Raw genomic sequence first — 57,671 nt, 5'->3', positions numbered from 1 at the left:
AAATGGGGCTGACTTATGTTGTGACAGGTACAAAAGGCACCCTGAGTTTTTCGCAGGAGCGCATGGCTGAATTACAGCTTTATCGCCACGATGATCCGGCAAACCGCCAAGGGTTCAAAACGATTTTAGTTGGGCCAGAGCACCCTGATTATGCTCCGTTTTGCAATGGTGCAGGGCATGGCATTGGTTTCAATGATCAAAAAACAGTGGAAGTCAGGGACTTGATTGATGGCATCGCGTTGAATCAAGACATGTGGCCTGATTTCACTGAAGGTTGGAAAGTTTCGCGCATTCTGGATGCTATCGCCCGTTCTCATCAGGAGAAACGTTGGGTTCACGTGACCGAGATTAATTAATTACCGTCATCCAGAACTAATAGCCAAAAAATATTCATGGTTGCCTCGGAGGCTGAAAAATCCAGGGGCCGGAAAAATCAAAGGTTCAGCAAAATAAAGAGTCCGGGAATATACCGCATTCGGAGAGAGGTGAATCAATGGAGCAGCATAAAAAGTTTGACGTTATCTGCATGGGACGCATTGCTGTTGATCTGTATGGTCAGCAAATTGGTGCCCGCTTGGAGGATATGGGGAGTTTTTCAAAATATTTGGGTGGCTCCTCAGGAAATGTAGCTTACGGTACTGCGCGCCAAGGGCTGAAATCCTCTATGCTGGCACGGGTTGGTGATGAGCACATGGGGCGTTTTCTTCGTGAAGAGCTGGAACGTGCAGGTTGTGATACCAGCCACTTGATTACCGATAAAGAGCGGCTTACGGCCTTGGTTTTACTGGGCATCAAAGATAATGAAACTTTTCCGTTGATCTTCTACCGTGATAATTGCGCTGACATGGCGATTACCCGTAATGATTTCACTGAAGACTATATTGCATCAGCCCGCTGTCTGGCGATCACGGGAACCCACCTCTCCCATCCACAAACACGCGATGCGGTTTTGACAGCATTGCAATATGCTCGCCGCAATGGCGTCAAAACCGTCATTGATATCGATTATCGTCCGGTATTATGGGGGCTGACTTCACTTGGTGACGGAGAAACCCGTTACATCGATTCAGAACAAGTCACGGCACAACTGCAGGAAGTTCTTCCTCAATTTGATCTCATTGTGGGAACAGAAGAAGAATTTCACATTGCTGGTGGCTCCAAGGATACATTGCAGGCTTTGCGCCGCGTGCGGGAACTGAGTAAAGCAATATTGGTCTGCAAGCGAGGTGAACTGGGGTGCTCAGTGTTCACAGACAGCATTCCCAATACGTTGGATGAAGGCATTACTGTGCAGGGTGTCAAGGTGGAAGTCCTGAATGTTTTGGGGGCAGGGGATGCGTTTATGTCGGGCTTATTGCGCGGTTATCTTAACAACGAAAGTTGGGAGCAGGCTTGCACCTATGCCAATGCGTGTGGTGCCTTGGTGGTTTCCCGCCACGGTTGTGCACCCGCTATGCCGGATAAACGTGAACTGGATAATTACCTTACCCGTGTGGCAGAAGTTCCACGCCCAGATTTAGACTCACATCTTAACCACTTGCATCGTATTGGAAGTCGTCAAAAACAGTGGGGTGAACTGTGCATTATGGCGTTTGATCACCGCATCCAATTTGTCGAAATGGCGCGCAAAGTCAATGCCAGCCTTGAAAGCATCCCGCAATTGAAAACGTTGCTGTTCCGAGCCAGTCAGGAAGTGAGTGCAGAAGCGCATCTGGCTGGGCAGGCCGGAATATTGTGTGACAGCCGGTTTGGTCAGGATGTGCTCAATGCAGCGACCGGGCAAGGGCTGTGGATCGGGCGTCCGATTGAGCTGCCCGGCTCCCGTCCGTTGTGCCTTGAGCATGGCAATATAGGTTCCCAACTCATTAATTGGCCACAGGAACATATCGTGAAATGTTTAGTGTTCTTCCATCCGGAAGATAGCCATCCTTTGAGACTGGAACAGGAAAAAACTGTTCGGGAAGTGTATGCCGCCTGCTGCCAATCCGGGCATGAACTCTTGTTGGAAGTGATTTTGCCCGTTGATATGCCGCATTCTGACGAATTGTACCTGCGTGCACTCCAGCGTTTTTACAACCTCGGCATTAAACCGGATTGGTGGAAATTACCGCCGATGCAATCTGCGACGTGGGATCAAATCAGCATATTGATTGAACAGCGGGATCCGCATTGTCGTGGTGTTGTTATCCTTGGCCTTGATGCGCCGGAATCTATCTTAAAGGCAAGTTTTGATGCAGCGGCAGGTAAATCAATAGTAAAAGGCTTTGCTGTCGGGCGTACGTTGTTTGGCCAACCCGCATTAAAATGGCTGGCAGGCGAGATAGATGACGAAACGCTTATCCAGCAAATAAAAACTAATTACCACAATTTGATCCGTTATTGGCGCCAGCGTGGGGAACAATTTATTGAATAAAAACGCATCAGGGAACAAAAACTCAACTTGTTGAATAGCAATGCAAATAAATAGCAATGCGTACAGATAGTTATGTAAAAACAGTAACGTACACAAATCGATAATAAAACGAATAGAACATCACCTATTTCCATCTCATAGGAGAACCCTTATGGCAGTTCAACTTGGCATCAACCCCCTGACATGGACTAATGATGATTTACCTTCTTTAGGGGCTGAGACACCTCTGGAAACCTGCCTGACTGAAGGGCGGCAAGCGGGATTTGAGGGATTTGAGCTGGGTAATAAATTTCCCCGTCAGGCGCAGATCTTAGGGCCGATATTAGCTGCCCATGATTTGAAATTGGTATCTGGCTGGTATTCAGGTGAATTGTTGACACGCAGTGTTGAAGATGAAATTACTGCGGTTCAACCTCATTTGACGTTATTGCGTGAACTGGGTGCTAACGTGATGGTTTTTGCTGAAGTGACACACTGTATTCACGGCAATCAAGAACAACCTGTGCACCTTCGTCCACTATTTCCGGCCGGGCGCTGGCAAGAATATGGGGAAAAACTGACAGAATTTGCCCGTTATACACAGTCGCAGGGGGTTCAAATTGCGTATCATCACCATATGGGAACCGTGATTGAAAGTGCGGAAGATATCGACAATTTGATGATAAATACCGGTGAAGAAGTAGGGTTATTGCTGGATACTGGGCATTTAACCTTTGCGGGTGATGATCCTCTGGCAGTTGCAAAGCGGTGGTGCGGGCGTATTAATCATGTGCACTGCAAAGATATTCGCCCTGATGTGCTAAAAGATGTCAAAAATCGCAAAACCAGCTTTCTGGATGCTGTATTAAGTGGGGTCTTTACTGTACCCGGCGATGGCTGCGTCAATTATCCCGCTATTTTTGAAGTATTGAAGGCGAATAATTATAACGGTTGGCTTGTTGTTGAAGCAGAACAAGATCCAGCCGTCGCTCATCCGTTGACTTATGCAACAATGGGATATAGCAACTTGCATAAATTTGCTAAACAAGCAGGATTGATTTAAACACAGAGTTCGGAGGCTAAATGTCTAAGCTACTGTCAAAATATCATAAGCCTGATCAGGGCAAGCGAACACAACATATCACACCGGAAACAGCAAACTGGAAATATGTCCATTTTGCTGTTTATGAACTGGCAGTGGGGGAATCTATCACTTTACCGGCATCAGAGAATGAAACTTGTTTGGTGCTGGTGGCAGGGAAAGCGACAGTCATTACGCCATTGCAACAATTTGAGCATATTGGTGAACGCATGAGTCCATTTGAGCGCAAAAAGCCCTATGCTGTCTATGTTGCTCCTCATGAAGAAATAAAAATAGTCGCTGAAACGGATCTTGAGCTTGCGGTATGTCAGGCAAAAGGCCAAGGAAATTATCCCACTCGTTTAATTGCTCCGCAGGATATTGGGTCTGAACAGCGTGGCAATGGCAACAATCAACGCTATGTGCATAACATCCTGCCCGATGTTGAACAGGCTGACAGTTTATTGGTCGTTGAAGTCTATACCGATGAAGGATGTACCAGCTCTTACCCCAGCCATAAACATGATACTGATAACGAACCGCAAGAAACCTATTTGGAAGAGACTTATTACCATCGCTTGAACCCATCACAGGGTTTTTGTATGCAGAGAGTTTATACCGATGATCGTTCATTGGATGAAACTATGGCGGTTTATAATAAAGATGTGGTCATGGTGCCAAAAGGTTATCACCCCGTTGCGACAATCGCGGGATACGACAGCTATTACTTGAATGTGATGGCAGGCCCGACTCGTAAGTGGTTATTTACATGGGAAAAGGATCACCAATGGGTTAACAGCGAGGAATATGCCGCAAAGCACACGAACCGCTAGTGGAATAAATAAGAGTCGTGGAATAGAAAAAATAGTGAGATAGATAAGATAGCAAAATCGTTAAGATTTATGGGATCGATAACAAGAGATCGATAAAATGTTGCTCCCTGCTCAGGGAGCAACAGCTATCAAGCCGTCGTAAAATCAATCAGATAAAAAGAACCCCTTTCTCTATTAGACGCTCTGGAATATAACTATCCAATTGTAAATGCTGGCAAAACTCTTCAAATTGCTGTACCGAATGGACATCAGATTTTTGGTAGATGTTGTAGATCCTGTTTTCTATCGTTTTATGACTGAGGTTATATATTTGAGCAATTTCTTTATTTGAGCGTCTTTGTAGCATAAAAAAGATAATATCAAGCTCACCTTGGGTAAACAGGTTGGTATCCGCTGTAGTGGTGAGGACGCTGGGTTTTTGGCGATTGATATATGCCAAAGGAGAGAGACTACTTAATGGTTTTGCATTCCAAACTATCCCAATACACTCTTTTTCAGCGTTATATACGGGGAATTTTTCACTGATAAAGGGAGCCAAACTATTTTTTCCATACCAATAATGCGTTTCAATAATGGAAACTTTATCTTTTGACTCTTCCGTTCTCTTGTCATGTTCTTTCAAATCCTGTGAAAATTGGTCTTCAGACCAATTCGTAGGAAATTCACAGTCCAGTTTACCTTCAACATCAAAATCTTCTGGGGTGTTTGTATAAAGGTAAGCAGCCTTATTCATATAAATATGTCGGGATTCTGGATCTTTTATTCCCCAAGGTTCACTGAGATTTTCCATCATGGCGATTAGCCCTTTTAGATAGGGTTCATTATTTTTATAGGTTAAACTCATTTTTATCTCATATAATTTATATAGGTTAAATTTAAATATGAAAATAATAACGTTTGTATATAAGCCTCTATGCCATTGACCCCATGTTTAATCATCATCAATTTTGTGTGTGAATGAACAAATCGGTGCTAAAAAACACCAATATAAGCCATATCTTCTCTATATTTTGCTTTTTTAACATTCCTTGTTATCTGTTTTTTATCAATTTTAGTTAAAAAATAACTCATTAAATTAATATTTTCTATGAAAAATAATTTTGCTATATTATTAGATAATTCCATTTAAAACGAAATTGCTATCATTTTTACTGTTTTATGGCAAGAGTGTTTTTCACCCTTTTCTGTGCCTTCAAAAAGTGTTTAACCTGAAAATCATTATGAATTAACTGGTTGAGTATTTTTTGGGCGTTTGTATGTATAAGAAACAAAAAATGGAACACCTGAGAAAAAATCTACAATATTTGCTTGATTCCAGAGGGGAAACAAGAGTGTCACTCTGTGACCGAACGGGGCTTAATCGAACTACTATCTACAATATTTTGGATGGCAGGGTGCAGAGCGTTCATTCTTCTACAATACAGAAAGTCTCTAATTTTTTTGGGGTCTCCTATAGTGAGGTAGATACGACAGATATAGCAGAAAAAGAGCGTTTGGATGCGATTGTTTCTTATGAAGGAAATATGAATCCTTGTGCTGTTCCGTTATTTATGCAATCTGAGTGCACTTCCCCTGAATTTTATGATGGAAAAATTGGCTCTTTAATTGTCCAAAGAAAATTAACTTATTATTTTGGTACGGGGCCTAACATTGTTGCTGTTTTACTTGAATGTGATTTCCCGGGAAAATATAACGCAGGTGATTTACTGATAATTAAGAGAGGACATTATAATAACAGCCATCCAAAATTATGTTTCGATAAAAATCAGCAACAATTTTATATAAAAGAATGTAATGGCGAAACTATAAATAGTTTAATGGTGATTGGGGATATAATGGAAGAACGGTTTGGATATGGGAAAGAAATATAAATTATTGGGGTTTAATAGTCAGGATAATACAGCTAATGTATTAATTTTATCGACAGGAAAAGTATTAAAAGTAAATATAAAGGAGCTCGAGAAGAGTGAAATAGCGGATGATTTGGATAATCATGAGATAAAATCGCTTTATAGAAAATTGTACTCCAGTTTTCCGCATACACCTTCAGTTTATGAAATTGAAGAGCGTAATGAGAAATCCTGGGTTGTTTATTCGCTTTTGGCATTATTATTGACGATATTTTACACATTCAGCAACATAGCAGCAGCTAAACCAGTTTATATAGAATATCTTGATATTATTGTTACTCCAGGTACTTTTATTTATCCATTTTCATTTTTAGTCATTGACTTGTTAAGTGAATTTTATGGATTTAAACTGGCAAGAAAAGCAATATTCATGTCATTGTTTTCCAATTTAGTCATTGTCTCCTTGTTGAGCCTTTCAACAAGTTTACCGGCAATTCCGGGTTGGGAGTTAAATGAACAATACAATACGTTGGTGAACCATATTTTATCTGCAATATTGGCTTCCTCACTGTCATTTTTAGTTTCAGAATTGGTCAATTCTTATATCTTATGTAAATTGAAGGATATGACCCATTCTCGTTTCTTGGCTTTAAGGGTATTTTTCAGTACATTCGTTGCATCAATAATTGATAGCTTTGTTTTCTGTTTTATCGCGTTTTACGGAAAATTGCCGTTAAATCAAATTATTGTGATGATGATGGTGCAAATGTTAATTAAAATTTTCTTTGCTCTATTTAATGTTTTTCCTGCTTATGGTTCTCGCTATTTGTTTAATAGATGGGTTATTAAAGCTGTAAATTAATAAATATGGGGGAAACCCCATATTATGTCTTCAATGATATTCTTCCTCATTTTTTTATAATCAATATTTTTCATAATCAATGATAGCGACCGAAAATATTTCAATTTAGGCATAAGGAATGAACAATGGCCCGCATATGCCTGCCGTCTTTCAAATTGCAGTTTTGTCGGCTGTGCTCATTCACTTTCGATCACATAATTTTCTGTGTGATTGAAAAACAAACAGTTAAAGTTCGGCAAAAGTTAGCAGGTTAAAATAGAAGTATTGTTTGATTATTACACAATAGGTTATTTTTACATAGATTCATCACGTGAATGTTTATTCAACAAAGTGGTTATATTCATACAATTTGTATGGTTAATGGGCTATCAGCCCCGTCATTTTCTATTGAGAGTCCCTGTATTGACCAATTAAAAATATATTCATTATTTATCAACTGGATAGCTCTTTATTGTTTGGCATTTTATTTTGGCGATACCAAATTATGACATTCATATTCACCATGAAAATCACCATTTTTACTTTTATATGTTGATTTTAATATTTGTCTGGTGTATTAATTTCACCATCAAAACATAATTTTAAATTGATATATTGTCTAAATATTCAGTGAGGGGAGATAAATTCTCCTTCCTGTAGGCAAATTATCTTCATTATTTTGAATAGATAATTTTTATTCGTTCAGCACCAGGGTCATATTAGTTCGTTTTTTATGCTATAAATAGACAGTTTCTTGTTCGTGATAAAGATCAAGAAACTGTCTATTATCCACTCAATAAATCTTAATTTTCAGAGATACAGTAAGCAAGGATACATAGGTAAGATTGAAACTTGGAAAGCGCTTTCAATGCCTATTTTCATACCTGCACAGTTATAATTTTCTGTGGATATGAGGGCTTGAAACCGTTATACCAAAGGAAGATAAATATCCGTTACTGTTTCAGCTTCCGAAACGGTTGGAAATAATTTTACCCTTTCCAAAAATAGAGGGAAATCCCGAATTTCTTGGTTATTTTTTTCTAACCAATCTTTATATAAATAGTTAACCAGAGCGGTTATTTCATCATCTGAGCCAACGTGCCTGATATAAGCACATTTCCCGGATGGAATGGTGATTTTGGTTATTTTGGGATGGGTAATCTCAAAAGTGGCAGAGACTTCCACACATAAATCAAATTGGTACTCTTCTGGCTCTACTTTGTCCGGATCTGCATAAACAAAATTGAAAGTTCTGTATTTTTCGGGGGGAAGCCTGTTACTTACTCTCCACTCTTTGAACTCTCTGATGGTATTGCCAATGCTTGATGGTGAACCTTTGTGAGTCATCACTGCAACTGTTGTTTCAGGGAAATTAGCTAATTCAACTTTAATTAAGGGCAAGTTCTTATTCATCATTTCAGTCCTAATATCATGTATAATTTGATGTTGGCTATACCAGATAGACCAATCAGGTTTTTTCCTGAATGCTGTAGGACTTTGACCAATGACACTCTTAAATGCTTTGGAGAACGCTTCCGGGCTTTCATAACCACATGCAAGAGCAATATCTATAACAGAGTTATCACTAAATGCCAGAATATAAATGGCTTTTTTCAATCGTAACCGTCTGATATATGCGGCTGCACCAATACCGTAATTGGCAGAAAATAATCTGTGAAAATGGTATTTTGAACAAGCCGCAATAGCGCTCAAACTGTCTCCATCCATAGGAGAATCTATATTTTTATCAATATAATGAAGAAGAGCATTCAATCGTCGTTTAATCATTGTCATAATATCCAATCTATCTGGTGAACAGCATGTTATATGGCCTCCCATTTTTGAACATGATAATAATTGCGCAATGAGCAGCTTATTTTTACTGAACCAAAACCTGATTACAGACAGCCTATCAAGCAAAACAAATTTTCGCCCAACGAGCCAATCCTGTTGTGACTGAACCAAAGTAATTACCGCCAACCAGAGGAATTCCCGGCAATTCTTGCTCGACTGTCTGACGGAGAATAGGAGAACTGGCTGAGCCGCCTGTCATGAATATTACATCAGGCTTTGTGCCCCCTTGTATCACTGCTTCACTAACTAGTTTTGCCATTTTGTCTTTAGTGGATTCAATAGCGGCCACCATCTGATCGCGCTGAATGTTAATTTCAATTATTTCTGACAATAAATTTAATTTAACGCGGTGTTCTGATTGTTCAGAAAGGGCAATTTTGGCTTCTTCAGCACAGCGAACCAAGCTATACCCTAAAGTGTCTTGATATACCTGGATTAATCGGGCCAATTTTTCTGGCTCTTGGGCATCACGATGCAAAGATTTCAGTGCTAATAAATTTTGACGAGAGTAAAACTCTTTTTGTGCCTGTACGTCATTGATAGCAATTGGATTCCAGAATTGAGTCAATGGCATCTCAATGCCTGAGGTAACTTTGCTGCCCAAGCCAAATGGGTGCATTAATTGCTTGAAAGTCAAATTAATGTCTAAATCGTTCCCGCCAATGCGTTGACCGGTGTGAGCCAGTAAGCTGTCGCTGCGATCCGACTTTCCTTGCCAACTTGGCCCCATATTGATAAGTGAGCAGTCTGTCGTACCACCGCCGATATCAACTATCAGCACGGTTTTATTCTCTGTTAATGTCGATTCATATTCCAAACCTGCGGCGACGGGTTCAAACTGAAAGACAATATTGTGGAAGCCTGCACGCTTGGCTGCATTGAATAAAATGGTTTCTGCTTGTTGGTTGGATTTATCTCCCCCGCGCCCATGAAAGTTGATCGGGCGGCCAATGACAACGTCCTCAACTAACTGTTGTTTACTGGCTTCCACTTGTTTCTTGATATTTGTCATCATGGCGCAAACCAAGTCTTCAAAGAAGCTGATTTGGGCATCCCTGAGCCCCATAGCACCCAGAAACGACTTTGGTGATTTTACATAGTAAGTATCTTGTGGATCTTCTAAATATCGGCTCAATGCTTTTTGCCCAAAGACAAGATCATCAGAGACAAGCTCGATGCCTTCTTCACGGTTTGCCGCTATCGCATTGCGAAGAAGCTGTTCACCAATTTGATCTTTGGGGGTGATATTCCAGTGACGAAATAAATATTCGGAAACTGACTCTCGTGTTGGTGCGGCTAATGTAGAAGGCATATAGAAATTATCATTTTCAATTGCAATCAATTGTGGTGTATCACCGTTCATCTCAGCAGCCGCACAATTTGATGTTCCATAGTCAAAGCCTATAAACATTGTTTTCTTATCCTCTTTTATGGAAATTTTTTATGGAAAATAGAAAAAGGGCGCAGATGCTATCTTAAACTGACTTGAAACGCGAGCGTAAAATAAGAGTAGCAATAAAATAATGGAATTAGAGGCTAAAACTTCGAATTCTGTTTTATATATTTAACTTCATTTTTTCATTGATTTTAAATTCTGTTTTTAGTTTTAACCTATCAATACAATTGGTAATTCTTATCATAAATATATTATTTATGAATAAAACCCCATGCTTGCCACTTTAATTGATGCTAAGTCCCAACTCAAAATATGCACTTATTTTGTCTATTAAGTGTTTTACTTTATAAGGATTTTTTTAATTTCTCAATGCAGTAATATAGGGAAGTATCTTTTCTTCATTTTCAGCATAATATTGAAATAAAGTAGGGTTGGAGGTGAATTGGTAAGATATTTGCAGTTTTACCTAAAATTTTAATGTTATAGTTTGAAAATAAAGACTATTTTTCTTTATTGGATTAAGTTTAGTGAGTTAGTTACTTCATTAAACTTTCCCTTGGTGGTAAAAAATTCAGGTTGAACATGGTTGATATTATTTTCACATTCAATAGAATACTTAAACAAATTCTGCTTAATATATGCTTAGCCCATACGGACAAACTCCAGAACTGATTTATCAGGCTGAAATAAAAGGATTTTTAGGTGTAAATACCATTATGTGGAGAGAAGATGAGTAATCTAATTGAGCTTGTTGAAAACAATTTTGATAATGTGGTGAGTCCAGATACAGATGTTTCTGTTGTGAGGTTCTGGGCACCTTGGTGTGGTCCATGTCGTATGGTTGCCCCAATCTTTGAGAAACTGGCTGAAGATATGGGTGAGAGTGCAACATTTGGGGAAGTGGACATTGACGAAGCTCCTTCCATTGCTGCCCGTTATGGTATCCGCAGTATTCCAACAACTGTTGTGTTTAAAAACGGCAAACCCGTTGATGCAATGGTGGGTGTAGCATCACTTACCCAATTTAAGGATATGGTTTCAAAAGTATTAACTTCCTGACCTGTTAAGGTGATAGAAGTTAAATGTGATATAACGTGGTTGTGGCTATGGTACAGAGTGAGCTCAACCACGAATTGTTTAGTGTATTGTGCGTAAAATTGCCTTATCTAACACATTTCCATTTCTCAGGAAATATTATTCTCTTTCAATTAATATTCATTTGTGATTACTATATTAAGAATAATATCCTAGTTTCTCCCTTTCTTATTAATATCCATCACAAGCAATTTTTTGGTTTGTGTTGCCAATAATATTATTCTATATTGGCACAGTGATAATACGTATTGTTGATGTGGTTTTTTATATTTAAAAATGATAGATAAAAATTACAATGGGAAATAAACATTATGTACACTGTAAATAGCAACGGTTCCACAGTTAAATACAGGATGTATCCTGCCAATAACAAAGACCATGCTGAAACAATTATGTTTTTGCATGGAACAAACAGCGATGGAAATAGTAGTTTTTCCCATATAAAAAATGATTTTATAGAAAACCTAAATGTAGTTCTTCCTGATTATGCAGGTTCTGGGGAATCTACTTTGCCCCGTTCATTAGATATTGAAGGGCTGGCAGATCAAGTTATATCTATAATTGAAGATGGTAATTTTGATAAACCTATCCATTTGGTAGGAACCTCCTTGGGCGCTGTTGTTGCTGCCGTTGTTGCCGCCAAACAACCATCATCCATTAATAAATTAATTTTAACAGCAGCTTGGGCATCCAATGATGATACTCGATTTAATTTTTTGTTAAAAACTTGGTATGAGCTGGAGTTGCAAAATAAACGCATGGCAACTGCATTTGCTTTATCTCATGCTTTCAGCCCTCAGAAACTCTCTGAGTTTTCACATGAAACCATAGACATGATATGTAACAAAGAATCGAAAGGTATCGCAGAGAGAATAAAAATCGGATTAAGTGTAAACATAATGGAATATTTGGTGAAAATAAAATCGCCTACGTTAGTTATAGGGTTAACTTATGACACTTTAATACCGGCATACATGGTAAAAGAAGTCAGCTCACTAATCCCCAATAGCCTGTATGATGAAATTGAAAGTGGGCACGCGGTTCAAATTGAAAATCCACTTCCTTGGGTAAATAAAATAAAGCAATTTATAGCGTGATAGGTATATGGCAAAACCCTTTGAATTTGAAACAATAAAAATAAAACTAAATGATGCTGATTTTAAACTTTTAGATTTGCATCAACGCATTCAACGTACCTTGTTGTCGCTCATTCTTGACGGAACGCTTAGTCCCGGAGCCAGATTGCCTGCAACTCGAACCTTGGCCAAGTCACTTCATGTTGCCAGAGATACGGTTGAAAACGCTTATATACAGTTGCATCGTGATGGGTTCATCATTCGGCGAAAAGGCTCTGGAAGTTATGTGTCCGAAACACTTGGCGCTGAATTAAAGGGGGTAAAGCATAATCATCTGAAAAGCAAAAAGAATGGTCATGATGTATTCGATTCGAAGGTGGGGCTAAGCCAGCGTGGTCGAAAGATCCTTGATAGTGGTGGTGTTGCTGACCAACAAATGGTGAAGGCATTTGCTACCGGTTTACCTGAAACACGTAATTTCCCTGTTGATGTATGGGAGCGATTGCACCGCCAAGTCCTCAAAGATTATCGCGCCAATGTGTTATTGCATGGCGAGCCACAAGGCGTTAAATCATTACGTAAAGCCATTGCTTCTTATATGAATCTTGAGCGCGGGGCCAATGTATCTCCGGAACAAATATTAATATTGAGCAGCACAAGGCAATCATTATTTTTATGTGCCCAGTTATTGCTGGATGCAGGGCAGCCCATTTTAATGGAAAATCCGGGGTATTTTGGGGCTAAAAAAGCATTCGAATCCGCAGAAGCGAAAATAATTCCCATTGATGTAGATGAACTGGGGATTCGCACCGATTTATTACGGGCAGATAGCAGTGGCGCCAATTGTGTCTATTTGACCCCCTCTCATCAATATCCGACGGGGGTGACATTATCATTGGAACGCAGGCTTGAATTAATTAATTGGGCTGCTGAAAATAATAAATGGATAATTGAAGATGATTATGACAGTGAATTCCATTATGAAGGCTTACCGACGGCATGTATTCAGGGTTTAGATAAATACCAAAGAACAATTTATCTTGGTACTTTTAGCAAAACACTCTATCCAGGATTAAGAATCGGATACATGGCTATTCCACAAGAGCTAGTCAATACATTCACATATGCACGTAGTATTATGGATGGGCATACGCCACAAATCTTACAATTGACGTTAGCGCGTTTTATAGAAGACGGGCACTATAGCTCCCATATTAGGGCCATGCGTAAATTGTACGCAAGGCGTCAGGAAATCATATTCAACGCTATTGATAAATATCTTAAAGGCATCGTGACCGTATTGCGGCCAAAAGGGGGGCTACAGATCCCCTGTTTACTCGAGCCTGAATGGTCAGAAGAAGAAACGATTCGATTGGCGGGAGCGGCAGGCGTCCAGTTGCGTGGGCTTAGTTGTCTGTACGCCTGCGAAAATAAAAAACAAGGTTGGCTATTGGGTTATTCTTCTTTAACGGATTATGAAATTGAATCCGCCATGTTACGCCTTGCTAACGCATTGAAAAGATAAGATGAGCAATTGGTTTCCATTATCGTCAAAATTGGATGGAGATAACCATTCTTCAAAAGCACGTTTTAATACGGGCCAATCTTCATGTGTAATGGAATACCACGCGGTATCCCTAGAGCGGCCTTTATAAACGATAGCATTACGGAAAATACCTTCAAAAGTGAACCCTAAACGAGTTGCCGCCTTACGAGATGGCTCATTTAATGCATCACATTTCCATTCATAACGGCGGTAACCTAACTGCTCCAGAGCATAGTTCATTAATAAAAATTGAGCCTCCGTAGCAATGCGGGTTTTTTTCAATTTCGGAGAATAAACAACATGGCCTACTTCTATAGTTCCATTTTGTGGATCAATTCTCATTAATGCTAATGTACCTAAGGCATTTCCAGTTAAAGGGTCAATAATTGCATAATAGAGAGAGTTTTGTGATGATTCCATATCTTCGATATATTTATCAAATTCAGAACGCTCGGAGAATGGGCCTACGGGAATATAAGTCCAATTTCTATCATCTTGCGCCATTTGATAGGATATATAGAGGCTATCTGCGTGCTTAGATTTGCTTATCCGTTCAAGCCGGCAATATTGCCCCACAATTAAGTTTAACGATGGATATTCTCGGGGTACCCAATGGGGCACTTCTAAACCTATGGGTTGGCCATATTCATTATAATTTGTCATTTGATTTCCTTTTAAATGCAGGGCGTGAAAATTGATTTTAGCTTAAATACTTTCTTTTTTAGCTTTAATTTTTATCAAGGATTCATATTTACCATGAATTAATACATGGGCTGTCAAACCGGCAATTAATCCCCAAAAAGCGCCACCGACTCCGAGTAAAGTTACATTGGCTGCGGTAGCCAAAAATGTAATAAGAGCGGTTTCACGTGTTCGGCCATCACTCATTGAATTGGCTAAACTTCCTCCGATAGTGCCGAGCAGGGCAAGGCCGGCAAGCGTTGTAATAAATGCCTTGGGTAATATCATGAAAAGCGTCGCCAGAGTAACGCCGAAAATACCCACCAAAATATAAAAAAGGCCGCACGCTAAACCTGCTATATAGCGTTTATGTGGGTTTTCATGTGCATCTTTTCCAGTGCAGATTGCAGCTGTAATTGCCGCGATGTTAAACGCATGCGCACCAAATGGCGCCATGATTAAAGAGCCTAATCCTGTTGTAGTCAGAATTGGATTGGCACTTGTTTTAAAACCATCATTTCTGAGAACCAGCATGCCAGGCATATATTGGCCTGTCAGGGTAATAACAAATAGCGGTAATGCGACCCCCAAAAGAGAATGTAAGGAAAATTGGGGCATTTCAAAAACAGGAGTAGCAAAACTTAAATGAATGACTGAAAAATCGGCCTTATCTTGGATGATAAGCATCGCCATGCCAATAATTAAAATACCAACAACTGCAAAGCGGGATGTAAATCGTTTGAGTACTGCATATGAAATAATTAACGTGATGACAAGCACTGGATCCACACTGGCGCTGGCGAATGCATTGATTCCAAATTGCAGCAAAATACCTGCGAGCAGCCCTGCGGCAATTCCACTTGGGATCATTCGGACAAGTTTTTCAAAAGCACCGGACAGCCCTAATAAAATAAAACCAAGGGCAGAGAGGATATACGCCCCAATGACTTCGCTATAAGGCGTAAAAGGCATGACTGTAGCCAAAAAAGCCACTCCTGGTGTTGACCACGCTGTAATTATTGGCTCTTTATAGCGAAAACTTAACCAGACACCAGTTATACCCACACCGATTGAGACAGCCCATACCCAAGAAGCTGTCTGAGCCGATGATAAATTTGCAAGCTCAGCCGCTTGAAAAACTAAGACAAAAGTTCCTCCGTAATTCACTAATACTGAAATCAGTGCTGCAATTGTTGGCGAGAAAAAATCAGAGAGTTTGATATTTACTGCGGGTGTATTCATAAGCACTTCCTCATCTAACAGCCTGCCTACTGGCCTAAAAATTTACGGCAGAGATGATCTTAGATGAGTTATGGTCTGATAGAGTGGGCCAAATTATAAGATTTAAGCAGTCCACTTTATTCAATGTTCAATAATTAAATAATGCATGAGGCACGTCGCTGTGTTCTTTTTCTTAATCGACATGGCACAGATGATATCGAATAGTGTATCTGCCGGAATCGGGCTAATTTTCTATCTTGCCGCTTCCACTGACTATCGCGGGAGCGACTTCAATTAGCTGTTTTTCGGTATTGCCTGAATCTATCAGCGCAAAAATATGATCGAGCATTGCCGGAACATCCTGCTTGACCATTTCTATATCATGACCGAGCAATGCAACAAACGGATCCCAGTCAAAACAACCCATTACTGGTTGATGACTGCGGGTGTAGCCAGTTTCAGCCAGCCAGCGCATAACCCCTTCCAGCGAAATAGTTGAATTAACAAATAGCCCACATTTTGGGATATCGTCGTTGCGTGGAAATTTACGCAGCGCAGTTTCGGCTTTTTCCGGTGCATATCCACAGGTAAGAATGTTCTCTTCAACAACCGGCAGTTCCCATTCGACATGTGCATCCCTGAATCCCCGTATACGCTCTCGGGTGTTGTGATCATTCAATCTGCCGCCGACAAAAATCAGTGGCTCTGCTTGCCTCTGTTTCTGGGCATATTTTTTGAAAATGCGCAGAGTCAGCGCTTTTGCACCACTGTAATTGTCAGAAATCACGGAGGGAGCCAATGTACCCGGCAGGTCAAGATTTAGGGTAGGAACACCGGAGGCCGAGCAAATTTCACTGATGCTATCCGGGTTGGTTGCCCCCGTCGCAATCAACCAATCCACCTGATAAGAGAGCATCGTTCTGGCGGCTTCGATTTCCAGCTTAGGATCACGCTGGGTGCAGGTAATGATAGGAAACAGCCCACGTTCACGTGCCATTTCTTCGAAATGCTCAACAATGGAACCAAAGTAGCGATTGTCATACTTCGGCACTAACATGCCAATGATTTTTGACTTTTCACTGCGCAGCAGACTTGCCTGCTTATTGACGGAATAGCTCTGTTCCTCAGCAATGCGGGTGATTTTTTCAGCGAGCTGAGCGCTGATTCGCCTTTTTTTCCAATTTCCATTGAGTACAGCGCTTACTGCACTGGCTGATACTCCCGCAAGTTCAGCGAGGTCATAGATTGTCGTTTTCTTGTTCTGTCTGAGCTTTGTCACAAATTTTCATCCCCGTTTTTGCCTTAGCTTGACATCAAAGATAAAAAGTCGCAATTCTGCTTCATCGATTGAGCTATGCTGAATTCGATGAAATTATTACCTTCTGTCCTACAAAAAATTGCCGGAGTATCCGTTATGGCTATCTCACTAGAAAATAAAGTCGCTGCAATCACAGGCGCAGCATCAGGTATCGGTCTTGAATGTGCACGTACACTTATCAAAGCTGGTGCTAAAGTGGTTTTGATCGATCGTGCCGAAGAACGTCTGATGGAATTGGTCGCCGAGCTGGGCGAAAATGCCATCCCGCTGGTTGTTGATCTGATGAAACCAGAGCAGGTTGATGGCATGCTGGACGGGATCCTGAAAAAAGCCGGGCGCCTTGATATTTTCCACGCCAACGCCGGTGCTTATATTGGCGGCCCAGTTGCAGAAGGTGATCCCGATGTCTGGGACAAGGTGCTCAATCTGAATGTCAATGCCGCATTCCGTAGTGTCCGCGCTGTCTTGCCGCATTTTATTGCGCAAAAATCCGGTGATGTATTATTTACCAGCTCTATTGCCGGCATGATCCCGGTGGTCTGGGAACCGATTTACACCGCATCTAAATTTGCCGTTCAGGCCTTTGTTCACTCTACCCGCCGCCAAGTCTCTCAACACGGTGTGCGCGTCGGTGCGATACTTCCGGGGCCGGTGGTTACGGCTCTGCTGGATGACTGGCCGAAAGCCAAAATGGAAGAAGCCCTGGCAAATGGCAGCCTGATGCAGCCTATTGAAGTAGCAGAATCGGTGCTGTTTATGTTAACCCGCCCGAGAAATGTCACTATCCGTGATTTGGTTATTCTGCCAAGCAGTGTTGATCTCTAATCACACAAGGAATAAGGGATGGGGCGATGAACAGTAACGTACAAATCAGGGCGGAAAGTAACAAAGTTGTCATTGGTGTTGATGTCGGTACAGGCAGTGCCCGTGCCGGTATTTTTGATATGAACGGTAAAATGTTGGCATCCGCCAAGCACGATATAACGCTTTATCGTTATAATGCTCATTTTGTTGAGCAATCCAGTCGTGAAATCTGGGATGCGGTCTGTTACTGCATCAAAGAGGCAATGTTGTATTCCGGAAGTACACCGCAACAAGTTGCCGGTATTGGTTTTGATGCGACCTGCTCATTGGTTGTGCTCGGCAAAGATAAACAGCCGATTTCGGTCAGCCCGAGTGAAGATCCTGACCGTAATATTATTGTATGGATGGATCACCGTGCGACAGGGCAAGCTGAACGGATTAACGCAACAGGCCATCCCGTGCTTAACTATGTTGGCGGTAAAATTTCCCCTGAGATGGAAACACCGAAAATTCTCTGGTTGAAAGAAAACCGTCGAGAATCCTTTGATAATGCATGGCAATTCTTTGATTTGGCTGATTTCCTGACATGGAAATCCACAGATTCCCTTTCCCGTTCTACTTGTACAGTGACTTGTAAGTGGACATACCTTGCACATGAAAAACGTTGGGATGCAGATTATTTCCGACAAATCGGCCTGTCTGAACTTGCGGATGAAAATTTTGCCCGTATCGGGCAGAGCATTGTCGAACCGGCAACACCTTGTGGTCAAGGGTTGACGGAAGACGCTGCTCAACAAATGGGGTTGCTGGCAGGCACACCGGTTGCAGCAGGAATGATTGACGCCCATGCCGGTGGTATCGGCACTGTAGGTGTCAGCGGTGATGCAACCCGCAACATGGCTTATGTGTTTGGTACTTCTTCTTGCACAATGACGACAACCCAAGAGCCGGTATTTATTCCCGGTGTTTGGGGGCCCTATTTCTCTGCAATGGTTCCCGGCATGTGGCTGAATGAGGGCGGGCAAAGTGCAACGGGGGCGGCAATCGATCAACTATTGTCTTTGCACCCTGCAACACGGGAAGCTAAAGCCATGGCAAAAGAAAAAGGCATTCCCTTGCCGGTTTTTTTGGCTGATATGGTCATGGAAAAAACACCATCGGCCTCTCAGGCGGTTGAACTGGCTGAAGGCATTCATGTGGTGCCTGAGTTTTTGGGGAATCGTGCTCCTTTTGCTGATCCCAATGCCCGCGCCGTCATTGCAGGATTGGGAATGGAAAACAATTTAGCTAACCTGCTTTCCCTCTATATCGCCGGGGTGTGTGGTATTGGCTACGGGCTGCGGCAAATTATCGAAGCACAGGCAAAATCAGGTGCTGCGATAGAAAATATTGTCGTCAGTGGGGGAGCGGGGCAACATCCTTTGATTCGCCAATTGCTGGCAGATACTTGCGGTGTGCCAGTAGTCGCAACTCAGGCCAGTGAGCCTGTTCTGCTTGGCTCCGCTATTCTGGGGGCAGTCGCTGGTGGCGTTTCAGAAAGTGTTGGGCAGGCAATGGCGCATTTTTCTGCCATTGATCGCACATACTCACCGAATGGAGCCTATCGCGAGCGTCATAATATCCGTTTTGATTCATTTCAGAATCTCCAGCAATGTGCCAGAGAAATTAAAGGTTAGTGCCTTTAGCTGATTAGTTTATTTATCTTATGAAGATCCTTACTCCCGCATGGCGGGATGTAAGGATCTGAGTTGGTGTTTGGAATGTTTAAATATATCTTAAAATAAAGAAATAATTTTATAATTTAATTATTTCAACAGTTATATCATTAGGCCATTAATATAAAAACAGTGCAATTATTGCAGGCTCCGATTTTAATCAAAACCTACAAATCTATATTTATTATTTGCATATAGCCCAATAAATTATACTAATAATATTAGTGTTATAATGAATGACTTAACTGGAGTAATACCCAACAATGTCATAAACCCCTGGTGTGGCCTTAGCTATCTCCGCGGTGCGTTTTACGAATTCTGCTGCTATTGGATTATTTCTAGTTGCACTAATGTCATCAACACTCCTCCATTTGGCAATGTTTATAACATGCTCTCCATCCTTGCTTGCCAGCAAGGTAATTGAAATAAAACCCGGTTGCTTACTAAAAAATTTATCACTTCCTTCCTGTAATACTTTGATAACTTCAGCTTGTTTATTGGCATCGACTTTAATGATGTTGACGTATGTAACTTCAGGCTTAGACATAACATCCTCTCCTAATGGATAAAACTCGATTATTTGCATTATACTTCTTGAGCTAAGACGATGTAGCCTTCAAATATGTCAGGTTTTTTTGAGAAAAAATTTATTATCAGCGCCTGGCCGTTACGCTTTGTCTTTTGTCCGCAACGAATTTGTTCAGTCAACAAAGAGGCAACTTGAAAGACGAAGGGTATAGATAAAAAGAGGAAAGTGAGAAGCATGGTGTATGAAGATCGAGGATGTGAAGACCGAACTAAAATATATTCTGAACGCTCTAAACTTGAATCGCTGGCATATCGATTTTTGGGAACGATGCCGGATGCCGAAGATGCAGTGCAAGAAACCTATTTACGGTGGTATAAACTGACTCAAACAGAACGTCAGCAAATTGTATCCCCTATCGCTTGGCAACGAACAACACTAACCCGGATTTGTCTTGATAAACTTAAGTCCGCCAGATCAAAGCGAGAAGTCTATATTGGCGAGTGGCTGCCCGAACCTGTTTCACACAATGACTGGTGGGAGTCTGTATCTGAAATAAATGATCCGGTTGATCATCTCATCAGTGCTCATTCTGTTTCGATGGCTTTGATGATAGTCCTTGACAAAATGACACCCGCCGAACGGGTCAGTTTTATTCTCCATGATGTTTTCCAATATTCGTTCGAAGAAATCAGTGAGATTGTTGACAGGACACCTCAAGCATGCCGTCAACTTGCTTCCTCGGGACGAAAACGGATCAAGCAAGAATGCAATATTACCTCTTCTCCAGAAGAACATAAGCGCGTTAATAATGCTTTCCGAGCTGCATGGATTACAGGCAATATTAAGGAACTGGTCGCAGTCTTGGATGAAAGGGCCAGTGCAGTCACCGATGGCGGTGGCATTGTCAGTGCGGCAATTGAACCACTGTTTGGTCGGGATGCGATTGTCAATTTTTTCCTTTCAGCATTTGAGCGTCAACATGATCTTCAAATCGAAGAGGGAATGGTGAATGGCGAACCTGGGTTGATTGGCAAAGTGGCAGGCCGTACCATCACTGTTATTTCAACCCATGTTAGGGAAGGAAAAATTAACGAAATTTGGGTAATGCGTAATCCAGAAAAACTGACAGATTGGCATTAGTTAATTTAGTCTATCTTTTATTCCTCATAGCAAGAGGAATAAAAGACTTTCTTAAATATCAATATATTAATTATAAAACAGGCCGTTAAGTGTATTTTATGGCGTTCTATTATCAATCTTATTTTTAATATAAATGCTTAAAAACGCCATAAGTGAAAATGCAATACTACTGAGTACGATAGTATGCACTCCTAAATAAGAGACAACCCACCCTCCAACCATTGCGCCAATCGTTATGCCTAAATTAGAAAAAGAAATATACAAGCTGTTGGCGAACTCCGGCGCTTCACTGGCCTCCCGCATGAGCCATGTCTGGCTAATCACAAGCCCCGCAGAATGCAGCGCTCCCCAAAAAATAATCAGCACAAACATGGCTATTGGAGAGAACCCCAGATACCAGACGAGAACATATAAAAGGATTAATAACAAAGGATATAAATGAGTGGTTTTTATGACATTTTTTTGTAAAAAATAGCTAAAGACAAAATTACCTAAAAAACCACTGATCCCAAATATAATTAAAATTGTGCTGATCAGATTATTATGCAGATGCGTAATTTTAGACAGGTAATCTGTGATATAGCTGAAATTCGAAAACATTGCTGAGAAAACTAATGTCACAGTGAAAATGGTCAGCCACAGTTTTCCTTTTCGTAATACAGCCAATTGGCTAGAAAAAATAACTTTTTCTGCAGATGGGGAAGAAGGGACAAAAAATAAAACCCCAATGAACGCAACTGTACAAATCCCAGCACCAAAATAAAAAGCGGAACTCAATGAGATATTTTCTGCGATAAACGAACTCAGTGGCACACCTAATACCAACCCCACCGCAACGCCTGCAAAGACTTTTGCTACCGCTCCCGGGCTTTTTTCTTTAGACACTGAATTAGCGGCAACTACAAGTGCAACGGCAAAAAAGACCGCGTGCATCAGAGCGGGAAGTATTCTGAAAAATAACATCAAATTGAAATTATTTGTTGTCGCATATATCAGATTAGAAATAACAAATATGCAGAGAATAATGAGGAGAATGTGTTTTTTATTATATCCAGATAGCATCAATGTAATAAATGGCCCTGTTATGGCAACAACAATAGCGTAAATACTGACAAGAAATCCAACCTGAGTGGGAGTAACATGAAGTTGAGATTCTAATTGTGGAAGCAACCCTATGACAGCGACTTCAGTAGTAATAACACCAAAAACGGCAATGGATAACACCAGCAATAACATAGAATTCTTATTTAGCATAGAGACTCCAAAGAGGTGTGGATTTTCCATAATATGTTTATGTTAAAGTACATTTAATATTTTATTATTCAATTAATGCGATTCTGATCTCATATTTTTATAATGTGAATAAATCAGAGCGTGCAACTGTATTATACTGGCAGAGTGATTTATTCATTTAGGCGGGTATAAAATACTCCAGCTAACGGTTAATCGGGAAAAATATTTTTATTCTAATGAAATGAGAAAAAATATGGATAATGATATTTCTATTGAAAATATAGGGATAGAAGACAGTATCGTTCTTAGCTTACATAAGCCGGCATGGGAAAAAATATTGTCTGGGCAGAAAAAATATGAGTTTAGGCGCCGTTTTAGGAGAAAAAGAACGCTTGCATTTATCTATGTGACATCTCCCGTAAAAGAAATCCAAGGTGTTATTATATTGGATAAACCAATCGAAGGAACTGCTAAAGAAATCGCAGAACTTGCCGAGAAAGCAATTCCGGGCAACGGTCATAGTGTTTATGATTATTTCATTGAGAAAGATTTCGGGTTGGCAATACCGATTGTTAATGTTATGAAACTTGAACCTGTCTCATTAAATTCACTTCGTGATAAATATAATTTTTTTGCACCTCAGTTTTATATGATGTTAAAAGAAAATAAATCGATGCATGATGAATTAATGAAAAGAATACTAACATAGTTTCGAGTTATATAATAATTAAGATTAATTTTTGTTGGTATTTCATAGCTGTATTAATATGGATTTACAAATGCCATTCTCACATTTAGGTCAGGTAAAAATGAGTGAGAATTAGAGAAAACATTTACCCAACACATAGAGAGAATTCATCAATGGCAGAGCAAAAAGCAAAGTTTGATGGCTTGGCGGAAAACTATGATCGCTACCGGCCTCATTACCCACAGGCACTTTTTCGCGAGATTGGTCACTGGTTGCCGGAAGGCAGGGCTCTGTCTATTGTTGATATCGGCGCAGGAACAGGGATTGCACTCGAAGGGCTGGCAAATTTGCTTGGTCAGCAGAACCGTTACACTGCCATTGATATTTCTCAGGACATGATTGACATCGGTAAACAAAAACTTCCGTGGGTCAATTGGCTACATGGCAGTGCTGAGCAGCATCTCTCCAGCGTGGGGCAGCCTGATTTGGTCATGGCAGCACAATCTTTTCAATGGATGGAGCGGGAAACGGTATTGCATCTGGTAAGTCATTGTCTGGCTGACAATGGCATTATGGCAATATTACAAAATAACCGGGATTACCGGCACAGTGAATTTTTGCATGAGTATGAAAATCTGCTGGAAGAATTAAGCCCCAATTATAACCGTCACTATCGGAATTTTGATTATGTACGGGAACTGAATATTGCTTTCTCCTCCATAAATATCCACCACATTGCCCTCAATACTCGCTGGAACATGCATATTCCCGCTGAAGCATTTATCGGTATGAGCCGTTCATCGACCCAAGCACAACGCGCTTTGGCTGCTCACGGTGAGCTGTTTATTGAAAAATTAAAAATACTGGTAGAAAAATATCAAATTGAAGGCAAGTTGGATATTTTATATGAAAGCCAGCTGATTATGGTGGTTAAACAGTATGGTGCAGAGGAAGCATGATGCCGGAAGCCGCGTTCAATTTTTTCCATAAAATATTTATTTTTTGCGCTTGATAGAAGATGTTAATGAGGATGGTTCCATAGCCATTCAGGGGCTTCATTGATATAAAAAGAAATGATAGACAAGGAAGAACGACCATTTCAGCCAATGGAGCAGAGAATACTGACGGGCGCAGTAAATATTGCGGGGAAACCGAATGGCTTCATTTTCTGAACGGGCAGCACCTTATTCCGAAGTATTACGTTCCTCATCCTTCCGAAAATTACTGATTGGGCAAGGGTTGTCCATGATTGGTGACGCCGTTTGTCTGGCTGCTTTACCCGTTGCTTTGATCCACGCCAAACTTGGCGCAGATGTTTTCGGCATCGTCATGGCTGCGGTAGGAATAGGTACAGTGATTGGTGCGCTTGCCGGAGGAGTATTGGCGGACAGAAAATCACCGAAGCATGTGCTCATCGCGACAGACACCGTGAGGGGGTTGGCACAAGTTGTTGCAACGGCATTAATCATATCCAGTGCGCCGTGGTGGGGATTAACCCTTGCCTACCTCATTTTCGGCATTGGAATAGGGGTTTCTCGCCCATGCGCCCAAGTTTTGCTAGTGAACCTACTCCCCAAGCAGGCGTTAGTCGCCGGAAATGGTTCGATGAATTTTATCGACAACTTTGTCGCTGTCGTTTTTCCAGCCACTGTCGGTGTTGTGATCATATTATGGGAGCCTGTCTGGGGAATACTCATGGATGGGATAACATTTTTCGCCGCCGCCTTTTTTACTGCGTTGATACCGGATATCGGGGCGCGTGTTTCAGACAATAAATTCTCCTTACGGGAAGTATTAAATGGTATCGCGGTTATTACTGACAACGCTGTTTTATCGCTTGGTTTTGCCGCGACATTGATCCTGAATGTCCTGTGTTTTCCCATTTTTTTGGTCGTTGCACCCTATGCAATCAGCTCCCGTTTCAGTGACACAATGTGGGGTTTTTGTCTGGCTGCATCGGGTGTTGGCGCGTGTATCGGTTCTGTGATTACGGTACTGACTTCGGGCCATCAGCGTTTAATATTACTTGCCGTGATTTGCGGCCTATTTCTCTGTAGCGCCATGCTCTTGTTGGGGGTGGGCAGCTTTGCTTGGATGGTCGTTGTGGGAGCAGCATTTATTGGCATTGTTGAGGCATCGTGGCTTACGGGTTGGGCAACTGCGATGCAAACACTTTCCCCGCAAAAAGATCTCGGCAAAGTTGTTGCCGTGGATACTTTTGTAACCAGCGGGGCTCATCCATTTATCTATCTCGGTGCCGGAATATTTGGCGCGAGGGTGGGATATTCCGATACACTAATAATCACCGCCATTGTCAGTGCCGTGGGAATTGCCGCCATCGCACTTGTCGCCATGATTCGAAGGGCCTGAAAAGCCACTGTGCGATGGGTACCAGACGTTGAATGCAAAACAAAACGTTTTACATCTGGCACCGGCAAACACGCCACAGAGCGGCGCGTCAGTTTAGTTATTTCATACTTCTTTCAACCAACGCAATGATGACTGCGGCAAGCTCTATTTCTGCCTGAGAGGCTGTGATATCGCCATTTACTGCGGCATAAGATAAAACTTCTGCTGCTCCCAACATTGCCAATAGGCGTGCGGCTGTAATTTTTCCGCCCTTGGTGTATGGCATCAATATCGCTTCGCATTTTTCTATGAAAATTCTGGCATATTCGCGTTTTATTTTCTCAAGTTCAGGTGAACCCGCTAAGGCGGCGATAATACTGGGTATTTCACGTCCTTGATTGAGCACACAATGGATATAAGAAGACGCAATAACGGCGGCTTTTTCTTCCAGAACGGGCTCACTTTGCTGAATCGCCGCGTCTATAATCGCCGTTTGGCGGTTATCAAATTCAGTGTACAGCGCCGCTAACAAACCAGAGCGTGTACCAAAATGATCGTAAACAACGGGTTTAGTCACGGAGGCTTTTTCAGCCAGCTTGCCCAGTGTCAGAGCCTCTGTTCCTTCTTCCCGAATGATCTTCCAGGCAATGTCGGTTAGCTGCTGGTAGCGTTCTTCTCTGCTGAGGCGAACACGCGTGTGTGAATGAGCCTGTTTTAAATGAAGTTTGTTGCTTGACATATTTATATACCAAAGGTAACTTACTAATGGTAACTTACTTTTGGTATATAGATTACGCTTGTCTTTTATCATAATCAAGAAGGAGGCAGTTGGTGCGCGCACTTATCGTTCTCTCACACCCCATTTCAGACTCTCTCAGTGGTCATGTGGCTCAATATATTGCCGATGGTATCAGGCGATCAAACCCCGCAAATAGCGCTGAAATTGCCGATCTTACTAAAGAAGGATTTGATCCGAGATTTACTGAGTCAGATATTGCTGCCTTTTACAAAACAGGTTTACCTCCGGCTGATGTTATTGCTGAGCAAGCACGTATTGACAGGTCAGATGCGCTGGTTCTGGTTTATCCTATCTATTGGTGGACAATGCCGGCCCTGATTAAGGGGTGGATAGATCGTGTGTTCTGCCATGGCTGGGCTTATAACGAGCATCCTGATGGCAGGTTGGAGAAAAAACTTCAGCACCTTCCGGTACATTTGGTTGCTTTGGCGTCTGCTAGCAGAGGTACTTATTCAAAGCATGGTTTCACGGATGCAATAAACACACAGATTAACCATGGTATTTTTGATTATTGTGGCACCCCCATTATCACTTCAGAATTGCTGTTTTATCCTGAATTAACAGCCCCCCATGCGTATCAGGAGGTAGCATATGAAATTGGCCGTAACATATTTACCAAGGCTGATGCTTTAAATGGATAATATTCAGATAATTCAGGGTAAAGGCCAATTTTCTGCCGTATTTAAAGATATCTATAAAGCATGATGTCTGTGTTTGCAGACACGCGGCAAAGTGGTACGTCAATTTTCAAAAAATATGAATTTTTATGATAAAAAAGTTGTCAGAAGAATTATTTAAATTTTTTTGACAACCTTGATTAGGAAATATTTTTGGGAATGGAAATGAAGAAACCACAGAACATCTATGTCGTGACATACTCTGAGACTGGAACAGATGGGTGGGCATTTGGAAGACCCTCAGGTATTAAACCCTGCCAGTGGCCAAGAAGCCGGGTAAACGGTGTACCAATGGCGCATATTTTTACTGTGAAAATTCCTGCTGAATATAATGTGAGAAGTTCTGATGTAGAATATTTATCTGTTTTTCAGGGAAATGATTTTGAAGATGATGAAGAAGAAGGTGTAAATGAATTTTTAGAAAAAGGCGGTGACGCTTTAGGTGATGATGCTTTTTGGCAGGAGCTAATTTCATACCGTAATAATAGACATGCGCGTGAAGTGTATCAGGTTGACGAGATAGGTGGAGGCTGGTGTTTTATTTATCTGACCGAAGAAGAATGCTCAGGAGAACAGTGCGAATTACCCAGCAAGAATTGCATACCTATTGATTATGAATCAATGCATGAAACACATTGTTTTTCATCTGATCAGCCAGCTAATTATTTCAATTTAGTGCCTTATTCTGATGATCCTAATGTAGGAATAAAGCCCGAAGAAAATCCTGATTGGTTATATGATATTGAAGACACTGAAGCTATTGATAATTTGAAAATAGAAGATATTAAGGGATATATACCGATATTCCATGAAGTCAGTGAAAAACTGAATCTTAATTTAGATAAGTATTTTTACGATCACCATTTTGGTGGAACAACACATTCAGCACAATCTACTCCGGATGATTTGAGTGAGTTTTACTTTGAATTTGATGAAAGCCTGGGTGATCCCAATATCGGCGGGGATGGTGTGGCTCAAATAGATTTGTTGACGAACAAAATCCATTGGGCTTGTGGTTGATAGTAATTATGTCTGTCAATTTGAATATATTATTGACCTAGTGATAGTTTTTATTTTGGCAGAAGAGGGCAGAGTGAGGCAATCGCGTCTCACTCTGAATAATATTAATTACTGGCGGATAAGCCGTCCTGTCTGTGGGGCACTTTCATAATTACTTCTGAAAGGGTTAATATCCAACCCACCACGTCTTGTATAACGGGCAAATACGGTCAATTTCTCTGGATGGCAATAGCGCATGATATCATTATAAATTCGCTCGACACATTGCTCATGGAATTCGTTATGTGTTCTGAAAGAAATAAGGTAACGCAGCAATCTTTCATGATTAATCTTTGCGCCCTCATAACGAATAACAACGCTGCCCCAGTCTGGTTGGTTTGTAACCAGACAATTTGATTTTAATAGATTTGAATACACTGTCTCCGAAACAATATCTGCTTCCGCCGGAGCTGCATTAGCCAGTATCGTCGCATCAAAGTCGTACCCATCTATTTCGATATCTAACTCATCCAGCGACTGGCCTGAGAATTGGCTGATTTCATGGCCGTACCCGTCAAGGTGAGGATAAAGTTTCACTTCCACAGGTTCGCCGGCTGTCTGGGACAGATCTTTTTTCATCGCCCTAATCACATCATCAGTCGTCTCGAATTTAGTCTGATTAAAACTGTTGAGATATAGCTTGAACGATTTCGATTCAATTAACCCCGGGCTGGTTGCAGGAATAGTAAACTCACCTATTGCGACAATCGGTTTTCCTTTGCTATTCAACCAAGAAAGTTCCCACGCAGTCCAAAGGTCAAAACCCTGAAAAGGTAATGAATCGGAACTGATATCGATAACATCGCGTGCGAGTGATCGCGGTATTGTTTCAAGTAATTCTGGTGAATAACTTTGTATGTAATCGGTTTTTTTTCCAAGATGTGTTATTGATTTTTGAATGTCCATTATGGCTTCTCTTCTATGAGGTTATATATTTTCTGAATAGCGCCCGGGTAGCATAGATTGGCCCAACACCGACAATTGCGTAGGTTATTTTGATAATAAATTGGGATAAAATAATGACCTTAATCGTGTCGGCATCCAGCGTATTATAAAATGCCAGCGTACAAAAAATAACACTGTCCAATGCGGCCGCGATAGTTGTGCTGGTTATGATACGAATAAAAAGGTAACGGGAGTTGGTCAGTTCTTTAATTTTACATAACAGCCATGAATTGACATTCTCAGAGACAATATAAGCAACTGAAGATGCAACAAGGACAGCAGCAATGCTATGAACAATTTCAGTATAGGCTTCTGCTAATCCCCACTCTTTCAGGCCCGGCAATATTGCTGTGAACATCAAGCCGAGAACAAACAGGATATTGGTAATAAACGAAAAAAGAATGGCTTTTCTGGCCAGACGAAGCCCGTAAAATTCATTGAGGATATCAACGAGAATGAAAGTTAATGGATAAAAAAAGATTGCGGCAGGTATCACCATATTAATATAGGGGACACTGATTGGCTTTATTCCTGTTACTGTGCAAAAGATATAAATAATAGCCAGAGAAAGTGCAATCATCAGATAGGCAAACCAAGAACGCTCATTTCGATCTGCGAGATCATAGGCAGTGACTGTATCCTCGCCTCCATAAATTCGGCGATAGATTTCTCTGAGTTCATTTCTATTGAGATCCTCTGAAACCTGACTGCTTTCCAACTCCTTTAACGGAATGCTGATGCTTTTTCCGGTAGACAGGATCATGATGTTTGCCCTTATTGCATCGGAAGAGCGACTGAAACCCAGCAATTTATATTTTTGATTACCTGACACAGCTAATGCTCCTTTGCTTACGAAATGCGTTCTTCGATTATGATTCCAATTAATTGCTCGTTTATGGTTGGCACTTTTTTTGAGCCACTAGACACATCGTGGAGATAAAATCCTTTATCGGGTGCATATATTAGCGATGGCTGATTTTTGACAGGTGCGGCATAGCGCTTAATGATTAATGTATCACCAGGGAAAAAAATTTTATCAATTTCAGTTTCTACCGTCATTCCAACCAGGTTGGCACCTTCTTCGAAAGCCCAAATTATCGGGTATTTCATGACAAGCTGACCGATACGATCATCCATGCTGCCTAACACATCTGACTGGGGAATCAACGGAATGGCAGAAGGGTTCCTATTACCCTCGGAGGAGAGGGTATTATCTATACGATCAAGTTCTTCAATATTGCAATGCTCAATGACATCACACCTGACTCCGAAAAAATCGGCAATCCGCGTGATTGTTGAATGCTGAACTTTATTTATTTGACCATCAAGAATTTTATAGAGTGTTGTTCTTGTAACACCTGAACGCATAGCCAGTGAGGATTTATTTTCACCCTCTCTTCTCATCATATACTCAATGTTACTAATGATATTAGACTTTCGTTTTATTCCTGATGTTTTCATTTCGGAAAATAATAATGTTGTTAGATTTATTCTTAAGACATTACATTATTAACTTACTACCTTCCATAATATTTTTCGATATGTTGCTTTATAAGAATAGTTTATCGCAACTTTTTTTTACATGAAAAACATAATAATATGTGAAGAGTGTACATTTTAGTGCACTTTTTGATTATTTTCATGTTGACCTCATTGCATAATGAGTGCTTAATTACTCGTAGTGTTTTATGTCTGGCTCAATATATTGGTTATTATACTAATAAAATAATTACGATGTAAAATTATTGGCGAAGCCACACCAGGCTGATTTTCAGAATAGATATTTATGTGGGTTTATCATATTAATTTGATCTATACCTTGGTGTTAAGGATATCACTTATTATTACACGGTTATATTTTACATTAAAGTTTAAATGTAAAATATGCAAATTTTGGTTAATTAAAGTATTGCTAGATTAAATATGGTTCATCAAGTGAAAAGTGTAGCGCTACAGACATGTTATAAATTTATAATATCTGATTAACTTTTTCATGGTTGAGTGAAATATTTTTTAAGGGAATCCGTAATCTGTTACTGAATGAGAATGAGTTAACCATCAGCACCCTCCATTCAGGGACATGCCAAAGCCATCTGCTATGCAGGTGGCTTTTTACTTAACAGAACGCAATATATAGTCACGTATCAATACAATCTTGTTGCTGGGATTTCAACTGGTTGAAAGCAGCCATTCAGACAGAATGAACATCTGCCAACTTCCGCTCTCAATGCTTGCAATAAAACATTTTAGTTTTCGCTCGGTTAATAAAAAATCAGTGTATGAATTTGATGAGATAGAAATATTCCGCTAGAGGCTACATCCATAAATATTACCCTCTTCATATATTTTGGAAACATTCTGGTGTCTGGAAATTGATAATTTATGAGGTATTTATTTCCAAAATACCAGACTATTTCAAAAAAAGAAGAGGGTAATATTAAGCAGCAAGCTGAAAATTATTAACCTAGATAAAGTATTTAATTACACAATTTTAATTACATTTTAAAATAACTAAGATGAAAAAATTATATCGAAATATTATTAGGCATTGATTGGGGGAATACATCATTTCGCCTTGTGCAGGCCCTCAGTAAAACCCAATAACTTTCGTATCATCTCTTTATGCTCATATTGATTTCATACATCTTTTGATACCTCAAGCAGCCATATTGATAACGATTCAAACACCGGTTTTAATGACTTTCCAAACTCAGTCAGGGAATAAACAACTTTAATAGGTGGTTTATCGCCATAAACATCTCGTATTATTAAGCCATCTTTTTCTAACTTCTTGAGTTGTATGCTTAAAGTCATCTCGGTTATATGAGGGATATCTTTTCTTAGTTCACTAAATCGCTTATTTTTATCCTTCAAATAATACAAAATTACTCCTTTCCATTTACCCCCAATTAAATCCATCGCCATACTGATAAAACAAGGATAATTCTTCCCGTTAAATGCAATTTGGCCATTCTCTCCTTTTGTAATCATTGCCATAAAATTTCTCCTCACTATCAAAATGGATAGTTATTGTAATGGTAAAAAATCATCATAAACTAATTATGGGAACTATAAAACACATAGCTTATATAAAATAATTACATAAGGAAATAAAAATGCCATTAATGATATTAGCTCACCCGAACATTCAACAGTCCGCTGCGAATAAAACAATTGTTGAGGAATTAAAAAAAAGTAATATTGAGCTTGAAATTCGTGACATTTATAACCTAAGCCCTAATTACAATATTGATGTTGCTGCAGAACAAGAGGCATTGTTGAGGCATGATTTTATTATCTTACAATACCCAATGTATTGGTTTAACATGCCCGCAATACTGAAAGTTTGGTTTGACCAAGTGTTCGAGTATCAATTCGCTTATGGTTCAAAAGGATATAAGTTAAAAAATAAAAAATTATTACCTAGTTTTACTGTAGGACAACCGGAAAGGAACTTTAAGCTAGACGAATATACTTCTCGCATGGATAATTTTCTTGAACCTATTAAAAAATCAGCAGAATACTCAAAAATGCATTATATAGAACCCGTTATTCTATATGAGATCGCGAGCGTATATGATGTAAAAAACGTTACTGGGAATACTAAAGGTGAAATAATAAACAAAGCTAAAGAACATAGTAAAAGATTACAAGAGACCATTAAGCGCTATGATAAGGGGTGATTTTAAAGCAATACTCACGTATTTAATTATCCCAACGTGCCATATGCCAAAAGTAAATTAACTTATTAAATTTAAAGAATAAATATCTCTGAATAAAAATTAGAGAGCTAAATGCTTGCTCTCTAATTTTTTATGATATAATTTTTGTATTCACATAATAAAAAATAAGTATGGTATAATTTATTAATGCATGTCTTCAAAAGGGTTATTTTTTGACAAAATAATAGGCAGTTCGTAGCCTGGCAAATGAATTTCCTCTTCAGTTATATTGATATTTTCTTCATTTATCACATTCTCGCCAAATCTATATATTAAATCAAACTCACCCGAGTTAACTTTTTTACGATAGTCAGCTTGGTTAGCTTTAATCTTAAGGTTTTTATTATAATAAGCTTCAACAGCTTCGATACCATGACGTTTAGCAATCATGCTAAATACTACGCTTGGAGACAAAAGTGGAGCGGTTGCATTATTGCCACCAAACCCTTTCGAGTTGACAAATGCTATATCAATTTCCTCGGTATGATAGTTCGAAGTTCTAATATCAAGGTGCTCTGCATAAACGTCATCGGCGACTTTTTCTATAGTAGAAATACCTGGAACTATATTGTGGCTAAATATACCAAGCGCGATTGCTATCTGATCACCGCTTGACGCTGCTAAGGTATGACCAACATAAGCTTTTGGCGCAGTTATTTTCCAATTTGAAATACGAAACGCTTTTGCTACACAGTCATATACATGCGATTCAGTCACTCTATTTTGCGGTGTGCTTGAACCGTGTGCAATAATACAGCTCCGATTTTGAACAGACTCTTTGCTGATAATGTTGGCTGCCAATGATACAGCCTTAGTCATGGTAATATAATTACCCGCACCTGGGGCTGTAATGGATTTTTTAATCCCGTCCGCATTTACAAAAACATCAGGGACAGCCGCCATAATATGTGCACCTAAAGAAACAGCCAAGGCATCGTCCATTAGCACAATAAATTGAGCACTTTCACCTATTGTAAAGCCACAATTATTTCCAAATGGCCGACTCACTCGACTTAAATCTATATTTTCTTCATCCACTCCGTCTAATTTTTTAAGGCTATCAAGGTCAGCCAAAGCCCCCATATTCGCAAAACCTTCGACAATTTCTGGTGTGATTGCACAGTCTGCACTTCCCACAATAGCGACACGGGTACGCCCACCTTGTATATCGTTTACTGCAGCTTTCAAATTATAAAGGAATGTTGCACATGCCCCAGTTGTTGAAAAAGTTGTGCCGACACTTCCAATAACATATGCATTTATAAAGTCTGTAGACATAGAATTTAGCCCTAATGCCAAATTCTTACTATTGCTTCTCTCACCTCGGAGACGATTTCCCATTAGCCCGCCAAACCCTTCTTTTTGCATTTGACCAGTTAAAGAAGCTGAATAAGTACCAATTTTGTCTGGCTCTACCAAAGATAAAACTTCGTCCCAATCTAACCCACATGACTTTATAGCATCGGTAGCTGCAAAAATAGTTGCTTGTAATCCTCGGGGATGGTTATGGCTTTTATATAATTTTTCGAGTTCAAACCCCTTGGGGAGTTGACCTGCTGCTTTAATTCTATTGTCCAAATAGGCATCGTGTTTAACACAAAGATCGCCATGTACTGTAACTTCTACTCGATTATTTCCGAGCGAGGTAATTTCCCAATTTCGAGGTACAGGAGTAGGCAACGAGGATTGTTCAGTTTCAAAAACCAATTTATCCCCTTTTTTTGCACTCAGTGTCATCTTCTTTTGCCAATGTGTGGCATCTACATCAAAATGAGACTTATCTATTTTGCGAATCAACGTCCCTTGCAATATTTCTTCACCATACTTGGATTCAATCTCATGCAACATGATTGGTTGGCCTTCGTGATCGATAAAGCCATTTTTACCAATTGAAACTAAGTTCATTAACGTCGCGAGGCCCCAAAAAGTCTCTTGGCGAGCTTCTTGGCTTAATTTATCAATAACAATACGGCGAAATCCTTGATGGAATGACGTTCTTCCGGAAGCGTTTATACCACCAGAACCAACGATAACAGGCAAAGCAAGCATATGATTTTCATTCCTATGAAAATTAATTAGTTGATGAATATTCTAATCCAATCAATAATGTTTCATTATGAAAAAATAGCCAATACTTTATATTTTTAGGCCAATTAATAACTGATAACATATGAAAATAAAAAATGTACACATTGTTATTTTTCCTAATCTCCTGTCTAGCAGCATTACCTTGCCTATTGAAATGCTTCATGCTGGTTTAGCCTCATCACAGATAGAAAATAAAATCCATAACATCAGTGTTCATTATATTTCAGATAAAGGTTGTGATATTTCGTTGCATGAAAATTTTAAGATTAAGGCAGATTCATCTGCTAATTCTGCCTCCTACGCAGATTTAATAATTGTTCCTGGCATTTGGCGAAACCCAAAACCTATTATAAAAAATTGTAGCAATATCTTGAGCTATTTATTAAATCAGTGGGAAAACGGAGCGACAATAGTTGCTGTTGGCACTGGAGTATGCTTGTTAGCGGAGTCAGGTTTATTAGATGGCCTTGCTGCAACGACGCATTGGCATTATTCCAAGCAATTTAAAAAAGATTATCCCAAGGTAAACTTAAAAACAGAATTTTTCATTACTCAATCAAATAGAATCTACTGTGCAGCTAGCCTCAATGCACTAGCAGATGTTATGGTTCATTTAGTTTCCCGTCTTTATGGCAAGAAAGCAGCTAAAAATGTACAACGCAATTTTTCTCATGAAATACGGCGGCCATATGAAGAACAACGGTACCTCGACGGTGCAGTAGATAGACATCCAGATGAATTAATAAGCGATATTCAATCTTGGTTAAAAGAAAATATTAAAGAAGACATAGATCTTAATAGATTAGCCGCTTATTTTTCTATTTCTCCACGGACATTGACCCGACGATTTAAAAACTCTACGGGAATATCTACTAAAAAATATATTCAAGGAGTACGCTTAGAGATGGCAAAAGATCTTCTTGCCAAGACTAATTTAACTGTACATGAAATATCTGTAGCAGCTGGATATGAGAGTCAGGCTTACCTGAGTAAAGTGTTCAAGCAACATTTTGATTTAAGCCCGACAGAATATCGACAAATGGTTCGAAAGAAGCTTTTTACACTTTAATCAGAACGTTATGATCGTGATTTTTATTAGCAAAGTGACAGAATTAGTTTAATCATATGAAATTAGAACAATCTGGCTGCTATCAATAAAGTAGCCAGGTTTCTATTGGTATCTGCTAATGCGTAAAGTTGAGTTGAACAGGAAGATCTTTTCTCGATCACTACCACATCAATTCCATTTTTCTTTATCCTGCACACCAGTAGCAATCCGACGGGCCAGTACCTACACAATTAATACCTGATAATGGCTTTTCATTGCAGCTCCTTATAGTCGCTAATAGCTTTGCGATTAATGGCTTTTAGGCGCACTACAAAAAGTAGCCAACTTATTAACAGTAATAATCCGCCACCCACCACAGTTACTCGGATATTCGTGGTATCAAGGAAACCTCCCAACAACATGACTATTAATGTGGCCAGTGCCTGAATGGAGCTGATTGAACCCATGATTTCACCTTGTTCATTTTCTGGCGCCAGGTTTGAAATACTGCTAATCAGGCCAGGTAATGCAAAGCCCATAGAAGTAACGAAAAGGGTAATTAAGATATGCAGATAAATCACATTGCTTACCATTGAAATTGCCATGACAGCAAGTGATGACACCACTAGTGAATATCGCACCATATTTTCAGGTTTAGCGGATTTGGCAACGTGTCTTACCACAATATATTGGAACAGCGCGTAGGTTGCTCCCATTGACGCTAGAAAAGTACCAATCTGAAATGAACTGAAACGATAAATATCCAACAGATAAGCAGGTAGGAAAGATTCAAATAACCACCAACCCGCAACGAAAATCGTCCAGATAGCAAATGCAGTTCTCAGTTCAGCGTGGCTGTAGGCTTTTGCAATTTGCACTAAACCGGAAAAAATATTTATTTTTTCTTGGGTATGAGTTTCTAGCGTATCGGGGTATGCAACTAATGTATAAATGAATAACAAAGTAAAGATAGCAGCCATAATAACGAATGGCGTCATATAACCGCTGAATTGCCCCAGAGAAAAATGGGCTAACCAGCCTCCTACCGGTGGCCCGATGACCCAAGCCAGACCCAATGCAGTCTGGATCATCGTAAGGTTTTTCGTTTTATTACTCAGTGAACTGATATCAGCCATGCTTGCTTGTGCTATTGCCACGTTGCCTGCCATCAGTCCTGCTAACAAGCGGCTAAACAGCAAAAGCCACGCCGATGCTGCAATCACGGCATAAGCACTGATGAAAAATGCGATTGCAGTGCCCGCAATAGCTATTAACATCATCTTTCTTCGGCCATAAATATCTGACATTTTTCCCAAAATGGAAGCACCAAAAAACTGCCCAAGTGGATAGGTAGCAAGGAAAATTCCCAGCATAATCACCTTTTCTTGATGCTCCCAATCGCTTGGGAATAGAGAAACAGCATCAGAGATCATCATATGCGGGAATATCGCTACAACCATTCCCAAACCAATAAAATCAAGTAGTGCTACCAATACCAAGTATCTAATAATTCCAGGTTTCTCTTTCATTTTTGCACTCCTTGAATTAACTAATTAAATTCAGATTTCAGATGATTGAGCGATTTTGTTGCCATCTGTTGTTCAATTAAATTTAGGTTTTCTTTTTCGGCTGCACTAAAATTTGAGATATCCTCTGTTTTAATGGCTTTGTAAATAAGAATATTTTTACTTTTATGTTTATGTGTAATCCGAGTTTTTCCCATAATAAGGGGTAATGATTTAATAGAAGTTTTTATCAGTGTCATGACATAAAGAATTTTTATTTTATTCAATATGTTATTTAGATAACTCTTTCCCAAAGATAGCCTGACAATTATCTTTATAATTCAACAGCGGAGAGAGGTTTCAATGCTGGAAGAAAGTAAATACATTATCATTCTAATTAATGATTTATTAATTTGTATTTAAGGGTGTTTTTTACATATGATTAAAATGTGCTGTTATCTAATTAATGTTAATTGAACATAGGTGGCTATTTTAAATGTTAACATCATGAACTCTCCTTTTGATTAAAAAAGAAAAAACAGATTCAACTCATTTAGGAACGGTCACAAGAAAACAATGGATCTTATTTTAGCTCTCATGTAAATAATATTAAAATAAATATAGCATCAACAAAGCGCTAATTTAGGTAATTGCATGAATGGATACAAGTAATATGATTTAATATGTTTGATCAATATCTGAGAAATAATTTTTTCGTATTGCTATGCTAACGATCCAGCAATGATTTTCGCAACCTCCTTTTGTTCTGGATGCTTTACCCATTTCGCAATGTATCGTTCTAAAATTTGCCGCAAAGAACGCCGAATATGAAGTCGTATTTCTTTATCTTGAGAACTAGATTCCAGTGAAGTGTCTTAAATACCACAGGAATTTGCTCTTCAAGTAGTATTCACTGCCGTTTACAGGAATGGCAGGCAGCGGGCGTGTTTGAACGATTTTGGCAAAATGACTTATTGGTCAGAGAAAAGTGGAGACCATTGATTGGAGCCAGTTTATCAGTATGCAAAATCATTACAATCTCATCAATCGAGAAAAAGAAATGCTTCCTTATTGTGTTTCTGAAGGGATTGGTGTTACGCCATGGAGCCATTGCCAGAGGTAAACTAACAAATCATGCCGATACTATTCGTTCGCAAACAGACAAGGAATTGTCATGGTTATATAGGTCTGCAAAGCAAAGTGACGAGAAAATTATTTTTGTTCTAAATGAAATTGCAACCAGTAAAGAGTGTAAGCTCGCATATATAGCTTTAATCTGGTTACTATCTAAACCATCAATCGCTTCACCAATCGTTGGAGTGACATCAACTGAACAACTTATAGATAATGCTCATTGTATGAATATCGCTCTTAGTAGTGATGAGGTTGCTGCGCTGGAGGAATTTTATACCCCGCATACTAGAGCCGAATTACCTTAAAATAGTTATAGGGGGCCTATAAGAGTCCAAAAACCGATCAATTCAGGATTTAATGCGTCATCAACAGCCTCAGATGTACTTTTTAAATCTCCAGCGCAAGGAGCTGCAACTGAAGTATGGGCAGCAACAAGCCCAGCTTTGAATGGGTTGGGGGGGCTTTATTGTGAAGATTGTGACATTATCGGACTAGCATCAGATTATAAAGACCCCTTTATCGGTGTTTGTGAATATGCAATTGATCCATCGGAAGCTTTAAGATTGTGGAATTTCACTGCTAATCTCACAGGTGTAAATGTATTTGCAGAAAAATAACTCACTCACAAAAAAATTAGTGAATAATTTCCTCCATCCGATTTTGTGATTGCAGATAAAGTCTACGGCAGCGCAGCTTTCGGAAAGGTTATTAAACAAAGAGGGGCCACTCCGTTATTTCTTTTAAACGTAAAAAGAAGCCATACGTTTGAATGGATTTTTCAAGTTCGACGTCCATATATTTTGAATAAACAGAAGTTGGAGAGAACGTTAAACAGCTAAACTAGCTGCCCAAATTTAAGTAAATTTCCACTTGGATCAATTAGGTGGAATTCCAACATGCCCCATGGAGTTTCCGCAAGCGGAGAGACTTCAGTCTGCGCTTGTAGTTCTTGAAACACACTTTGGATATCTTTCACGAAAATATAGCAAGAAGTGTTCTCTGCAATGTATTTATCGTTGCATGCCCAAAAATGGATTTCAGTTTCCCCTTTGCTAATTATCGCATATTTATTCGGAACACAATTGTCGCAATGGAACCCAAGTTTGGCTGTATAAAAATAAACCAATTTATCTAGATCCAATGCAGCCAATACAGGGACAGCCTCCCAATCGCTCATACATTTTCCCTTTTATTTATATGTTTTTTTAAATACTGATACAGTACTGCCTGAAAAGTTACCGCACGTTACTTTCATTAAATAAATAATATGGCTATAAAAATAGATTCAACAACACCCTCTAATATCATGAGAAATTAACAATAAATTATTTACTATAAATATAGCATTTTTACTAGGGGCTATTGACGTTTTATGGAGAATATTTGAACGGTATGATTAATTTGGTATTCAATATGAAGCCATGAGATTAAAAATGATAGGTAAATTTAATCATTTTTAAAACTCATGGCTTTTTTATTTTATCAGCCTAATTATGCAGTACTATCACGTTAGGCCAATGCCACACTATTTTAATATTCGAAAATTGAATTTTAGGTTGGTTCAGCTGTACGTAACAACCCGGCATAGATGCCATCTGCTTCGACCAATTGTTGATGGGTTCCCCATTCTTTTAACTGACCATCCTTGAGCACCAATATTTGATCCACATGACGGATAGTAGAAAGACGGTGCGCAATAGAGATGACAGTGCGTTCGGATGCCATTTGTGCCAAAGCTAGAGAAATTGCTCTTTCAGTCGTGTTGTCTAGCGCACTAGTTGCTTCATCAAGCAGTAGAATTGGCGGGTTACGCAAGATCGTTCGAGCCAGCGCAAGGCGTTGTTTTTCTCCGCCTGAAAAGCGATAGCCACGTTCACCAACTTTGGTTTGATAGCCTTCAGGCAGCGAGGAGATTAAATCATGAATTTGTGCAGTACGCGCAGCTGCAATAAGATCCTCATCGCTGGCCTCCGGGCAGGCAAAGCGTAAGTTTTCTGCGATGCTAGTATTCATGAGAAATGGCTCTTGCGTGACTACGCCGAGTACGCTCGCAAGTTGTTCAAAGCTCATATCTCGAAGGTCAATACCATCAATTGTAATTCGACCTTGGCTCGGATCAACAAGTCGGGCCAGAAGATAACCGAAGGTACTTTTACCTGCACCTGTAGGCCCGACTATAGCCACATGACTCCCTGCTGGGATATCTATTGATACATTGCGTAAGCTGGACCAGTCAGTATTATCGTAGCTAAAACTGACGTTTTCAAATCGTACATGGCCACACGGCCCTTCATCACTGAAGTCCCGAACTTGAGCCGGTTCTGTAATATCGGGAGGAGTGTCTAAGTATTTAAAAATACGTGTGAATAATGCCCGTGTAGTACGTAGTCTTACTGCATTTTCCAATAAATTTTCTAAGGGCCACAACAATTGTTCCTGTAGTGCGATCAAGGCCACAAGCGTACCGATGGTAACTGGCACGCCTTGTCCAATTAGCAAACCACCTAATAATAATGTCAGTGCAGGCATCGCACCGAGCAGTAATTCAATCACTGACCAAGCCCATTCACTTGCAGTATGTGCACGCACTTCTAAATGCAAGGTTTTGGACGATGCTTTTTCAAAACGTTGGATCAGAAGAAAACTACGTGCCAGAGTACGTGACAGGATAATGCCTGGAGCTGATAGGGTCTCTTGTACAATAGCAGACATATCGGCATGGCTATCTTGTTGTTGGTGCGTCAGGCGTTCACGTATAATTCCGACTCTGTGGCTGAGCCAGAGTGATGGCGGCAAGACGGCGAAGGAGAACAGCGCTAGTCTCCAGTCCAGCAACAGCATAGCAATGGCAGTGGTTACGGTAATGGTGGCACTGCGAATGATTTCGGTCACCGTATTGCTGACGACAGATTGAAGTCCGCCAATATCATTGGCGATACTGGATTGAATTTCGCCTGTCCGAGTTCGTGTGAAAAAGGCGAGAGAAAGCGTTTGCAGGTGCCCATAGAGCCGTACCCGTAGCTCGTGCATTATGGCTTGGCCTATCTTGGTAGATAATATCATTTGTGTCGCGTTAATCGCTGCGTTTAGAGCAGTAATCACGATTAAACCTAATGCTAACCAGCCAAGAAGTTGTATATTTTGTTGAGGTAGTGCGGTATCAATAATTTCGCGTAATAAAAAGGGCGCTAGAACGCCAATGCCCGCTCCAATGACGATGAGTAAGCCAATAAAAATAATGCGTCCTCGCCAAGGTTTAAATAGGGTCAGAATGCGTTGCAAAGAGACATGGCGTGCAGCAAGTTTTTCGTAATCGTCAAAATTATTCATATACTTCGTTATCCAAATTTTAACTTAATTAATAGTGGTTTTCAGGTACCAGAAATATTAGTCAGAGAAATCATGTAACTGGTTAATTTATATAAATTTTTATTGGTAAGTACGATTGGGATGTATTCCACTTTATTTATATTATGAAAATAATAGCAGAGTCATATTAGTATAATAAGCGCAATACCATTATAAAGCTATAACTGAAGTAATCCGTTGTCGAGAAAAATGCTTACTATAGTAACTGGTCATTTTTTTAAAAATTGCACTTATTAGTGCGTGCTCAAGAAATATAATAATTCCCAAGGGGAAGAAAAAGATATCTAATTAAATTCATAATAATTCATTTTTATTATTATTGCGTTATTTATATTAGTATAAATCATTAAGCTTTATTTACTCAGATTTATAGCCTATCTCGATAGGTATTTATAGTATCGTTACTCTGTTGTCATGCCACCTTTGTATTGACCTCCATTTGGTGATGATTTTGAGCAACAAAACTACCTCACAATAGCTCATTTCCGATGAGCTTTGGCAAAAAATGGAACCGTTACTGACAGAACATAAAACCTATCATCCTTTGGTGGGGGGCCATTGATTGGAGCCAGTTATCGTTGAATGACTGGCTGACGAAAACGCCGCTTGCCGGAACAAAAAACAGGCCGCACCCGGCAAGCAGGGGAATTCACACTTTAACCCAAATTATTGTTCAGGATAATTTGCCGAATCGGTCACGTATTATAAAGCGTAGATATCCAAATATTATGGAGTACTTTCACAACAACTTTAGGATCTGTCTGTGGGGTGCGGCCAAATGCCTCAGACAGATATCGTTCTTCAAGCCAGGTTAATGCTCTGGCAGTCTCTTCTACTTCAATATCTTTCCTAATACGACCACGCCTCTGTTCTTCATGAATATGTTTGATCGCAGCCGATATAAAATCTTGTATTAATGAGCGGTACATCTGTTCAACGCGCTCATCAGTTCCAGCCGCCTCAGCCAAAGCACGCAAAAAAGGCCCATGTTTATGATAAACGGCAACAATTTCCTCCAATGCTCGAAGGTAATCATCTTGATCATTATTACCGTTTAACCAGCGATTAGCTATGATGAGTAATTTTCGACCAATGTTTTGAACAACACGTAAAATCAGATCATGCTTATCCCGGAAATGGACATAAAAAGCCGGGCGCTTAAGTCCTGTACGACGCATGACCTCATCAACATTCAATGCACGAAATGGATGCTCTGTTAAAAATTGCTCAGCAGCATTCAGTATTTCTTGTTCAGACTCTCTCGGGTCATGTTTAGGGCGTCGTTGAAATTTCGTCATAGCTACCAATAATCCAATAGATACCGTGTCAGTGTAAAACACCAACTCTTAATAAAATGCAGAGATTTGAATGTGTTCGTTTATCTCATGAAATGACATGAAAATCTATCTATTTATCATAGATTACTCACTTAATAAATAATATTAATTATTTAATTAACAATTGGTTAAGTCAAAAAATTGTCCATTTCTCAGAAAAATCAAAAGTGGTTTACACATCGTCATTGACTGAGTGTAATTAATAATTTATTAATATTGTGAATAGGATGCTTTTTGGTCAGATAAAAACCCAACAAAATATACCGAAGGAGATTTCATATGAGTCGTATTATGAACAGCCAGTATGATATTGCTGTAATAGGAGCAGGTTTTGCCGGAACGGTTGCCGCTCGTGATCTAAGCAATGCTGGCTATTCTGTTGTTCTTCTTGAAGCGCGCAATCGTATTGGTGGGCGTACTTATTCAGGAGAAGCCTTCGGGCATTCTGTAGAGTTCGGGGGAGCTTACGCCCATTGGACTCAACCCTATATTTGGCATGAATTGCAACGTTATGGTCTTGGTATAAATCCACCAGCAGAAATCAATAAAATACTTTGGCTTGCTGATGGCACATTACATTCGGGAACAATGGAAGAATTCAATGCTATTGTAGAGCCACTATTAAAACAATATCTGAGTGATGCGCGCACATCGTTTCCAATGCCGTTTTCATATTCAGATGCAGACACACAGGAAATTGAGAAACAAACCCTTGCTGACCGACTAAATGCCCTCAATTTATCTGCTTATGAACGCGATGTTATAGATGGCGCTTTATCGACATTTGTACACGATTGGGATCAACAAGGTATCGCACAATTTTTGCTATGGGCTGCAATATATTTTGGCCGCTGGGACGCATTTCTGGAAACAGCAGGATTCTGGCAACTTGAGGGAGGAACACAACGCTTAATTCAGGCTATTCACAATGATTCAAAAGCTGAATTGCGTCTTTCCACCCCAGTTTCTGCAATCGCTGATGATGGTTCGAATGTCACGATAACAACCCATGCTGGCGAACAAATTGTCGTTAAATCAGCTGTTGTGGCAGTTCCGCTTAATGTTCTGTCTGATTTACAGATTAGTCCTCAAGTTGTGGAACCCGTCCGGAAAATGATAGAAGACAAGCTGCCAATGCGTACAATAAAACTCATGGTTCGTGTCCGTGGCGAATTAGACGCCTTTGCTGCTCTTGCGCCAGTTAAACAGGCGCCAATCAATACAGTTAAGGTTGAATATCATCATGAGGGCGACACGATACTCGTTTGTTTTATCTCCGATGCATTATCGATTGATGCCAATGACCCAAACGCGGTTCAACAGGCGTTACGTTTATTTGTGCCGGATATAGAAGTCGTGAGTTTGGCATTTCACGATTGGGTAGATGATCCCTTTTCTCAAGGAACATGGGTACACCACCGTCCAGGCAATCTTACAGGTGCTGCTCCATTAATACGTCAACCCCACGGACGCATTCATTTTGCTGGTGGAGACATTGCTGCAATGTCAGTAAGCTGTATTGAAGGCGCAATAGAAACCGGCGTTAAAGCGTCACGTGATGTTATCACTCAACTTACAATCTAATTCCGGTAGGGAGAGTCCGCATGATAAACGGCTCAACCAATTGATGTAGATGTATTGATCATTGGGGCTGGTATTTCTGGAATTAGCGCAGCTTACCACTTAAAGAAACACCGTCCCAATATTTCATTCACCATTTCATGTTCGGCTCAAGAAAAATCGGGCGCTTTTTTGAAGAGCCAATCATGTTTTAAGCTGCTAAAGAAAAGTTCAACCACAGCATTATTTCAGCAGGCGCTCGCCTTTTTTAGATCCTCTTCTCCCATTGGAATTCTGGCACTGCAATATTGGCATAAACAATTACCGTTAACCGTGTTGCGAAACCGTGTTCGCGTGAATCAGTGGAGTATTTTGCCTACCGTGAATTGGTGGAGTTTGCCCTGAAATAGGGGCAATGGACACAACGTCAATCAGTTTGACCGATAAGGAAAGGAATATGGCTTCACGCGGAATTAACAAGGTGACTTTAGTGGGCTATCTGGGGCAGGATCGGAAATCCGTTACCTGCCGGTCGGCGGTACGGTGGCCACGCTTTCATTGGCTACTTCAGACAGTTGGCGGGATAAACAAACCGGCGAATTGCGAGAAAAAACGGAATGGCACCAGGTCGCCATTTTCGGCAAATTAGCTGACGTTGCGACGGAGTATTTGCAGCAAGGAACGCAGGTGTATATCGAAGGCCAGCTGAAAACGCGCAAATGGCAAGATAACCAGAGGGCAAGTTCGCTATTCAACTGAAGTGATGGTGAATGTGAATGGGGCGATGCAGATGTTGGGAAGTCGTGGGGATTTGAAGTATGCGGCATCTCAGCAGGCGGAACATAAGCCGGCACAGAAGCAGCCATCATCTCAATCTTTTAATCAGGAAAGAAAAAAACACAACCAGTACAGGTTTCAGTGTTACCGGGAGAGGATGATACCTACTGGGATTCGGAGATCCCGTTCTGAGAGGTGTTTTCATCATTAACGTATTGCCCTGTGATGACAGGGCTTATTATTTTCATTGGGTAATGTGTATTAGCCATCACTCGATCTGATACTGTTGCTGATCTGAGCAAAATTTAAATCTGACAATATGAGCTATGAGCTATGAGCTGTGCCAAAAGAGGACGTTACTGATATCCCGGTGCGTTAGTAAATAGGGGGCTATCAGCTCTGTAGGGTATGAAACTCCATGTCAAGCCAGTTGGCAAAAGCTATGAGCCTTGTATTGAAATCAGTAAAGTTACCCTGAGGCTTAGTGCTGATTGTAAGTAAGTAATCCATATCGTCTGCTAAAGCTGGATATCGAGCGTTAAACTTTATGCAATGCTCCTTCAGCGTTTCAGGCCAGTCATTATCATGTTCTCTGCGAAGAATACTGGTTGCCCTGATTGCTTTTCGTGCAGCCGCACGCTGAAACTGTAATTGCCTTTTTAGGTCAGTGGATGCCTTTATTTGGGTAATTAATCTACTCAATACCGACATGAAGTCACCATTAACTGCCAGCGCAATGGCTTTTGAGGGTTTAAAAGGCTCAAATCGGTGGCTCAAGTCCTCTCCAAAGACGCAGACACAGTGGTGCTTAAGCCAGTATCCCCAGCTAAGTTTATTATTAGGGTGCAGTACCTGCTGTAACAGGCCACAATCAAAATCAATTTTACTGACAATAGGGTTATTTTTCTCAAGCTCAGCCTGAACCGCTGCTAGTTGCACGGTAATCGCTGGATTGGGAGCATGATTAAAGATTACTGTCATATCGAGATCGGACCTTCCCCTTACTGCCCGCCCTTCAGCTACGCTTCCATATACATACAGACTATGGATTAGTTCAGGAAAACAGCTATTCAGCTGTACTACTACGTCTGAAACAACGTGTGAGAAAGCTGGTTGGAATTCGTTAGATTTTGGTAGAGCAATGTAGCCGTTAAGATCGATAGCCATACTTCCTCCGTTTTTACTGAAGTTTTTTCTCTTGAATACCAAGCGGAGGATACCTGCGATCCTCAATGTCGGTTAAGTTCGGGGTAAGGTGTGTCTATATAAGGAAGATTACCACAGACTGAAAATAGAAAGCCTATTCCGGATAATTATGTGCCTAATACCTGCTTTTAGTTCTTAGACGACTATCAGATTCTAGACAGCTGGCGGAATAAACAAACTGGTAAACAGCGGGAAAAAATGGAATGACACCAGGTCGTCATCTTCGGCAAATTAGCCGACATCGCGGCGGAGTATTTGCAGCAAAGGGCGCAGGTGTATATTGAAGGCCAGCTTAAAACACGTAAACGGCAGGATAACTAGGGGTAGGAGCGCTACTCAACCGAAGTGGTGGTAAATGAGAATGGAGCGATGCAGATGTTGGGAAGTCGTGGGGATTCAAAGCGTGCCGCACCTCAGCAGGTGGAGCATAAGCCAACACAGAAGCAACCACTGTCTTCCGGCTATCCACGGCATTGAGCCACAGGAAACGGACGTTTTTATGGACTTGCGTGAGCGGGTCGGGCACACACTGGTGATGGGGACAACCCGGGTAGGAAAAACCCGGTTGGCCGAATTGCTGATAACGCAGGATATCCGACGTGGCGAGGTGGTGATTGTCTTTGATCCCAAAGGAGATGCCGATTTGTTAAGACGTATCTGGGCAGAGGCGCACCGGGCAGGGCGTGGAAATGAACTGTCCCTCTTTCATTTGGGCTGGCCGGAGATTTCAGCACGTTATAACGCCGTCGGGCGGTTTGGTCGGGTATCCGAAGTGGCTTCCCGTCTGGCGGGGCAGCTCAGTGGCGAAGGCAACAGTGCCGCGTTCCGTGAATTTGCCTGGCGGTTTGTCAATATTGTCGCCCGTGCATTGGTGGCACTGGGGCACCGGCCGGGCTATCAGCTGATTACCCGCTACGTCAATAATATCAGTGAACTGTATTAGCGCTATGCCATCCGAGTAATGGAAGAAAGGCAACCGGAACTGCTGGCGCAAATCAATCATTCCCTCAGCAAACTGAAAGAAAAAGACATTCCTCGCAATATGCAGGGGCAGCCCGATGCGCTCCGGCTCTGGGCCATGGAAATGACCTTGAGTTCTGAGGCGGGTAAGCAGCTCTATGATCCGATCCTAGACGGGCTGCGCTCTGCCGTGCGATATGACCGCACCTATTTTGACAAAATTGTCGCATCCTTATTGCCGTTGTTGGAAAAACTGACCATCGGCAAAATCGCAGAATTATTATCACCGGATTACCTCAATATGACGGATCTGCGACCTATCTTCGACTGGGAACAGGTGATCCGCAAAAACGGGATTGTTTATATCGGGCTGGATGCGCTGTCTGACAGTGATGTGGCTTCGGCTGTAGGTAACAGTAACAGCATGTTTGCAGATTTGGTCAGTGTCGCGGGGCAGATTTACAAATATGGCATGAACGCCGGATTGCCGGTTCGTCATGACGGCAAGCTGGCAATCAACCTGCATTGCGACGAATTCAACGAACTGATGGGCGATGAATTTATTCCACTCATTAACAAAGGCGGCGGTGCGGGCATGCAGGTCACGGCGTACACCCAGACTTCTTCCGATATCGAAGCCCGTATCGGCAGCCCGGCCAAAACCGCGCAGGTGGTGGGGAACTTCAATACCCTGATTATGCTGCGGGTACGGGATAACCGGACGGCGGAATTACTCACCAGCCAGCTGCCGGAAGTGGAAATCTACAGCAAGACGCTGGTATCCGGGCATTCCGATATTGCCGATGTGGAACAGGGGCAGGATTTTACCTCGTCCACCCAGGACAGGGTCGGCACCGTTAAAACTCCACTGATTACTCCCGCCGAAATGATTAACCTGCCAAAAGGGCAGGCGTTCGCGTTACTGGAAGGTGGGCAGTTGTGGAAAATCCGTATGCCTTTGCCAACGGGGGATGAGGATGATGCCCTGATGCCGGCGAATGTACAGAAAATCGCTGAACAGATGCGCAGGCACTACCGCACCAGTGAAAACAGGTGGGAAGAGAAGGGGGTAGTTTCCGGTTATGGCGCAGCCAGAAAACTCATCCCGCCAATCGTCCCAACCGCCCCGCAAGCCTGGTCTGCTCTATCGCGTGTTATGGGAATGGCCGTGGCAGCTTATTGGTTTTGTGGTGATGTCGTGGCTATTCAGCCTGCTACTGGAATATCTCGGCATGGCATTTTTCTGGCCGGAGCAGGGGGCGTCTCACAGTCAGACCATGATGAAAACCGAGCTGCAATTTTTATCCACGGAGTTTACCCGCAGTCTGTTATTGGCTGAGCCTTCACAAACTGTTTCAGCCTGGCTGACGCAGGTTTATCAGTGGATTTTTGTAGACAGTGGTTTTATGAATTGGGTTCAGGGGCAGCGGCAATACTCGCTCCATAGCAACAATGATTTTTTGCGCGAATTTAATGCTGTGTTACATGGCCTATTGGCGCATTTGCGAGAGTATTGGCTGGCAATACTGCTGTTATCCGTTCCCTTGTTTGCAATGGTGGTATTAGTGGCATTGGTTGACGGGCTGGGACGTCGTGATTTGCGGCGTTACGGGGCGGGGTATGAATCGAGTTTTGTTTATCACCATGCCAAACGGGGAATTAAACCAGCTTGCGCTATTCCTTGTGTGCTGTATTTATCGTGGCCGGATGCGGTGTATCCTACGGTGATATTACTGCCAGCGGCGTTACTTTTAGGCATGGCTGTGGTGATTACCACATCAATGTTTAAGAAGTATTTATAGGCTGATGTCTTTTCAAAAACAGAAAGTACAAATGGCGCTGTGGATTTTATTGAGTTAATTTTATTAAAGTATTTTTGTCATCTTGCTTCGATATTAATTATTAAAAGGGATCACTCATGGAAAACCAATTCGATACATTTCTGTCTGCTATAAAAAGAAAAAATAAGAATACAGCACTCAATCCAATGCCCAGCGAAAAATTGAATCATCTTCGTCTGAGAAAATATCGTGCCCCAAACAGAACAGAAACTGTACCTTTACCCAAGAGCCTCGCCGCTTTACTTGCTTATGATTGCGATCTCACCAACCCTTATGGCGATAAAGTATTCGAAGATCTCCTTGGTGCAATAGAAGAAAATACAATAACCTCATGGAGTCCTGATGAGCCTGTTTTTTATGGTTCCTATTATGTCAGTAATATTCCTGGTGTTGAAATGGAAGACTTAATGCCAATATGGAATGACTCGCCTGATTTACCTGCTCTATTTTCAATTGCTCATCCGGGAGACCAATGTATTTGGATTTATCCCTCTGAGCTGGATGAAGATGGTGAATACCCAATTATCAGGCAAGAAGTGGAGGAGTTTTGGTTATCTGAGTGCTCGTTGATGGATTACTTATCCGGTATTTTCGAAATCGTGGAAGAAATTGATCCTGAGAATACATTTCAGGAGAAACGGGAAAAATATGAATTGAGAGATACCGCACTCTTAGAAAAGGAAAGGCTTCACGAAGCCTTTTATGAAAAAATGGCAGCGTATGAGGATTAATTGATGCTGGACGTTGAACGGCAAAGCGGGTTTGTTTTGCCGTTCAACGTCAGCAGACAAGCCGCGAAGCGGCGCGTCAGTGTGAAACGATTGTCATAAAGTTTATCCACTCAGCAGATGTACAGATATTTTGATCCATTTCGTCGGTACTTCCCCCTAGGGTGACATGAATGTGTTGATGAGATATATCACCACAGGCAGCCATAATAGGTTGATTGATTTGATGTAATTGAATTGCAGTCGCTTCTTCTATGGTTGTTGGGAAAAATTCACCGCCGGGTTCGCAGTGCATGTGAAAATCCCCTTGCTTGGCACCACATTTTTCGCAGTGATTCATCCAGTATTTTGTTTGGGTTGTTTGGTTGAAATCTTTACTTAAAAAATGGGTAACACGAGACAGGTTTTGGCGTACTGTTGAGGGAATATCATCAATATAAAAAACAAAGGCAGGGCTGCGTTGTTCTAACCAGTAGGTTTGTCCCTCGATTTCACTATTTTCATCTGCTTCAAGGGTTTTGTGTCCGCTGGGTAGCATAAAGGCAGTTAACGTTGTGTGTTCATGGCATTTCCAACAATGGCCTTTTGTTTGCGCTATATACCACCAAGGAGCCTGAACATTATAGAAAGGTATCCATTTCGTAAAAGAGGCCGGCTCAATGTCATTGGGGATAAACCATGTTTTGTTGACGGGATCCCAACGAGCACCTAGCTTTTTAGCTTCATCTTTTTCATCATAGGGCACATTTAAATCAATCCGCAGCATGTTCCTTCCTTCTTGTTAAGTTGTTAATTAAATAACTTAGTCAGACTTTTTAGCTAATTTTCATCAAAGCATAAAGAGTTTATTGCTGGTCTAACCTGAAAAATCTAGCATCCTCAGCATCCTGAACTTCATGACGAGGTGCGTGTTGATGCGTGGTAGTTTTTCCCTGTTCCGTTCTGCCTGTCTGCTGGGACTGACCCTATTGTGCATGCCGCTTGCGCAGGCAGCCGAAAAAGATGAACTGGCCAGTGCCAAGAACCTGATTGAGCAGATACAAATAGCATTGGAACGCGCAAACATGGCCGAAAAGCAGGCTGATACCTCAACCCTCCCTCGCTACTACTTTGATTACGCCCGTATCAGTGCCGATCTCAGCACCATCAAAACCGGTATCGATCACTATCTGATGCCCTCCCGTGACCAGCCGGGCGAGCCTGCACCGTTATCCGGTCAATATCGTCAGGAACGCCCACAATGACTCCCACCCAGCGCAATGCCTTTGAAGTCGCCTCAGGACACTTTGATATTCATTTTCTGTATCTGGTGTGCGTCGGTTTTTTCTTAGCGACCCTGTTTCTTTGGGCGGCCTGGGCAGCGGTGGATGTCTGGAACGGCTGGGCGAATGAAAAAGTGCGTAACCAGATCTTCCCCTCAACACCGATTTTGCCGAAAGTCTGTGGTTCACCCCGCCGGTGTCTGATCCTGACGCGGGGTCTGGTGGTTTGACGGCCTGCCGCACAAGGCGGTGCCGGTCGAACGTCTGCGCTGTCCGCCGGAGCCGGGCACCCTGACCGGCGAAGTGAAACGGGGTGACAATATCAACACCCTGATGGATATGATGCCGGAAGGCACCGTGGTCTCGCTGACGATCGTGGCGCAGGCACAGGACCGGCTGGAAGAGGATTTTACCCGGCTGGCGAAAAATGCCGTGGGGGAAAACACCGAATCACTGCGCGTCCGGCAGGATGTGCAGGAAGTCAAAGCACTGCTGGGGCGACGGCATAAGTTGTACCGCAGTGCGCTCACTTTTTTGGTGCGCGGCAAGGATGTTTCTGATCTGGATCATCGGGTGCACCAGCTATCTTCCACCCTGCTGACGGCGGGATTACAGCCTGTTCGACCGGAATTCAGTGTCTCCTCGTTGAATGCCTATTTACGGGCACTGCCGATGTGCTTCAATCCGCAGAAGGACAAAAAACACTGGTACAGCCGTTTGACCTGGGTACAGCATCTGGCCGGATTACTGCCCGTCACGGGGCGCTTGACCGGTACCGGGCATCCGGGGTTCAGTTTCTTTAACCGGGGCGGGGCACCGCTGACCTTCGATCCGATGAACAAACAGGATCGCACCCAGAATGCTCACTTGCTGCTGTTTGGTCCGACAGGTGCCGGAAAATCCGCCACGCTATGCGCCTCGCTTATCCAGTTAATGGCAATACATCGACCGCGCCTGTTTATTGTGGAGGCGGGCAACAGTTTTGGTCTGCTGGCCGATTATTACGAAAGTCTGGGGCTGACGGTCAATAAAATCGGTATCAAACCGGGCTGTGGCGTCAGTCTGGCGCTGTTTGCCGATGCGCATCAGTTGCTGCAACTCAGCCCCAAGCAATTGCGCATTCATGAAGCCGATATTCCTGATACCGATGAACAACCGGAAGAGGAGGGGGATGAGCAGCGCGATATTCTGGGCGAGATGGAAATTGCTGCCCGGCTGATGATCACCGGCGGAGAGAAAAGGGAAGAAGAGCGGCTGACCCGCTCTGATCGGGGGCTTATCCGTGAAGCCATTATGCAGGCCGCCCAGACCAGCTTTGCGGAGTCCCGCCAGATGGTGGCATCAGACTTACAGAACGCACTGTATGCCATTGCCCGCCATCATCAGCTGGATGAACACGGTCAGCCGTTAATCACAGCCCACCGACGGGCACGGGCGGATGAAATGGCCAGCGCCATGTCGATGTTTACCCAGGGATTTGAGGGAGAGCTGTTTAACCGTCCCGGCATGCCATGGCCGGAAGTGGATGTCACCCTGATTGATTTGGGCACACTGGCGCGGGAAAATTACTCAGCGCAAATGGCACTGGCGATGGTGTCGCTGGTTAATAAAGTCAATAACCTGGCCGAACGCGATCAATATCAGGATCGCGAGCTGCAACTGGTGATTGACGAAGGGCATATCACCACCACTAATCCGCTGTTATCACCCTATATGACCAAAGTGGTGAAAATGTGGCGTAAACTCGGTGCCTGGCTGTGGCTCGCCACGCAAAACCTGGCAGATTATCCCGATACCGCCGAAAAGATGCTGAATATGGCCGAATGGTGGTTGTGTCTCACCATGCCGCCGGATGAAGTGGAACAAATTGCCCGGTTTAAGAAACTGACGGAAGAGCAGAAAGCGGTACTGCTTTCTGCCAGTAAATTGCCCCGTTGTTATACTGAAGGCGTGGTGCTGGCAAAGAAAATCGAGGCGTTGTTTCGAGTGGTGCCGCCTAGCCTCTATCTGGCACTGGGGATGACGGAAAAAGAAGAAAAAGCGGAACGACGGGCGTTGATGCGGGAGCATCAGTGCAGTGAACTGGAAGCCGCTGTTCTGATGGCAAGGAAGATGGATGTGGCACGGGGGTTAAAGGTTTAATTTTTTGGATCATTGAATATTACATTTAACTAATTGATTAATAATTCCCCTAATGGTAATTAGGTGAGTTACTCATCTCTATGGCTGGGGGCGTTTTCAGATTAGTCTTTGTACTTGAAGGTTACAAAAACAATAATAGGTGCTTATGATTGCACAGATTATTGTAGCCACTAATTTAAACTGGTTTGCTCCTATTCTCCGATGGATCCATAAGATGCTAGCGGCTCTGGCGAATAAAAACGTAAAATAAAAAATAAGATGTTAATTTGCACTATAGCATCATAAAGTTAACATTATTTTTTCATTTGTTTTAGATCATGAAATGTTTATATATATACAAATAAACACCTAGACTTTTATAGACAAACGGTCTATTTTATAAAAGCTAATTTAATCAATAGGTAAATAATGAGTATTTTAGAAGCAAAACCACGCAGAGGACGTCCCCCTAAGCATCCACGGGATAATCTTGATACTAAGAATGCACTTATTCAGAGTGGGATAGAAATGCTCACAGAACGCGGATATATGACTTCAGATATTGAAGGTATATTGAAAAGAGTGGGGGTGCCTAAGGGATCATTCTATTATTATTTTGACAGTAAAGAGTCTTTTGGTCGTGAAGTCATAGCCAGTTACTCCTGTTATTTCTCTTATAAGTTAGATAAGTATTTAAATAATAAATCCATTTCTCCCTTGGAGAGGATATCTTCATTCTATGAAGATGCCCGAGATGGCATGGCAAAACATAAGTTTGAGCGTGGCTGTTTAATTGGAAACCTAGGTCAAGAAGTAACAATCTTACCTGAAGGATATAGAGATATATTGAACCAAATTATCAATGATTGGCAAAGTCGTATAGAAGGCTGCTTAATAGAAGCCCAAATGATTGGTGAAATTTCAAAAAATACCGATTGTAAAAAATTAGCATCTTTTTTCTGGATTGGTTGGGAAGGTGCAGTAATGAGAGCAAAATTAATGAAGGATGCCGAACCTCTGACAATTTTTATAGATGGATTTATATCCGGTTTGTCTCGTTAATTTTTTTGTCTTTTTATAGACAGCTGGTCTATATTGTTTATTTTTTTGATTAAGTTAGTTAATTTTTAGTTTTTTTTATTTATTAAATGAGTTGGTTATGAAGAAGTTTATTTTTTTATCAGTTTTATTGTCATCAAACGCATTTTCCATTGGAATTCCAGACTTTCTTGATAAGAGTGAAATGAGTAACGCTGAGTTTAAATGTTTGGCAGAACAACCTAGTTATACGCAGGAGGAAGCAGAGTTTGTTAATTTACTTTGGGATGAGTCAATAAAATACTTGGAGGGTTACGTAAAAGCACTTTCAAAAAATGCGGACAATAAATGTACTCATTCCGCAATAGCGGTTACAGAAACAAATTCTGCACTGTTAACTGGACCTACTCGTCAATGTATTATGGATAATGTGGATATGCAGCGCTTAGTAAAGCATGTATATACCATTATCCATAATAAAGATAAAGCATTTAAATGCTTTACTCCTCAAAAGGATGTAGCAGGTTTATATAGCCCTAGCGAACAATTAGAAAAGGTTTCTCCCGTAGCTCAATGGTTAAAAAGACCTTCATTAAAAGACTACTATTTAAATATAAATAATGAAAAATTAAAAACGACAGGTATAAATTTTTATAATAATTTCTATAAAATGGTTACTGGTAAAGCAATTAAAATGCCGGAAGGTTTTCCATATGATATCAGTGCAGCCAGCTTACCTAACTTATGGGCTAGCGTTGGTTGGGTACCTTTATATTCTGGAGATGGGCAACACTCAATAAATGCAGGAGAAGAAGCCTTTAGAGGAGGGTATGCTTACGGGGAAATTATGGGACATTGGGGATTATTGCAGATAGATACAATTAATGGTGAGCCTGTTGGTGCTGAAATAGGCATGACAGTTCAAGCCATGGATTCATTTTATCCTTACCATTTTCATAATAATCCAGAGATATATTATACCATTCGTGAGCCTAAATGTTTAAATTCGATAAAACAATTTGTTGTTAATAAAAATAATGGGTTATTTAATGTTATTTCTGAAAAATCAAATAGTAGAACATTAGAGTTTAATGGTTCTACAACAATGAACGTTGATCACTACTGGATGTCAACAACGCCGAGTAAAGATGACTTACTTTATATTCCCAGAAACTCTATTCATGCGTTTAATTTGAAAGAAAATTGTGAAAATAATAGTCAGGAATCAGCTCATGTAACGGTCTGGGCCAGAAGCATGTCTCATGAAAAAAATAATGATTATGGTACAACATTAGTTTGTCAGCTGAAAAACAGTGATCAACCTAAAGAAAAAATAAACAGCAAAGAAGCTAATGTTATTTGTAAACAAAATCAGCATATCTATTAATTTAAAAGGAAAAAACATGTTTAACGGTATTTTAATTAAAAAAGATGAATGTGGGTATTATGCCAATCTAAGTGATATAAGTGAATCACAATTACCTGAGGGTGATATTACAGTTCAAATTAGTTATTCTTCTATTAACTATAAAGATGGACTTGCTATTTCAGGGAAAAGCCCGGTAGTGCGCCAATTCCCCATGATCCCAGGAATAGATCTTGTTGGGCATGTTATTGAAAGTTCAACATCTCAATATGAAATAGGCGATCAGGTTTTACTCAATGGTTGGGGAGTAGGGGAAAAACATTGGGGAGGGTTAGCTCAAGTAGCACGGCTTAATAGCCAATGGTTAATTCCTTTACCAGAGGGATTAACACCAAAGCAAACAATGGCAATAGGAACTGCTGGTTATACTGCAATGCTTTCAGTAATTGCCTTAGAAAAACATGGGATCACACCTAAGAGTGGAAAAATATTAGTAACTGGAGCAAACGGTGGAGTGGGCAGTTTTTCCATTGCTATCCTTTCTCGATTAGGTTATCAAGTGATTGCTTCGACGGGGCGTCCTGAAGAATCGGAATATTTAATTAATACGCTGGGTGCTTCAGAAATTATCGATCGAGAAGAGCTTTCTGGAAAAGGAAAGCCATTGATGAAAGAACGCTGGGCTGGTGCTATTGATAGTGTTGGAAGTTTTACGTTGGCAAATGTTTGTGCCAGTACTGCTTATGGTGGAACTGTGGCAGCTTGCGGATTGGCTCAAGGTATGGACTTTCATAGTAGTGTCGCACCATTTATTTTGCGTGGTGTAACTTTGGTTGGAATAGATAGTGTCATGCGTCCTTATGAAGACAGAGTTGAAGCCTGGTCACGGCTTTCACACATTATGGATTCCTCCTTGCTTGATAAAATGTGTTTAGAAATCTCACTTGAGCAAGTTATACCAGCAATATCAAATCTAATGGATGGAAAAATTCAGGGAAGAATAGTTGTAAGTTTGCCAGTTTCAGAATGATCTCTTTTGTGATAATGCGTATATTATCATTATATTAGTTCATATGTTATATTAAAAAATAACGCTAGAAATCATGCTAGCGTTATCATAATTACTTATGGATTTAGCCAGTTTAAGTAGTGTATGCTTCTTAAACATAAAACTACTAGCTATTCGGATGGCTCTGATTAAAATTAGTAAATACCCATTAAATACCCATTAAATACAATAAGTTAATTTATTTTTTGATGCCTTTATTAATATTTCATAAATGAAGTTAAACTATTTCTTACTGAAAAAAAACAATTAATGCTATCTTTAATTTAATTGATTAATTTTATACATCTCTATCTTGAGCTGCATTGAATTGAATTGAATTGAATTGAATTGAATTTAAAAACCAAAAATATAGAGGTGAATGAAATTATTTTTTTAAATCTTTATAAATATAATAGAGGCTTGCATTCACATAATAAGT

At 40.9% G+C, this 57,671-nt stretch carries 49 protein-coding genes and 5 pseudogenes (1 of these 54 running past the window's edge); 34 read left to right on the top strand and 20 right to left on the bottom strand.

All coding sequences use genetic code 11. The features are described from left to right. From FE392_RS00800 to iolB, 4 genes are all read left to right on the top strand, one after another. On the top strand, positions 1-356 hold the final stretch of the coding sequence (locus tag FE392_RS00800; RefSeq protein WP_319928331.1) for a Gfo/Idh/MocA family protein. Its footprint begins 778 nt before the window's first position; only the last 356 of its 1,134 coding nucleotides appear in the window; its start codon lies off the left edge, out of view; its stop codon occupies positions 354-356. A 137-nt stretch (positions 357-493) separates the two neighbouring features. Beyond that, a complete protein-coding gene (locus tag FE392_RS00795) occupies positions 494-2,413 on the top strand; it encodes a bifunctional 5-dehydro-2-deoxygluconokinase/5-dehydro-2-deoxyphosphogluconate aldolase (protein WP_319928330.1) in 1,920 nt (639 codons plus the stop codon). A 151-nt stretch (positions 2,414-2,564) separates the two neighbouring features. Then, positions 2,565-3,455 carry a myo-inosose-2 dehydratase gene (gene iolE, locus FE392_RS00790; protein ID WP_319928329.1) on the top strand — a complete coding sequence of 297 codons (891 nt, stop codon included), beginning with the start codon at positions 2,565-2,567 and terminating at the stop codon, positions 3,453-3,455. Positions 3,456-3,475: 20 nt separating this feature from the next. Further along, the gene (gene iolB / locus FE392_RS00785) at positions 3,476-4,306 is read left to right on the top strand and encodes a 5-deoxy-glucuronate isomerase (RefSeq protein ID WP_319928328.1); all 831 of its coding nucleotides are present in this window, start codon (positions 3,476-3,478) and stop codon (positions 4,304-4,306) included. Between the two features lie 148 nt (positions 4,307-4,454). On the opposite strand, the gene FE392_RS00780 is transcribed toward iolB, so the two are convergent. Further along, positions 4,455-5,150, bottom strand: coding sequence for a helix-turn-helix transcriptional regulator (locus tag FE392_RS00780; RefSeq protein WP_319928327.1), 696 nt, complete (start codon positions 5,148-5,150; stop codon positions 4,455-4,457). A gap of 412 nt (positions 5,151-5,562) precedes the next feature. On the opposite strand from FE392_RS00780, the gene FE392_RS00775 reads away from it, so the two are divergent. Both FE392_RS00775 and FE392_RS00770 read left to right on the top strand, forming a co-directional pair. Then, complete coding sequence (locus FE392_RS00775) at positions 5,563-6,177, top strand: helix-turn-helix domain-containing protein (RefSeq protein ID WP_319928326.1); 615 nt, start codon at positions 5,563-5,565, stop codon at positions 6,175-6,177. Further along, entirely contained in the window at positions 6,161-7,018 is an 858-nt protein-coding gene (locus FE392_RS00770) for a queuosine precursor transporter (RefSeq protein ID WP_319928325.1), read from the top strand. The genes FE392_RS00775 and FE392_RS00770 overlap by 17 nt, the downstream gene beginning before the upstream one ends. A gap of 906 nt (positions 7,019-7,924) precedes the next feature. On the opposite strand, the gene FE392_RS00765 is transcribed toward FE392_RS00770, so the two are convergent. Both FE392_RS00765 and yegD read right to left on the bottom strand, forming a co-directional pair. Further along, complete coding sequence (locus FE392_RS00765; RefSeq protein WP_319928324.1) at positions 7,925-8,791, bottom strand: AraC family transcriptional regulator; 867 nt, start codon at positions 8,789-8,791, stop codon at positions 7,925-7,927. 118 nt (positions 8,792-8,909) lie between these two features. Continuing rightward, a complete protein-coding gene (yegD, locus tag FE392_RS00760; protein WP_319928323.1) occupies positions 8,910-10,262 on the bottom strand; it encodes a molecular chaperone in 1,353 nt (450 codons plus the stop codon). A 714-nt stretch (positions 10,263-10,976) separates the two neighbouring features. Here yegD and trxA point away from each other — a divergent pair. From trxA to pdxR, 3 genes are all read left to right on the top strand, one after another. Then, positions 10,977-11,306, top strand: a complete 330-nt coding sequence (gene trxA, locus FE392_RS00755) for a thioredoxin (RefSeq protein WP_319928322.1) — start codon at positions 10,977-10,979, stop codon at positions 11,304-11,306. 347 nt (positions 11,307-11,653) lie between these two features. Beyond that, entirely contained in the window at positions 11,654-12,439 is a 786-nt protein-coding gene (locus FE392_RS00750; protein WP_319928321.1) for an alpha/beta fold hydrolase, read from the top strand. 7 nt (positions 12,440-12,446) lie between these two features. Continuing rightward, on the top strand, positions 12,447-13,943 hold the full coding sequence (pdxR, locus tag FE392_RS00745) for a MocR-like pyridoxine biosynthesis transcription factor PdxR (protein WP_319928320.1): 1,497 nt from the start codon (positions 12,447-12,449) through the stop codon (positions 13,941-13,943). On the opposite strand, the gene FE392_RS00740 is transcribed toward pdxR, so the two are convergent. From FE392_RS00740 to FE392_RS00730, 3 genes are all read right to left on the bottom strand, one after another. Then, positions 13,914-14,627, bottom strand: a complete 714-nt coding sequence (locus tag FE392_RS00740; RefSeq protein ID WP_319928319.1) for a GNAT family N-acetyltransferase — start codon at positions 14,625-14,627, stop codon at positions 13,914-13,916. The genes pdxR and FE392_RS00740 overlap by 30 nt on opposite strands. Before the next feature lie 42 nt (positions 14,628-14,669). Continuing rightward, on the bottom strand, positions 14,670-15,887 hold the full coding sequence (locus tag FE392_RS00735) for a benzoate/H(+) symporter BenE family transporter (protein WP_319928318.1): 1,218 nt from the start codon (positions 15,885-15,887) through the stop codon (positions 14,670-14,672). A 223-nt stretch (positions 15,888-16,110) separates the two neighbouring features. Continuing rightward, on the bottom strand, positions 16,111-17,145 hold the full coding sequence (locus FE392_RS00730; RefSeq protein ID WP_319928317.1) for a LacI family DNA-binding transcriptional regulator: 1,035 nt from the start codon (positions 17,143-17,145) through the stop codon (positions 16,111-16,113). A 135-nt stretch (positions 17,146-17,280) separates the two neighbouring features. On the opposite strand from FE392_RS00730, the gene FE392_RS00725 reads away from it, so the two are divergent. Continuing rightward, the gene (locus tag FE392_RS00725; protein ID WP_319928316.1) at positions 17,281-18,009 is read left to right on the top strand and encodes an SDR family oxidoreductase; all 729 of its coding nucleotides are present in this window, start codon (positions 17,281-17,283) and stop codon (positions 18,007-18,009) included. Positions 18,010-18,035: 26 nt separating this feature from the next. Continuing rightward, complete coding sequence (locus FE392_RS00720; RefSeq protein WP_319928315.1) at positions 18,036-19,664, top strand: FGGY-family carbohydrate kinase; 1,629 nt, start codon at positions 18,036-18,038, stop codon at positions 19,662-19,664. Between the two features lie 280 nt (positions 19,665-19,944). Here the strand turns inward: FE392_RS00720 and FE392_RS00715 are convergent, their stop codons facing one another. After that, positions 19,945-20,250, bottom strand: a complete 306-nt coding sequence (locus FE392_RS00715; protein ID WP_319928314.1) for an antibiotic biosynthesis monooxygenase family protein — start codon at positions 20,248-20,250, stop codon at positions 19,945-19,947. A gap of 216 nt (positions 20,251-20,466) precedes the next feature. Here FE392_RS00715 and sigJ point away from each other — a divergent pair, with 216 nt between their 5' ends. Further along, positions 20,467-21,372, top strand: a complete 906-nt coding sequence (gene sigJ, locus FE392_RS00710; protein ID WP_319928313.1) for an RNA polymerase sigma factor SigJ — start codon at positions 20,467-20,469, stop codon at positions 21,370-21,372. 96 nt (positions 21,373-21,468) lie between these two features. Here the strand turns inward: sigJ and FE392_RS00705 are convergent, their stop codons facing one another. Next, the gene (locus FE392_RS00705; RefSeq protein WP_319928312.1) at positions 21,469-22,626 is read right to left on the bottom strand and encodes an MFS transporter; all 1,158 of its coding nucleotides are present in this window, start codon (positions 22,624-22,626) and stop codon (positions 21,469-21,471) included. Between the two features lie 232 nt (positions 22,627-22,858). On the opposite strand from FE392_RS00705, the gene FE392_RS00700 reads away from it, so the two are divergent. The 3 genes from FE392_RS00700 (at position 22,859) to FE392_RS00690 (ending at position 25,663) form a co-directional block, all read left to right on the top strand. Beyond that, positions 22,859-23,314 (top strand): hypothetical protein, encoded by a 456-nt coding sequence (locus tag FE392_RS00700; protein ID WP_319928311.1) that lies wholly within the window; start codon positions 22,859-22,861, stop codon positions 23,312-23,314. A gap of 152 nt (positions 23,315-23,466) precedes the next feature. Further along, on the top strand, positions 23,467-24,252 hold the full coding sequence (locus FE392_RS00695) for a class I SAM-dependent methyltransferase (protein WP_319928310.1): 786 nt from the start codon (positions 23,467-23,469) through the stop codon (positions 24,250-24,252). A 196-nt stretch (positions 24,253-24,448) separates the two neighbouring features. Next, positions 24,449-25,663 (top strand): MFS transporter, encoded by a 1,215-nt coding sequence (locus FE392_RS00690; protein ID WP_319928309.1) that lies wholly within the window; start codon positions 24,449-24,451, stop codon positions 25,661-25,663. A gap of 97 nt (positions 25,664-25,760) precedes the next feature. On the opposite strand, the gene FE392_RS00685 is transcribed toward FE392_RS00690, so the two are convergent. After that, the gene (locus tag FE392_RS00685; protein ID WP_319928308.1) at positions 25,761-26,381 is read right to left on the bottom strand and encodes a TetR/AcrR family transcriptional regulator; all 621 of its coding nucleotides are present in this window, start codon (positions 26,379-26,381) and stop codon (positions 25,761-25,763) included. Positions 26,382-26,473: 92 nt separating this feature from the next. Between FE392_RS00685 and FE392_RS00680 the strand changes: the two genes are divergently transcribed. Together FE392_RS00680 and FE392_RS00675 are read left to right on the top strand one after the other, a co-directional pair. Beyond that, the gene (locus FE392_RS00680; RefSeq protein WP_319928307.1) at positions 26,474-27,082 is read left to right on the top strand and encodes an NAD(P)H-dependent oxidoreductase; all 609 of its coding nucleotides are present in this window, start codon (positions 26,474-26,476) and stop codon (positions 27,080-27,082) included. Between the two features lie 201 nt (positions 27,083-27,283). Beyond that, positions 27,284-28,138, top strand: a complete 855-nt coding sequence (locus FE392_RS00675) for a hypothetical protein (protein ID WP_319928306.1) — start codon at positions 27,284-27,286, stop codon at positions 28,136-28,138. Between the two features lie 108 nt (positions 28,139-28,246). On the opposite strand, the gene queF is transcribed toward FE392_RS00675, so the two are convergent. From queF to FE392_RS00655, 4 genes are all read right to left on the bottom strand, one after another. Next, complete coding sequence (queF, locus tag FE392_RS00670) at positions 28,247-29,083, bottom strand: NADPH-dependent 7-cyano-7-deazaguanine reductase QueF (RefSeq protein WP_319928305.1); 837 nt, start codon at positions 29,081-29,083, stop codon at positions 28,247-28,249. Positions 29,084-29,096: 13 nt separating this feature from the next. After that, positions 29,097-29,954, bottom strand: coding sequence for a queuosine precursor transporter (locus FE392_RS00665; RefSeq protein WP_319928304.1), 858 nt, complete (start codon positions 29,952-29,954; stop codon positions 29,097-29,099). Between the two features lie 17 nt (positions 29,955-29,971). Then, the gene (locus FE392_RS00660; protein ID WP_319928303.1) at positions 29,972-30,529 is read right to left on the bottom strand and encodes a helix-turn-helix domain-containing protein; all 558 of its coding nucleotides are present in this window, start codon (positions 30,527-30,529) and stop codon (positions 29,972-29,974) included. 1,230 nt (positions 30,530-31,759) lie between these two features. Then, entirely contained in the window at positions 31,760-32,119 is a 360-nt protein-coding gene (locus FE392_RS00655; protein ID WP_319928302.1) for a winged helix-turn-helix transcriptional regulator, read from the bottom strand. 119 nt (positions 32,120-32,238) lie between these two features. Between FE392_RS00655 and FE392_RS00650 the strand changes: the two genes are divergently transcribed. Beyond that, the gene (locus FE392_RS00650; protein WP_319928301.1) at positions 32,239-32,805 is read left to right on the top strand and encodes an NAD(P)H-dependent oxidoreductase; all 567 of its coding nucleotides are present in this window, start codon (positions 32,239-32,241) and stop codon (positions 32,803-32,805) included. Positions 32,806-32,988: 183 nt separating this feature from the next. Here FE392_RS00650 and FE392_RS00645 read toward each other — a convergent pair whose 3' ends face one another. Beyond that, on the bottom strand, positions 32,989-34,893 hold the full coding sequence (locus tag FE392_RS00645) for a beta-ketoacyl synthase (RefSeq protein ID WP_319928300.1): 1,905 nt from the start codon (positions 34,891-34,893) through the stop codon (positions 32,989-32,991). Positions 34,894-35,014: 121 nt separating this feature from the next. Between FE392_RS00645 and FE392_RS00640 the strand changes: the two genes are divergently transcribed. After that, the gene (locus FE392_RS00640; RefSeq protein ID WP_319928299.1) at positions 35,015-36,001 is read left to right on the top strand and encodes a GlxA family transcriptional regulator; all 987 of its coding nucleotides are present in this window, start codon (positions 35,015-35,017) and stop codon (positions 35,999-36,001) included. 251 nt (positions 36,002-36,252) lie between these two features. On the opposite strand, the gene FE392_RS00635 is transcribed toward FE392_RS00640, so the two are convergent. Continuing rightward, on the bottom strand, positions 36,253-37,509 hold the full coding sequence (locus FE392_RS00635) for an MFS transporter (protein ID WP_319928298.1): 1,257 nt from the start codon (positions 37,507-37,509) through the stop codon (positions 36,253-36,255). An 818-nt stretch (positions 37,510-38,327) separates the two neighbouring features. Between FE392_RS00635 and FE392_RS00630 the strand changes: the two are divergent. The 3 genes and pseudogenes from FE392_RS00630 to FE392_RS00625 all read left to right on the top strand — a co-directional run. Further along, positions 38,328-38,462, top strand: a pseudogene (locus tag FE392_RS00630) (IS5/IS1182 family transposase); the annotation flags it as partial. A 26-nt stretch (positions 38,463-38,488) separates the two neighbouring features. Then, positions 38,489-38,616, top strand: a pseudogene (locus tag FE392_RS22095) (aldo/keto reductase); the annotation flags it as partial. Continuing rightward, positions 38,595-38,924, top strand: a complete 330-nt coding sequence (locus FE392_RS00625) for an aldo/keto reductase (RefSeq protein ID WP_439153448.1) — start codon at positions 38,595-38,597, stop codon at positions 38,922-38,924. The pseudogene FE392_RS22095 and the gene FE392_RS00625, both read left to right, overlap by 22 nt. Positions 38,925-39,454: 530 nt before the next feature. On the opposite strand, the gene FE392_RS00620 is transcribed toward FE392_RS00625, so the two are convergent. The 3 genes from FE392_RS00620 to FE392_RS00610 form a co-directional block, all read right to left on the bottom strand. Further along, a complete protein-coding gene (locus FE392_RS00620; protein WP_319928297.1) occupies positions 39,455-39,796 on the bottom strand; it encodes a bleomycin resistance protein in 342 nt (113 codons plus the stop codon). Between the two features lie 374 nt (positions 39,797-40,170). Then, positions 40,171-41,949 carry an ABC transporter ATP-binding protein gene (locus tag FE392_RS00615; RefSeq protein WP_319928296.1) on the bottom strand — a complete coding sequence of 593 codons (1,779 nt, stop codon included), beginning with the start codon at positions 41,947-41,949 and terminating at the stop codon, positions 40,171-40,173. A gap of 734 nt (positions 41,950-42,683) precedes the next feature. Next, entirely contained in the window at positions 42,684-43,286 is a 603-nt protein-coding gene (locus FE392_RS00610) for a TetR/AcrR family transcriptional regulator (RefSeq protein ID WP_319928295.1), read from the bottom strand. 318 nt (positions 43,287-43,604) lie between these two features. Between FE392_RS00610 and FE392_RS00605 the strand changes: the two genes are divergently transcribed. Both FE392_RS00605 and ssb (FE392_RS00600) read left to right on the top strand, forming a co-directional pair. Continuing rightward, entirely contained in the window at positions 43,605-44,909 is a 1,305-nt protein-coding gene (locus tag FE392_RS00605; RefSeq protein WP_319928294.1) for a flavin monoamine oxidase family protein, read from the top strand. 433 nt (positions 44,910-45,342) lie between these two features. Beyond that, a pseudogene (gene ssb / locus FE392_RS00600) lies at positions 45,343-45,854 on the top strand (single-stranded DNA-binding protein). Positions 45,855-46,055: 201 nt separating this feature from the next. On the opposite strand, the gene FE392_RS00595 reads toward ssb (FE392_RS00600), so the two are convergent. Then, positions 46,056-46,829 (bottom strand): nucleotidyltransferase domain-containing protein, encoded by a 774-nt coding sequence (locus tag FE392_RS00595; protein WP_319928293.1) that lies wholly within the window; start codon positions 46,827-46,829, stop codon positions 46,056-46,058. Positions 46,830-47,024: 195 nt separating this feature from the next. Between FE392_RS00595 and ssb (FE392_RS00590) the strand changes: the two are divergent. The 4 genes and pseudogenes from ssb (FE392_RS00590) to FE392_RS00575 form a co-directional block, all read left to right on the top strand. Then, positions 47,025-47,345 (top strand): annotated as a pseudogene (ssb, locus tag FE392_RS00590) (single-stranded DNA-binding protein); the annotation flags it as partial. Next, a pseudogene (gene traD / locus FE392_RS00585) lies at positions 47,326-48,903 on the top strand (type IV conjugative transfer system coupling protein TraD); the annotation flags it as partial. The pseudogenes ssb (FE392_RS00590) and traD, both read left to right, overlap by 20 nt. Before the next feature lie 7 nt (positions 48,904-48,910). Beyond that, positions 48,911-49,630, top strand: a complete 720-nt coding sequence (locus tag FE392_RS00580; RefSeq protein ID WP_319928292.1) for a TIGR03747 family integrating conjugative element membrane protein — start codon at positions 48,911-48,913, stop codon at positions 49,628-49,630. A gap of 116 nt (positions 49,631-49,746) precedes the next feature. Next, complete coding sequence (locus FE392_RS00575) at positions 49,747-50,400, top strand: DUF5066 family protein (protein WP_319928291.1); 654 nt, start codon at positions 49,747-49,749, stop codon at positions 50,398-50,400. Between the two features lie 76 nt (positions 50,401-50,476). Here the strand turns inward: FE392_RS00575 and FE392_RS00570 are convergent, their stop codons facing one another. Then, positions 50,477-51,163, bottom strand: coding sequence for a DUF5710 domain-containing protein (locus tag FE392_RS00570; RefSeq protein WP_319928290.1), 687 nt, complete (start codon positions 51,161-51,163; stop codon positions 50,477-50,479). A gap of 148 nt (positions 51,164-51,311) precedes the next feature. Between FE392_RS00570 and FE392_RS00565 the strand changes: the two genes are divergently transcribed. The 6 genes from FE392_RS00565 (at position 51,312) to acuI (ending at position 57,214) form a co-directional block, all read left to right on the top strand. After that, entirely contained in the window at positions 51,312-51,641 is a 330-nt protein-coding gene (locus FE392_RS00565) for an integrative conjugative element protein, RAQPRD family (RefSeq protein ID WP_319928289.1), read from the top strand. Beyond that, positions 51,638-51,889, top strand: a complete 252-nt coding sequence (locus tag FE392_RS00560) for a TIGR03758 family integrating conjugative element protein (protein WP_319928288.1) — start codon at positions 51,638-51,640, stop codon at positions 51,887-51,889. The genes FE392_RS00565 and FE392_RS00560 overlap by 4 nt, the downstream gene beginning before the upstream one ends. 19 nt (positions 51,890-51,908) lie before the next feature. Beyond that, a complete protein-coding gene (locus tag FE392_RS00555) occupies positions 51,909-53,801 on the top strand; it encodes a conjugative transfer ATPase (RefSeq protein WP_319928287.1) in 1,893 nt (630 codons plus the stop codon). 408 nt (positions 53,802-54,209) lie between these two features. Further along, positions 54,210-54,842 carry an acrylate utilization transcriptional regulator AcuR gene (gene acuR / locus FE392_RS00550; protein WP_319928286.1) on the top strand — a complete coding sequence of 211 codons (633 nt, stop codon included), beginning with the start codon at positions 54,210-54,212 and terminating at the stop codon, positions 54,840-54,842. Positions 54,843-54,939: 97 nt separating this feature from the next. Next, the gene (locus tag FE392_RS00545; RefSeq protein WP_319928285.1) at positions 54,940-56,205 is read left to right on the top strand and encodes a dimethylsulfonioproprionate lyase family protein; all 1,266 of its coding nucleotides are present in this window, start codon (positions 54,940-54,942) and stop codon (positions 56,203-56,205) included. A 16-nt stretch (positions 56,206-56,221) separates the two neighbouring features. After that, on the top strand, positions 56,222-57,214 hold the full coding sequence (gene acuI / locus FE392_RS00540; protein ID WP_319928383.1) for an acrylyl-CoA reductase (NADPH): 993 nt from the start codon (positions 56,222-56,224) through the stop codon (positions 57,212-57,214). Positions 57,215-57,671: the final 457 nt, after the last annotated feature.

Source organism: Xenorhabdus santafensis (assembly GCF_033949405.1).
Classification (GTDB): Bacteria; Pseudomonadota; Gammaproteobacteria; order Enterobacterales; family Enterobacteriaceae; genus Xenorhabdus; species Xenorhabdus santafensis.
Note: the sequence above shows the minus strand (reverse complement) of the source record. Positions and strands in the feature narration are given on the sequence as shown.

Excerpts from the sequence above, each read along its gene's own strand:
- FE392_RS00720 (WP_319928315.1), top strand. The coding sequence starts at position 18,036 with ATGAACAGTAACGTACAAATCAGGGCGGAAAGTAACAAAGTTGTCATT.
- FE392_RS00695 (WP_319928310.1), top strand. The coding sequence starts at position 23,467 with ATGGCAGAGCAAAAAGCAAAGTTTGATGGCTTGGCGGAAAACTATGAT.
- FE392_RS00725 (WP_319928316.1), top strand. The coding sequence starts at position 17,281 with ATGGCTATCTCACTAGAAAATAAAGTCGCTGCAATCACAGGCGCAGCA.
- FE392_RS00620 (WP_319928297.1), bottom strand. The coding sequence starts at position 39,796 with ATGAGCGATTGGGAGGCTGTCCCTGTATTGGCTGCATTGGATCTAGAT.
- FE392_RS00750 (WP_319928321.1), top strand. The coding sequence starts at position 11,654 with ATGTACACTGTAAATAGCAACGGTTCCACAGTTAAATACAGGATGTAT.
- FE392_RS00740 (WP_319928319.1), bottom strand. The coding sequence starts at position 14,627 with ATGACAAATTATAATGAATATGGCCAACCCATAGGTTTAGAAGTGCCC.
- FE392_RS00655 (WP_319928302.1), bottom strand. The coding sequence starts at position 32,119 with ATGGCAATGATTACAAAAGGAGAGAATGGCCAAATTGCATTTAACGGG.
- FE392_RS00770 (WP_319928325.1), top strand. The coding sequence starts at position 6,161 with ATGGGAAAGAAATATAAATTATTGGGGTTTAATAGTCAGGATAATACA.
- FE392_RS00640 (WP_319928299.1), top strand. The coding sequence starts at position 35,015 with ATGAAAATAAAAAATGTACACATTGTTATTTTTCCTAATCTCCTGTCT.
- FE392_RS00565 (WP_319928289.1), top strand. The coding sequence starts at position 51,312 with ATGCGTGGTAGTTTTTCCCTGTTCCGTTCTGCCTGTCTGCTGGGACTG.
- FE392_RS00715 (WP_319928314.1), bottom strand. The coding sequence starts at position 20,250 with ATGTCTAAGCCTGAAGTTACATACGTCAACATCATTAAAGTCGATGCC.
- FE392_RS00615 (WP_319928296.1), bottom strand. The coding sequence starts at position 41,949 with ATGAATAATTTTGACGATTACGAAAAACTTGCTGCACGCCATGTCTCT.
- FE392_RS00635 (WP_319928298.1), bottom strand. The coding sequence starts at position 37,509 with ATGAAAGAGAAACCTGGAATTATTAGATACTTGGTATTGGTAGCACTA.
- yegD (WP_319928323.1), bottom strand. The coding sequence starts at position 10,262 with ATGTTTATAGGCTTTGACTATGGAACATCAAATTGTGCGGCTGCTGAG.
- FE392_RS00560 (WP_319928288.1), top strand. The coding sequence starts at position 51,638 with ATGACTCCCACCCAGCGCAATGCCTTTGAAGTCGCCTCAGGACACTTT.
- FE392_RS00575 (WP_319928291.1), top strand. The coding sequence starts at position 49,747 with ATGGAAAACCAATTCGATACATTTCTGTCTGCTATAAAAAGAAAAAAT.
- FE392_RS00645 (WP_319928300.1), bottom strand. The coding sequence starts at position 34,893 with ATGCTTGCTTTGCCTGTTATCGTTGGTTCTGGTGGTATAAACGCTTCC.
- FE392_RS00605 (WP_319928294.1), top strand. The coding sequence starts at position 43,605 with ATGAGTCGTATTATGAACAGCCAGTATGATATTGCTGTAATAGGAGCA.
- FE392_RS00765 (WP_319928324.1), bottom strand. The coding sequence starts at position 8,791 with ATGACAATGATTAAACGACGATTGAATGCTCTTCTTCATTATATTGAT.
- FE392_RS00650 (WP_319928301.1), top strand. The coding sequence starts at position 32,239 with ATGCCATTAATGATATTAGCTCACCCGAACATTCAACAGTCCGCTGCG.
- iolE (WP_319928329.1), top strand. The coding sequence starts at position 2,565 with ATGGCAGTTCAACTTGGCATCAACCCCCTGACATGGACTAATGATGAT.
- FE392_RS00580 (WP_319928292.1), top strand. The coding sequence starts at position 48,911 with ATGGCGCAGCCAGAAAACTCATCCCGCCAATCGTCCCAACCGCCCCGC.
- FE392_RS00675 (WP_319928306.1), top strand. The coding sequence starts at position 27,284 with ATGAAGAAACCACAGAACATCTATGTCGTGACATACTCTGAGACTGGA.
- queF (WP_319928305.1), bottom strand. The coding sequence starts at position 29,083 with ATGGACATTCAAAAATCAATAACACATCTTGGAAAAAAAACCGATTAC.
- FE392_RS00690 (WP_319928309.1), top strand. The coding sequence starts at position 24,449 with ATGGCTTCATTTTCTGAACGGGCAGCACCTTATTCCGAAGTATTACGT.
- acuR (WP_319928286.1), top strand. The coding sequence starts at position 54,210 with ATGAGTATTTTAGAAGCAAAACCACGCAGAGGACGTCCCCCTAAGCAT.
- FE392_RS00545 (WP_319928285.1), top strand. The coding sequence starts at position 54,940 with ATGAAGAAGTTTATTTTTTTATCAGTTTTATTGTCATCAAACGCATTT.
- FE392_RS00780 (WP_319928327.1), bottom strand. The coding sequence starts at position 5,150 with ATGAGTTTAACCTATAAAAATAATGAACCCTATCTAAAAGGGCTAATC.
- FE392_RS00610 (WP_319928295.1), bottom strand. The coding sequence starts at position 43,286 with ATGACGAAATTTCAACGACGCCCTAAACATGACCCGAGAGAGTCTGAA.
- FE392_RS00775 (WP_319928326.1), top strand. The coding sequence starts at position 5,563 with ATGTATAAGAAACAAAAAATGGAACACCTGAGAAAAAATCTACAATAT.
- iolB (WP_319928328.1), top strand. The coding sequence starts at position 3,476 with ATGTCTAAGCTACTGTCAAAATATCATAAGCCTGATCAGGGCAAGCGA.
- sigJ (WP_319928313.1), top strand. The coding sequence starts at position 20,467 with ATGGTGTATGAAGATCGAGGATGTGAAGACCGAACTAAAATATATTCT.
- pdxR (WP_319928320.1), top strand. The coding sequence starts at position 12,447 with ATGGCAAAACCCTTTGAATTTGAAACAATAAAAATAAAACTAAATGAT.
- FE392_RS00735 (WP_319928318.1), bottom strand. The coding sequence starts at position 15,887 with ATGAATACACCCGCAGTAAATATCAAACTCTCTGATTTTTTCTCGCCA.
- acuI (WP_319928383.1), top strand. The coding sequence starts at position 56,222 with ATGTTTAACGGTATTTTAATTAAAAAAGATGAATGTGGGTATTATGCC.
- FE392_RS00570 (WP_319928290.1), bottom strand. The coding sequence starts at position 51,163 with ATGCTGCGGATTGATTTAAATGTGCCCTATGATGAAAAAGATGAAGCT.
- FE392_RS00700 (WP_319928311.1), top strand. The coding sequence starts at position 22,859 with ATGGATAATGATATTTCTATTGAAAATATAGGGATAGAAGACAGTATC.
- trxA (WP_319928322.1), top strand. The coding sequence starts at position 10,977 with ATGAGTAATCTAATTGAGCTTGTTGAAAACAATTTTGATAATGTGGTG.
- FE392_RS00595 (WP_319928293.1), bottom strand. The coding sequence starts at position 46,829 with ATGGCTATCGATCTTAACGGCTACATTGCTCTACCAAAATCTAACGAA.
- FE392_RS00660 (WP_319928303.1), bottom strand. The coding sequence starts at position 30,529 with ATGATGAGAAGAGAGGGTGAAAATAAATCCTCACTGGCTATGCGTTCA.
- FE392_RS00685 (WP_319928308.1), bottom strand. The coding sequence starts at position 26,381 with ATGTCAAGCAACAAACTTCATTTAAAACAGGCTCATTCACACACGCGT.
- FE392_RS00795 (WP_319928330.1), top strand. The coding sequence starts at position 494 with ATGGAGCAGCATAAAAAGTTTGACGTTATCTGCATGGGACGCATTGCT.
- FE392_RS00705 (WP_319928312.1), bottom strand. The coding sequence starts at position 22,626 with ATGCTAAATAAGAATTCTATGTTATTGCTGGTGTTATCCATTGCCGTT.